General features: G+C 69.4%; 43 protein-coding genes (1 of these 43 running past the window's edge). 27 read left to right on the top strand and 16 right to left on the bottom strand.

Annotated elements, in window-relative coordinates; genetic code table 11:
* Positions 1-131: 131 nt before the first annotated feature.
* Positions 132-1,160, top strand: a complete 1,029-nt coding sequence (locus AC25Y0_RS02965; RefSeq protein WP_488134164.1) for a hypothetical protein — start codon at positions 132-134, stop codon at positions 1,158-1,160.
* Positions 1,161-1,252: 92 nt separating this feature from the next.
* Here the strand turns inward: AC25Y0_RS02965 and AC25Y0_RS02960 are convergent, their stop codons facing one another.
* Entirely contained in the window at positions 1,253-2,296 is a 1,044-nt protein-coding gene (locus tag AC25Y0_RS02960; protein ID WP_488122861.1) for a LacI family DNA-binding transcriptional regulator, read from the bottom strand.
* A 62-nt stretch (positions 2,297-2,358) separates the two neighbouring features.
* Between AC25Y0_RS02960 and AC25Y0_RS02955 the strand changes: the two genes are divergently transcribed.
* From AC25Y0_RS02955 to AC25Y0_RS02925, 7 genes are all read left to right on the top strand, one after another.
* The gene (locus AC25Y0_RS02955; protein WP_488122860.1) at positions 2,359-2,574 is read left to right on the top strand and encodes a hypothetical protein; all 216 of its coding nucleotides are present in this window, start codon (positions 2,359-2,361) and stop codon (positions 2,572-2,574) included.
* A gap of 248 nt (positions 2,575-2,822) precedes the next feature.
* Entirely contained in the window at positions 2,823-4,193 is a 1,371-nt protein-coding gene (locus AC25Y0_RS02950) for an ABC transporter substrate-binding protein (RefSeq protein WP_488122859.1), read from the top strand.
* 72 nt (positions 4,194-4,265) lie between these two features.
* Positions 4,266-5,192: a carbohydrate ABC transporter permease gene (locus tag AC25Y0_RS02945; protein WP_488122858.1), complete on the top strand. Its 927-nt coding sequence runs from the start codon at positions 4,266-4,268 to the stop codon at positions 5,190-5,192.
* Positions 5,189-6,115 (top strand): carbohydrate ABC transporter permease, encoded by a 927-nt coding sequence (locus tag AC25Y0_RS02940; protein ID WP_488134163.1) that lies wholly within the window; start codon positions 5,189-5,191, stop codon positions 6,113-6,115. Before AC25Y0_RS02945 ends, AC25Y0_RS02940 begins: the two co-directional genes overlap by 4 nt.
* A gap of 30 nt (positions 6,116-6,145) precedes the next feature.
* Positions 6,146-7,669, top strand: a complete 1,524-nt coding sequence (arfA, locus tag AC25Y0_RS02935; protein WP_488134162.1) for an arabinosylfuranosidase ArfA — start codon at positions 6,146-6,148, stop codon at positions 7,667-7,669.
* A complete protein-coding gene (locus AC25Y0_RS02930) occupies positions 7,666-9,045 on the top strand; it encodes a glycoside hydrolase family 5 protein (protein WP_488122855.1) in 1,380 nt (459 codons plus the stop codon). Before arfA ends, AC25Y0_RS02930 begins: the two co-directional genes overlap by 4 nt.
* A 21-nt stretch (positions 9,046-9,066) precedes the next feature.
* Positions 9,067-10,086 (top strand): LacI family DNA-binding transcriptional regulator, encoded by a 1,020-nt coding sequence (locus AC25Y0_RS02925; RefSeq protein WP_488134161.1) that lies wholly within the window; start codon positions 9,067-9,069, stop codon positions 10,084-10,086.
* A gap of 31 nt (positions 10,087-10,117) precedes the next feature.
* Here the strand turns inward: AC25Y0_RS02925 and AC25Y0_RS02920 are convergent, their stop codons facing one another.
* Genes AC25Y0_RS02920 through AC25Y0_RS02905 form a run of 4 tightly spaced genes read right to left on the bottom strand, consistent with a single transcriptional unit; the run spans position 10,118 to position 13,080 of the window.
* The gene (locus AC25Y0_RS02920) at positions 10,118-10,423 is read right to left on the bottom strand and encodes a metal-sensitive transcriptional regulator (protein WP_488122853.1); all 306 of its coding nucleotides are present in this window, start codon (positions 10,421-10,423) and stop codon (positions 10,118-10,120) included.
* Positions 10,420-12,702, bottom strand: coding sequence for a heavy metal translocating P-type ATPase (locus AC25Y0_RS02915; protein WP_488134160.1), 2,283 nt, complete (start codon positions 12,700-12,702; stop codon positions 10,420-10,422). Before AC25Y0_RS02915 ends, AC25Y0_RS02920 begins: the two co-directional genes overlap by 4 nt.
* Positions 12,689-12,871: a hypothetical protein gene (locus AC25Y0_RS02910; protein ID WP_488122851.1), complete on the bottom strand. Its 183-nt coding sequence runs from the start codon at positions 12,869-12,871 to the stop codon at positions 12,689-12,691. The genes AC25Y0_RS02915 and AC25Y0_RS02910 overlap by 14 nt, the downstream gene beginning before the upstream one ends.
* Positions 12,871-13,080 (bottom strand): heavy-metal-associated domain-containing protein, encoded by a 210-nt coding sequence (locus tag AC25Y0_RS02905; RefSeq protein WP_488122850.1) that lies wholly within the window; start codon positions 13,078-13,080, stop codon positions 12,871-12,873. Before AC25Y0_RS02905 ends, AC25Y0_RS02910 begins: the two co-directional genes overlap by 1 nt.
* A 152-nt stretch (positions 13,081-13,232) precedes the next feature.
* Between AC25Y0_RS02905 and AC25Y0_RS02900 the strand changes: the two genes are divergently transcribed.
* Positions 13,233-13,928, top strand: coding sequence for an ABC transporter ATP-binding protein (locus AC25Y0_RS02900; protein ID WP_488122849.1), 696 nt, complete (start codon positions 13,233-13,235; stop codon positions 13,926-13,928).
* Entirely contained in the window at positions 13,925-15,235 is a 1,311-nt protein-coding gene (locus tag AC25Y0_RS02895; RefSeq protein ID WP_488122848.1) for an FtsX-like permease family protein, read from the top strand. Before AC25Y0_RS02900 ends, AC25Y0_RS02895 begins: the two co-directional genes overlap by 4 nt.
* A gap of 61 nt (positions 15,236-15,296) precedes the next feature.
* Here AC25Y0_RS02895 and AC25Y0_RS02890 read toward each other — a convergent pair whose 3' ends face one another.
* Genes AC25Y0_RS02890 through AC25Y0_RS02870 form a run of 5 tightly spaced genes read right to left on the bottom strand, consistent with a single transcriptional unit; the run spans position 15,297 to position 19,915 of the window.
* The gene (locus tag AC25Y0_RS02890; RefSeq protein ID WP_488122847.1) at positions 15,297-16,532 is read right to left on the bottom strand and encodes a M28 family peptidase; all 1,236 of its coding nucleotides are present in this window, start codon (positions 16,530-16,532) and stop codon (positions 15,297-15,299) included.
* Positions 16,533-16,546: 14 nt separating this feature from the next.
* On the bottom strand, positions 16,547-17,305 hold the full coding sequence (locus AC25Y0_RS02885) for an amino acid ABC transporter ATP-binding protein (RefSeq protein ID WP_488134159.1): 759 nt from the start codon (positions 17,303-17,305) through the stop codon (positions 16,547-16,549).
* Positions 17,302-18,270: an amino acid ABC transporter permease gene (locus AC25Y0_RS02880; RefSeq protein ID WP_488134158.1), complete on the bottom strand. Its 969-nt coding sequence runs from the start codon at positions 18,268-18,270 to the stop codon at positions 17,302-17,304. The genes AC25Y0_RS02885 and AC25Y0_RS02880 overlap by 4 nt, the downstream gene beginning before the upstream one ends.
* Positions 18,267-19,196, bottom strand: coding sequence for a transporter substrate-binding domain-containing protein (locus AC25Y0_RS02875; RefSeq protein WP_488122844.1), 930 nt, complete (start codon positions 19,194-19,196; stop codon positions 18,267-18,269). The genes AC25Y0_RS02880 and AC25Y0_RS02875 overlap by 4 nt, the downstream gene beginning before the upstream one ends.
* A 32-nt stretch (positions 19,197-19,228) precedes the next feature.
* Positions 19,229-19,915, bottom strand: coding sequence for a FadR/GntR family transcriptional regulator (locus AC25Y0_RS02870; protein ID WP_488122843.1), 687 nt, complete (start codon positions 19,913-19,915; stop codon positions 19,229-19,231).
* A gap of 81 nt (positions 19,916-19,996) precedes the next feature.
* On the opposite strand from AC25Y0_RS02870, the gene AC25Y0_RS02865 reads away from it, so the two are divergent.
* Positions 19,997-20,755: a sulfite exporter TauE/SafE family protein gene (locus AC25Y0_RS02865; protein ID WP_488122842.1), complete on the top strand. Its 759-nt coding sequence runs from the start codon at positions 19,997-19,999 to the stop codon at positions 20,753-20,755.
* A 334-nt stretch (positions 20,756-21,089) separates the two neighbouring features.
* The gene (locus AC25Y0_RS02860; RefSeq protein ID WP_488134157.1) at positions 21,090-21,614 is read left to right on the top strand and encodes a hypothetical protein; all 525 of its coding nucleotides are present in this window, start codon (positions 21,090-21,092) and stop codon (positions 21,612-21,614) included.
* Between the two features lie 40 nt (positions 21,615-21,654).
* Here the strand turns inward: AC25Y0_RS02860 and AC25Y0_RS02855 are convergent, their stop codons facing one another.
* Both AC25Y0_RS02855 and AC25Y0_RS02850 read right to left on the bottom strand, forming a co-directional pair.
* Positions 21,655-22,701: a zinc-dependent alcohol dehydrogenase family protein gene (locus AC25Y0_RS02855; RefSeq protein ID WP_488134156.1), complete on the bottom strand. Its 1,047-nt coding sequence runs from the start codon at positions 22,699-22,701 to the stop codon at positions 21,655-21,657.
* A 109-nt stretch (positions 22,702-22,810) separates the two neighbouring features.
* On the bottom strand, positions 22,811-23,143 hold the full coding sequence (locus AC25Y0_RS02850; protein WP_488122839.1) for a DUF7882 family protein: 333 nt from the start codon (positions 23,141-23,143) through the stop codon (positions 22,811-22,813).
* Positions 23,144-23,303: 160 nt separating this feature from the next.
* Between AC25Y0_RS02850 and AC25Y0_RS02845 the strand changes: the two genes are divergently transcribed.
* From AC25Y0_RS02845 to AC25Y0_RS02835, 3 genes are all read left to right on the top strand, one after another.
* Positions 23,304-23,579, top strand: a complete 276-nt coding sequence (locus AC25Y0_RS02845) for a hypothetical protein (RefSeq protein ID WP_488122838.1) — start codon at positions 23,304-23,306, stop codon at positions 23,577-23,579.
* 25 nt (positions 23,580-23,604) lie between these two features.
* Positions 23,605-23,925: a DUF7882 family protein gene (locus AC25Y0_RS02840; RefSeq protein ID WP_488122837.1), complete on the top strand. Its 321-nt coding sequence runs from the start codon at positions 23,605-23,607 to the stop codon at positions 23,923-23,925.
* A gap of 67 nt (positions 23,926-23,992) precedes the next feature.
* A complete protein-coding gene (locus AC25Y0_RS02835; RefSeq protein ID WP_488122836.1) occupies positions 23,993-24,874 on the top strand; it encodes an SDR family oxidoreductase in 882 nt (293 codons plus the stop codon).
* A gap of 3 nt (positions 24,875-24,877) precedes the next feature.
* On the opposite strand, the gene AC25Y0_RS02830 is transcribed toward AC25Y0_RS02835, so the two are convergent.
* On the bottom strand, positions 24,878-25,342 hold the full coding sequence (locus AC25Y0_RS02830) for a CinA family protein (RefSeq protein WP_488122835.1): 465 nt from the start codon (positions 25,340-25,342) through the stop codon (positions 24,878-24,880).
* 229 nt (positions 25,343-25,571) lie between these two features.
* On the opposite strand from AC25Y0_RS02830, the gene AC25Y0_RS02825 reads away from it, so the two are divergent.
* Together AC25Y0_RS02825 and AC25Y0_RS02820 are read left to right on the top strand one after the other, a co-directional pair.
* Entirely contained in the window at positions 25,572-26,576 is a 1,005-nt protein-coding gene (locus AC25Y0_RS02825; protein WP_488134155.1) for a PLP-dependent cysteine synthase family protein, read from the top strand.
* Positions 26,573-27,733 carry a cystathionine gamma-synthase gene (locus AC25Y0_RS02820; RefSeq protein ID WP_488134154.1) on the top strand — a complete coding sequence of 387 codons (1,161 nt, stop codon included), beginning with the start codon at positions 26,573-26,575 and terminating at the stop codon, positions 27,731-27,733. Before AC25Y0_RS02825 ends, AC25Y0_RS02820 begins: the two co-directional genes overlap by 4 nt.
* A gap of 24 nt (positions 27,734-27,757) precedes the next feature.
* Here AC25Y0_RS02820 and AC25Y0_RS02815 read toward each other — a convergent pair whose 3' ends face one another.
* Both AC25Y0_RS02815 and AC25Y0_RS02810 read right to left on the bottom strand, forming a co-directional pair.
* Positions 27,758-29,161 (bottom strand): aspartate aminotransferase family protein, encoded by a 1,404-nt coding sequence (locus AC25Y0_RS02815; protein WP_488134153.1) that lies wholly within the window; start codon positions 29,159-29,161, stop codon positions 27,758-27,760.
* 130 nt (positions 29,162-29,291) lie between these two features.
* On the bottom strand, positions 29,292-30,458 hold the full coding sequence (locus AC25Y0_RS02810) for an ROK family protein (protein ID WP_488122831.1): 1,167 nt from the start codon (positions 30,456-30,458) through the stop codon (positions 29,292-29,294).
* Between the two features lie 150 nt (positions 30,459-30,608).
* Between AC25Y0_RS02810 and AC25Y0_RS02805 the strand changes: the two genes are divergently transcribed.
* Genes AC25Y0_RS02805 through AC25Y0_RS02790 form a run of 4 tightly spaced genes read left to right on the top strand, consistent with a single transcriptional unit; the run spans position 30,609 to position 36,162 of the window.
* The gene (locus tag AC25Y0_RS02805) at positions 30,609-31,889 is read left to right on the top strand and encodes an ABC transporter substrate-binding protein (RefSeq protein ID WP_488134152.1); all 1,281 of its coding nucleotides are present in this window, start codon (positions 30,609-30,611) and stop codon (positions 31,887-31,889) included.
* Positions 31,890-31,892: 3 nt separating this feature from the next.
* Entirely contained in the window at positions 31,893-32,891 is a 999-nt protein-coding gene (locus AC25Y0_RS02800) for a carbohydrate ABC transporter permease (protein ID WP_488134151.1), read from the top strand.
* Positions 32,888-33,778: a carbohydrate ABC transporter permease gene (locus AC25Y0_RS02795; RefSeq protein WP_488122828.1), complete on the top strand. Its 891-nt coding sequence runs from the start codon at positions 32,888-32,890 to the stop codon at positions 33,776-33,778. The genes AC25Y0_RS02800 and AC25Y0_RS02795 overlap by 4 nt, the downstream gene beginning before the upstream one ends.
* Positions 33,775-36,162: a beta-xylosidase/alpha-l-arabinosidase gene (locus tag AC25Y0_RS02790; protein WP_488134150.1), complete on the top strand. Its 2,388-nt coding sequence runs from the start codon at positions 33,775-33,777 to the stop codon at positions 36,160-36,162. Before AC25Y0_RS02795 ends, AC25Y0_RS02790 begins: the two co-directional genes overlap by 4 nt.
* Position 36,163: 1 nt before the next feature.
* On the opposite strand, the gene AC25Y0_RS02785 is transcribed toward AC25Y0_RS02790, so the two are convergent.
* Positions 36,164-37,168 (bottom strand): LacI family DNA-binding transcriptional regulator, encoded by a 1,005-nt coding sequence (locus AC25Y0_RS02785; protein WP_488134149.1) that lies wholly within the window; start codon positions 37,166-37,168, stop codon positions 36,164-36,166.
* 127 nt (positions 37,169-37,295) lie between these two features.
* Here AC25Y0_RS02785 and xylA point away from each other — a divergent pair, with 127 nt between their 5' ends.
* From xylA to AC25Y0_RS02755, 6 genes are all read left to right on the top strand, one after another.
* Entirely contained in the window at positions 37,296-38,486 is a 1,191-nt protein-coding gene (gene xylA / locus AC25Y0_RS02780; RefSeq protein WP_488122825.1) for a xylose isomerase, read from the top strand.
* 7 nt (positions 38,487-38,493) lie between these two features.
* Positions 38,494-39,804: a xylulokinase gene (locus AC25Y0_RS02775; RefSeq protein ID WP_488134148.1), complete on the top strand. Its 1,311-nt coding sequence runs from the start codon at positions 38,494-38,496 to the stop codon at positions 39,802-39,804.
* A 41-nt stretch (positions 39,805-39,845) separates the two neighbouring features.
* Positions 39,846-40,664, top strand: a complete 819-nt coding sequence (locus AC25Y0_RS02770) for a transposase (RefSeq protein ID WP_488122823.1) — start codon at positions 39,846-39,848, stop codon at positions 40,662-40,664.
* A gap of 111 nt (positions 40,665-40,775) precedes the next feature.
* A complete protein-coding gene (locus AC25Y0_RS02765) occupies positions 40,776-41,975 on the top strand; it encodes a cation:proton antiporter (RefSeq protein ID WP_488122822.1) in 1,200 nt (399 codons plus the stop codon).
* Positions 41,972-42,457: a glutaminase gene (locus tag AC25Y0_RS02760; protein WP_488122821.1), complete on the top strand. Its 486-nt coding sequence runs from the start codon at positions 41,972-41,974 to the stop codon at positions 42,455-42,457. Before AC25Y0_RS02765 ends, AC25Y0_RS02760 begins: the two co-directional genes overlap by 4 nt.
* A gap of 56 nt (positions 42,458-42,513) precedes the next feature.
* Positions 42,514-42,595, top strand: the beginning of a protein-coding gene (locus AC25Y0_RS02755; protein ID WP_488134147.1) for a tryptophan-rich sensory protein. Its footprint extends 725 nt past the window's final position; the window shows 82 of its 807 coding nt (coding positions 1-82); its start codon is at positions 42,514-42,516; its stop codon lies beyond the right edge, outside the window.

Genomic DNA, 42,595 nt, shown 5'->3' with positions numbered 1-42,595 from the left:
ACCGCCACACTGACCCTGTCGCTGTTCGAGTTCACCGGCTGACAGCCACACCACCGTTACGGGGCGGGGGTCACCACCGACGGCGGCCCCCGCCCCACACCCGTACCCGCCCCCTCACGAAAGACCGCCCAATGAGCCGATCCCGCCGCCTGTCCGCCCTTCTGACCGCATGTACGATCGCCCTCGTCGGGGCGGCGGCATCCGTGCCGATAGCCGCGCAAGCCGACGACGCCGCCGTCACCTGGTCCGTGCAGCCGGCGGACACGAAAGGCCCCGACGGTCGTTCCTGGATCGAGCTCACGCTCGACCCGGGGGAGAGCGTCACCGAGCACCTCGCGCTGCGCAATCTCAGCAAGAGCACGGTGACCTTCGCGATCAAGGCCGCCGATGGCTACCTCACCCCCACGGGACGTTTCAACATGTTGCCCGCCGACAAGGAATCCGTCGGTGCGGGCACATGGGTGGTGAGTCCTGCAACCGTCGAGGTCGCCTCGGGGCAGACCGAGATCGTGCCGTTCGCGATCGCTGTCCCCGACAACGCCACACCGGGCGATCACCCCGCAGGGATCGCCGCCACGGTGCAGTCCGTCGGGTCTGGGCCCGATGGGAACGCGGTCGCGATCGAGAGCAGGGTCGGGTTCCCCATCATGACGCGGGTCACCGGAGAGGTGCAGCCGTCGATGCGCGTCGAAGCGGTGGATCTGTCGTATGCGATGTCGTGGAATCCGTTCGAGCCGGGCCGGGTCACGGCGGTGTACCGCCTCGTGAACGACGGCAACGTGCGTCTGCAGGCCACGCCGGACGTGCAGGCGCAGGGCCGGTCGGCGTCGTCGGACGACGAGGACGGCCAGGTCGAGCTGCTGCCGGGTGACACCCGCGAGCTGACTGCTCAGATCAACGGCGTGTGGCCGCTGTTCTTCACCGGCGTGCAGGTGGGGCTCGAGCCGATGGTCGTCACGCCGGAGGGGGAGCCGCAGGCCGCCGAGGGGTTCGTCGAGGAGTTCGGGGTGTGGACCGTGCCCGTGCCGCAGCTCATCGTGCTGGTCGGCCTCGTCCTCATGTTCGTCGCGCTCTTCGTCGGGCGTCGGCGTTCGCGCCGTCGCATCGAGGCGATGGTCGCCGAAGCGCACGCGGCGGGCCGTCTCGAGCGCGACGCGTAGCAGGCGCAGCCGGCGACGGAAGGGCACGCGCTCACCTTCACCACGCCGCATGCCTCGGTGCCCGTCGGCGCGGCCGGGTCTGCGTGAAAGGCTCAGTCGGCTAGTTCGACCTCGTACGGAAAGCCCGTGGACTCGCGCGCGACCACGCGGAAGTCCGGCTTGATCCGTCGCGGAGGCATGCGGTCGCCCTTCTCGGTGATCCGCTCGACGAGCATGTCGACGGCGAGCTCCGCGATCTCGTTGCGGCCGGCGTCCACGGTGGACAGCGACGGGATCGAGAACTTCGTGGCGTTGATGTTGTCGAAGCCGATGATCGCCACGTCTTCGGGCACGGCGATACCCGCCTCCGTCAGGGCGCGCAGTGCGCCGATGGCCATCGTGTCGTTGAGGGCGAACAGGCCGTCGAACGGTACGCCCGAGGCCAGGAGCGTGCGGGCCGCCGCAGCGCCGGTCTCGAGATGCCACAGCCCGACGGGCACGACCAGTGCCGGATCGGCGGGGACCCCCGCCGCCTGCAGCGCCTGGTGATACCCGCGCACGCGCAACGTGGCGGATCCGAACGCATTCGCCTCTTCGTTGTCGTCGGCACCGATGACCGCGATGCGCCGCCGACCGATGCTGATGAGATGCTCCGTCGCCGCCCGTGCGGAAGAGACGTTGTGCATGGAGACGTGGTCGGTGGGCCCTCCGAAGATGCTCTCGCCGAGGATGACCAGCGGAAAGGGGACGTTCAGCAGGTCGGCGTCGGCCTCTCCGATGTTGACGGGGCTGAACAGGATGCCGTCCGTCAGGCGCAGGCGGCGCCCCGCGATCACGTCGAGCTCGTGCTCACGCACCTGGTTGGTCTGATCGACCACCACTCCGAGCCCGCGCCCTTCGGCGGCGGCGATCACGGCGTCGGCGAGCTCGGCGAAGTACGGCTCTCGGACGGAGGGAAGGGCGAGTCCGATGACCCCGGTCTTTCCAGAGCGCAGGCCCCGGGCCGACAGGTTCGGCTGGTAGCCCAGCTCTTTGATCGCGACCATGACGCGGTCGCGGGTGGTCGCGCGGACGTGGGGGTACTCGTTGATGACGTTCGAGACGGTCTTGATGGAAACCCCGGCGACCCGAGCGACGTCGTGCATCGTTGCGCGCACGATGGCCCCCCTCCTCGACCCGCGCCGAGGCGCGACTGGTCGCTGGGTACCATGATGACACGATGTCGCAGGTCGGCCGTTCGCTGCGCGGGCCCGGCATGATCCGGCCCGGACTCGGGGTCGACGACGCCTGTGGCCGCCTCATCGAGCTGATCGCCGGTGGGCTGGCGCACTCGGAATCCACGGGGCTCACCCGGCGCGGCCTGCGGAGGGGTCTGGTGGGCGTGTGCGAGCGCTCGCCGTCAGAGATCGCCCGCGCCGAGCGCCCCGCCGGCTGACCCGGCACGGGGGCAGCGGCGTGACGTCCTGCGCTGTGTTTTCGGCTGGCGGACGGGAACTTTTCGGGAGGGTCTTGACACTCGCCCATGCAGCGAGGATAGTCGGTTTGCAACGTTGGAAGTACAACGTTGCAAACGCGATCAGCAGGACCTGTCGCCCACAGGACGTCCTCTCACGCCCTCGATGGTGCGCAAGGAGAGGTCGCGGACGCGAAGACAACGATGTCCAGCATCCGAAAGGAATCACAGTGAAGACCAAGAGTGTCCTCGCCGGTGCAGCAGCCCTCGCGCTCGCCGGCGCGCTCGTGTCCTGTTCTGCAGGCGGCGACTCCACCAGCGACGGCGACGGCGGTGGCGGAGGCGGCGAAGCGGCGAACTGCACCAACACGATCCCCAAGACCGACCTGCCCGTCGTGACGATGTGGGCGTGGTATCCGAACATGGAGCTGGTCGTCGACAACTTCAACGAGGCCAACGACGAAGTACAGGTGTGCTGGACCAACGCCGGCGCCGGCGGCGATGCCTACGACAAGTTCCAGACGGCGGTCACCGCCGGGTCCGGAGCACCGGACGTCATGATGGTCGAGGCCGACCGCATCCCCACCTTCCAGGTGCAGGATGCGCTCGTGGACCTCACCGACATCGGCTACGAAGAGGTCAAGGACACCTTCAGTGAAGGTGCCTGGAAGGACGTCTCGGTCGGCGACGGCATCTACGGCGCCCCGGTCGACGGCGGCCCGATGGGCATGATCTACCGCACCGACATCTTCGACGAGTACGGGATCACGCCGCCCACGACGTGGGTCGAGTACGAAGCGGCGGCGCAGAAGGTCAAGGATGCCGGGGGACCGTTCTTCGGCGACTTCCCCGCCAACCAGCCCGCCTACGTGACCGCCCTGCTCTACCAGAACGGTGCAGAGCCCTTCACCTACACCCCGACCAACGAGGGCGAGATCTCGATCAACCTCAACACCCCCGAGGTCAAAGAGGTGCTCGACTACTGGTCATCCATGGTCGAGAAGGGGCTCGTCGGAACGCAGGACCAATTCACCCCCGAGTACATCGCGGGTGTCATCGGCGGCGAGTACGCCACCTACCTCTCGGCCGCGTGGGCACCCGGATACCTCCAGGGCGCCGGCGTCGGTGAGGGAGCGGATGCCGGTGTCTGGGCGACCGCCCCGATGCCGCAGTGGGACCCGGCGAACCCGACCGCGATCAACTGGGGTGGCTCGGCCTTCGTCGTGAGCAGTCAGGCGGAGAACCCCGAGCTCGCGGCCAAGGTCGCGTTCGGCGTCTACGCGGATGAAGCGTCTCTCACGGACGGGTGGGAGAACCAGATCATCTTCCCGCTCAACGTCAACGTGCTCGAGGACCCGGCGTTCGTCGACGCGGAGATCGCCTTCTTCAACGGGCAGCAGGCCAACAAGGAGGTGTACGTCCCCGCGGCGGATGCCTACACCGGCATGGTCTACACCCCGATCGGCCAGTACTTCTACTCGGCGATGACGAAGCAGATCGCGCGCATCAACGACGGGTCCGCCACCGGATCCGAGGCCGCCGACGCCCTGCAGGAGGACGTCGTCTCCTACGCGGAGGAGCAAGGGTTCACCGTCAAGTGACCCCGTGTGGAGGGTCGGTCTGCCTCACCGCGGGCCGGCCCTCCGCCGCACCCCCCTGAACTCGGAGACATCATGACCGCCCACCTCATCACCACCACCGAACCCCCGCGCCGCCGCGCGACCGGCGGACGACAGAACCTCTTCGGATGGCTGTTCGTCGGGCCCTTCGCGCTCGTCTTCCTGGCCTTTCTGGTGCTGCCGATCGGCTACGCGCTTTACCTCAGCCTCTTCCAGAAGGCCATCATCGGGGGGACCAAGTTCGTCTTCCTCGGCAACTACGCGAAGGCCTTCAGCGACCCGTCCTTCCTCGACGGCATGTGGTTCGTCATCCGCTTCTCGCTCGTGCTGATCCCGCTGCAGATGGCGGTCTCCCTGGCCATCGCCCTGATCCTCGACATCCTCGTCACCCGCTTCGCGCGATTCTCGCGGCTGATGATCTTCATGCCGTACGCCATCCCGACCGTCATCGGCGCCCTGATGTGGGGGTTCCTCTACAGCAAGAACTTCGGACCGCTCGCCGACATCTTCGGCGCCATCGGCCAGACCGCCCCCGACTTCCTCAGCACGAGCCTGATCTTCTACGGACTGCTCAACATCGTCACGTGGCAGTGGGCGGGCTATTACATGATCATCCTCTACGCCGCGCTGCAGGGAATCGACCCCACCCTCTACGAGGCCGCACGCATCGACGGCGCCTCCCAGTGGCAGATCATCTTTCGGATCAAGATCCCGCTGATCGCGCCGGCGCTGCTGCTCATCCTCGTCTTCGCGCTCATCGGAACGCTGCAGTTCTTCAACGAGCCGAAGATCCTCCAGCAGCTGGCCGCCGGGGCGATCCCCGATGACTTCACCCCGAACATGTACGCCTACCAGCAGGCGTTCTCGCTCGCCAACTACAACTACGGCTCCGCGATCTCGTTCGCCCTCGGCGCGGTCGTGTTCATCTGCGTCTACATCTTCCTGTTCGCCACCCGCAAGAAGGGGAGCATCCTGTCATGAGCGTCACAGACATCGCGCGCAGCGGCACTCGAGGGCAGGCGAAGCGCTCGTCGCCGGCGAAGCATCGCACCCGGCCGCCCGGCAGGATCACTCTCAACATCGTTCTCGCGGTGCTGATGATCTATTTCCTCATCCCGTTCTGGTGGGTGATCGTCAACAGCTCCAAGAGCTCGTCGGGCCTCTTCGGCGGCGGAAGCGCCCTGTGGTTCGCCGATGACATCAACTACGTCCAGAACTTCATCGACCTGTTCACCTACGGCGGCGGGATCTACGCGCGCTGGCTGGGCAACTCGGCCCTCTATGCCTTCGTCGGCGGCCTCGGCGCGACTGTGCTCGCGGTGCTCGCCGGCTACGGATTCGCCAAGTACCGCTTCCGGGGTCGCAGGGCCGGATTCGCCATCGTCCTGGGGGCGGTCATGGTGCCCACCACGGCCCTCGTCATCCCGACCTTCATCCTGTTCTCGCAGGTGGGGCTGACCAACACGATCTGGGCGGTGATCCTCCCGACGCTGCTCAACCCCTTCGGCGTGTACCTCATGAACGTCTATGCCCGAGATGCCGTCCCCGACGAACTGCTGGATGCCGCGAGGGTGGACGGGGCGGGAGAGTTCCGCACCTTCTTCCAGGTGGCCCTGCCGCTGTTGCGGCCGGCGATCGTGACGGTGCTGCTGCTGTCGGTCGTCGCGTCGTGGAACAACTACTTCCTGCCCCTGGCGATGCTCTCCGACAACCGTCTGTTCCCGGTCACCGTCGGCATCGGTCTCTGGCAGTCCACCGCATCGACCTACGGTGCGGCGGGCGGTCAGAGCCTGTGGAGCATCATCGTCCTCGGATCGCTGGTCTCGGTGATCCCGCTGATCATCGCGTTCCTCACGCTGCAGCGGTACTGGCAGGGCGGATTGTCCATCGGAAGCCTCAAGTAGCCCCACCCGCACGACATCAAGAAGAGGAACATGATCTCCGCACGACTCACTATCGACCCGCACTTCATCGTCGGGCCCATCAACCGCCGGCTCTTCGGATCCTTCGTCGAGCACCTGGGGCGCTGCGTGTATGAGGGGATCTACGAGCCGGGACATCCCACCGCGGATGAGAACGGCTACCGCCAAGACGTCATCGAGCTCGTCCGCGAGCTCGGCGTGTCCACCATCCGATATCCGGGCGGCAACTTCGTCTCGGGCTACCGCTGGGAGGACGGCGTGGGGCCGCGCTCCGAGCGGCCGCGTCGGCTCGACCTCGCCTGGCATTCGACCGAGACCAACGAAGTCGGTCTGGATGAGTTCGCCGTCTGGCTGCGCAAGGTGGGCAGCGAGATGATGTACGCCGTCAACCTGGGCACCCGCGGGGTGCAGGAAGCGCTGGATGTCCTGGAGTACGCCAACATCCGATCCGGCACGACGCTCTCTGACCAGCGCATCGCCCACGGAACGCCCGAGCCGCATGACATCCGCGTCTGGTGCCTGGGCAACGAGATGGACGGGCCATGGCAGCTCGGTCATGGGACGGCGCGTGACTACGCGGAGCTGGCCTCGAAGACCGCGCGGGCGATGCGGCAGGTCGACCCCGACCTCGAGCTCGTGGTCTGCGGCAGCTCCAGCGCCCAGATGCCGACCTACGGCACCTGGGAGCGCATCGTGCTGGAGGAGACGTATGACGACGTCGACTTCATCTCGTGCCACGCCTACTACGAACCCGTCGGCGACGATTACGGCAGCTTCCTCGCCTCCGCGGTCGACATGGATCGGTTCATCGACTCCGTCGTGGCCACCGCCGATCATGTGAAGGCCGTCCGCGGCAGCGACAAGACCATCAACATCTCGTTCGACGAGTGGAACGTCTGGTATCAGTCGCGCTACCACGAGGTCGACCGGATCACAGCGGCGGACGAGTGGCCGATCGCCCCGCGGCTGCTGGAGGACTCCTATTCGGTGCTGGATGCCGTCGTCTTCGGGAACCTGCTCATCTCGCTCATCCGCCACGCCGACCGGGTGACGGCGGCGAGCCTGGCGCAGCTGGTGAACGTCATCGCCCCCATCATGACCGAGCCGGGAGGACCCTCGTGGCGGCAGACCACCTTCTACCCGTTCGCGATCACCTCGAACCTCGCCCGGGGGGTGACCCTCGAGCTGAAGCTGGACTGCCCCACGTACGAGACGGAGCGCTACGGCGAGGTGCCCGTGGTCGACGCGGTCGCCACGCGCGATCCCGACACGGGGGACACTTCGGTCTTCCTGGTGAATCGGAGCGTGACCGACACGGTGGCGATCGACGTCGACGTCCGGTTGCTGGGAGACGTGGAGCTGCGCAGCGCCGACTCCCTCTTCGACGACGACATCCACGTCGCCAATGTGCTGGCGGATCCCGACCGGGTGCGCCCGCGGCCGAACGAGACGGCGCGGCTGTCGGACGGCACCGTCACCGTTTCCCTGCCGCCGGTGTCGTGGACAGCGCTCACGATCGCTCGGGTCACCGGATGAGCGAGGTCCTCCGGGTCGACGGTCCCCGCATCCTCCAAGGGACCGAGCCCGTGTTCTTGCGCGGGTTCGGGCTGGGCGGCTGGATGAACATGGAGAACTTCATCACCGGGTACGCCGGCACGGAGTCGCAGATGCGTCGGGCGTTGAGGCGCGTGCTCGGAGAAGAGGGGTGCGAGCGGTTCTTCGCACGGTTCCTCCCGGTGTTCTTCACCGATCGCGACGCCGCGTACGTGAGGGAGCTCGGCCTGAACTCCGTCCGCATCCCGTTCACCTACCGGCACTTCGAAAGCGACGATGCCCCCTTCGTCATCCGCGAGGACGGGTTCCGGCTGCTCGACACGGTCGTCGAGGCCTGCGCGCGCAACGGCCTCTACGTGATCCTGGACCTTCACGCCCTCCCCGGCGCCCAGAACCAGCACTGGCACAGCGACAACCCCACGCAGTGGGCGCATTTCTGGGAACAGAAGCAGTTCCAGGATCGCGTGGTGAACCTGTGGGAGCACATCGCGGAGCACTACCGCGGCAACCCCTGGGTGGCCGGGTACAACCCGATCAACGAGCCGGCGGATGCCGAGGGGTCGACCCTCGCGCCGTTCTATCGCCGTCTCGAGGCGGCGATCCGCGCGGTCGACCCCGACCACATCCTGTTCCTCGACGGCAACCGCTACTCCACGCAGTTCGACCAGCTGGGAGACCCGCTGCCGAACTGCGTCTACACCGCGCACGACTACGCCGTGCCCGGCTTCGTCGACGGCGGGCCGTACCCCGGTGTCAGCCGCGGCGAGTACGTGGACCGCGACCGGATCGAAGAGACCTTCCTCACCCGCACGGCGTACATGCGCGACAGCGGCACGCCCATCTGGGTCGGTGAGTTCGGGCCTGTCTACACCGGCGACCCGCAGCGGGATGGCGAGCGGTTGCGTCTGCTCGAGGACCAGCTGGACATCTATCGACGGCATGAGGCCAGTTGGGCGCTGTGGACCTACAAGGACATCGGACTGCAGGGCGTTGTCACGGTCGATCCGAACTCCGAGTACATGTCCCGCATCGCTTCGTTCCTCGAGAAGAAGGCACGGCTGGGTGTGGACTCGTGGGGGTCGACGGATGAGGGGGTCCGGCACATCCTCGAGCCCATCGAGGCTCTCTTCCGTGAGGAGTTCCCGCACTTCCAGCCCTATCCGTGGGGAGCGCGGCGGTGGATACACGGCCATGTGCGGCACGTCATGTTCGCCGAGGCGATGGTCGGCGACTTCGCGCGGTCGTTCGCGGGGGTGGGGCCGGCTGACGCGGAACGCCTCGCCGACGCGTTCGCTTTCGAGAACTGCATCGTCAGAGAGCCCTTGGCTGCGGTGCTCCGTCGGTCCACGGATCACTGATCGCGTCGCGGCGGATCAGTCATGGGCGGCACGAAGCGGGTGACTCTGGCGAGCATCGCGGATGAGACGGGGGTGTCCATCGCCACGATCTCGAAGGTGCTGAACGGTCGCGGCGATGTCTCCTCGACCACGCGCGCCCGGGTCGAGGCGCAGCTGCACAAGCGCGGCTACTCCCGGCCGGGAGCCAGCCGGAGTGATTTCCTCGAGATCGTGCTGCCCGAGCTGGATGCCAACTGGTCCATCGAGGTGCTCGAAGGCGTACGCGATGTCGCCGCCGAGGTCGGACTGGCCGTGTCGCTGTCGGTGGGCGGGGATCGGCGTTCGTCGCCGCCCGAGTGGATGACCGAGGTGCTGCGACGTCGGCCCGCCGGAGTGGTGCTGGCGTTTGCGGGTATCGAACCAGAGGGCCGGCGAAAGCTCCACGCCCGCGGCATCCCCGTCGTCGCCCTGGCGCCGGACGGGGAACCCGTGGCGGGGATCGCGGCCGTCGGATCGACCGACTGGCAGGGGGGAGTGGCGGCCACCCGCCATCTGGTGGAGCGAGGACATCGGGCGATCGCCGCGATCGCCGGACCCGCGGACGCGTTCGCCGCCCTTGCCCGTCTGGACGGGTTCCGCACGGCCATGCGCGTCGCCGGTGTGGCCATTCGGTCGGACTGGATCCGTCACGGCGATTTCCGCGAGGAGACGGGCAGGCAGCACGGTGCCCAGCTGCTCGGCGCAGAGCCACGTCCGACCGCGATCTTCGCCGGCGACGACCTGCAGGCGTTGGGCGTGATGCGGGCAGCGGCCCTGCGCGGGCTGAACGTCCCGCGCGACCTGTCGGTCGTGGGCTACAACGACTCGCCTCTCGCGCGCCTGACATCACCGCCCTTGACGACGGTTCACCGGCCGCTGCGCAAGATGGCAGAAGAAGCGGCGCGGCTGGTGCTGAAGATGCGCGACGGCTCGTCGACAGGCCCCACGCGCATCGATCTGTCCACCTCGCTCGTCGTGCGCGAGTCCACCTCGGTGCCCGCGGACCGTCGACTGCCCTCGTGACGGGTCTTGCGGCATGCGGATGCCGGTCAGGTCAGGAGCGCACGAGCCGGGCGATGGCGTCGCTGGCTTCCTTGATCTTCGCGGTCGCCTGATCATCGTCCTGCCGGGCCGCGTCGAGGACGCAGTGCGTGAGGTGGTCGTCGAGCAGACCGACCGCGACGGCGTCGAGCGCACTCTTGAGGGCGCTGATCTGCGTGAGGATGTCGATGCAGTACTTCTCGTCTTCGACCATCCTCGAGATGCCGCGCGCCTGACCTTCGATGCGCCTGAGACGGTTCAGATACCGGTCCTTGTCGGTGATGTAGCCGTGCGTGTGGGGAGCGTCGACGGTGGTCATGCGGGTTCCTTCGGGTCGTACTGCCGGGTCGCGGTGCTGGTGAAGCCGCGCAGGCGCAGGCTGTTGCCCACGACGAAAACGCTGGACAGGGCCATGGCGGCTCCGGCGAGCATGGGGTTGAGCACGCCCAGAGCGGCGACCGGGATGGCCGCGACGTTGTAGGCGAAGGCCCAGAACAGGTTCGACCTGATCGTGCCGAGCGTGCGACGTGAGAGGCGGATCGCATCGACGGCGCTGCGCAGGTCACCGCGGACCAGCGTGATGTCGGATGCCTCGATCGCGACATCCGTACCGGTGCCCAGCGCGATTCCGAGGTCGGCCTGCGCGAGGGCGGGCGCGTCGTTGACGCCGTCGCCGACCATCGCGACGACCTTGCCCTCGCGCTGCAGCGCGGCGACGATGTCGGCCTTGTCCTTCGGCAGCACGTCGGCCGTGACGTGCTCGATCCCGACGTCGGCGGCGATGCGGCGGGCGACGGCCTCGTTGTCGCCGGTCAGCAGGATCGGTGTCAGCCCGAGCGCCTTCATCTGCGCGACCGCTTCGGCGCTCGTGGGCTTGACGGTGTCGGCCACGACGAGCACGCCACGGGCGGCGCCGTCCCAGCCGACGGCGACGACGGTCTTGCCCTCGTCTTCCGCGTGGGCCTTGGCCCGGGCGATCCCGGGGCTGAGCTGTTGCGACCAGTCGGCCAGCAGCGACTCGCGACCGACGATGACGGCGCGCCCGTCGACGACGCCCTGGACGCCCTTGCCCTCGATATTCGTGAATCCCTCGACCGGGAGCAGCGTGCCGGTTCGCTCGGCGGCATCCTTCGCGATGGCTTGCGCGATCGGATGCTCCGAAGCGTCCTCGAGCGACCCGGCGACACGCAGCATCTCGTCGGGGTCGGTGCCGGGCTCGGCGATCACGTCGATGAGCGTCATCTTGCCCGTCGTGACGGTTCCGGTCTTGTCGAGCACGATCGTGTCGACCTTGCGCGTGGACTCCAGCACCTCGGGTCCTCTGATGAGGATGCCCAGCTGTGCTCCGCGCCCCGTGCCGACCAGGAGCGCCGTCGGGGTCGCCAGGCCCAGCGCGCACGGGCACGCGATGACGAGCACGGCGACCGCGGCGGTGAAAGCCGCGGATGCCGGGAACCCGGCGCCCAGCCACGCCCCGAGGGTGATGACCGCGATGAGGATTGCGATCGGCACGAAGACACCCGAAATCCGGTCGGCGAGCCGCTGCACCTGGGCCTTGCCGGTCTGGGCATCCTCGACGAGCTGCGCCATCTGCGCGAGCTGCGTGTCCGACCCGACGCGGGTGGCGCGCACGACGAGGCGTCCGCCGGCGTTGACGGTGGCGCCGGTGACGGGGTCGCCTTCCGCGACCTCGACCGGCGCGGACTCTCCCGTGAGCATCGAGGCGTCGACCGCCGACGTGCCCGAGACGACGACGCCGTCGGTGGCGATCTTCTCGCCCGGGCGCACGACGAACTCGTCGCCGACCCGCAGCTGATCGGTCGGGATCTTCGTCTCGACACCATTGCGCAGCACGGACACATCCTTCGTGCCCATCTCGAGCAGCGCGCGCAGCGCAGCGCCCGCCTGCCGCTTGGATCGCTTCTCGAAGTACCGGCCGAGAAGGATGAAGGTGGTCACCCCGGCGCCGACTTCGAGATAGATGTTCCCGGCACCGTCTGACGGCGCGATCGTGAGCTCGAACGCGTGAGTCATGCCGGGCATGCCGGCGGTGCCGAGGAACAGGGCGTAGAGCGACCAGAAGAACGCGGCGAGGGTGCCCATCGAGATGAGGGTGTCCATGGTCGCCGCACCGTGTCGCAGGTTGACCCACGCGGCCTTGTGGAAGGGCCAAGCGCCCCACACGATGACGGGTGCGGCGAGCGTCAGCGACGCCCACTGCCAGTACGTGAACTGCAGTGCGGGGATCATCGCCATCAGGACGACGGGAATGGTGAGGGCGGCCGAGATGATGAGCCGGGTGCGCAGCGAGGTCAGCTCGGGATCGGCCGGCTCGGCGGCATCCGGTGCCGGTGTCTTCGGGGTGGGAAGTGCGGCGGTGTAGCCGGTCTTCTCGACCTCGGCGATCAGCTGCGCGGGGTCGTAGCCGGGAGGGACGGTGACGCGCGCCTTCTCGGTGGCGTAGTTGACGGTGGCAGCGACGCCGTCGAGCTTGTTCAGCTTGCGCTCGATGCGGTTCGCGCACGACGCGCAGGTCATCCCGCCGATGGCGAGCTCCACCTGGGGATCGGTCGTCGCGCGGGGATCAGCGGTGCTCATCGGGTTCTTCTTGGATGTGGGTGGGGGTGGGGGTGCCGTCGATCTCGGCACGCTTGTTCCAGTCGGTGACGACGCTGTCGGGGACGACCAGCGCAGCGATGCCGTACGAGGCGCCGAACGCGACCGCCAGTCCGGCGGCGTAGAGGCTGAGTCGCCCCGCGGTGTTCATCAGACGCGCACCGCGCTGTAGCCGGCTTCGCCGACGGCGGCCAGGACAGCGGCGTCGTCCAGGGGCCCCGCCGCGGTGACCAGGAGCGTGCCGGTCTGGGCGCTGACCTGCACGTCGTCGACGCCCGCGATCTCACCGACCTCTTCGCGCACCGACGTCTCGCAGTGTCCGCAGGTCATTCCGGTCACGCGGTATTCGATCGTCGCCATGATTCTCCTTCGTGGATACCCCCTGTGGGTATGCGTGGAGGATAACGCACACCGCCGGCGGGTATTCCTCGGTGCGGGGATACATCGCACGGGTGATGCCACTCACTCTCGCGGCCGATGGCACGGACCTCGTCGGCGACGAGGCTGGAAGCATGAACACTCCAGTGCTGCATGCCCACGGACTCGTCAAGACATACGGGTCGACCACGGCCCTCGCCGGCGTCGACCTCTCGATCCGCCGGGGTGAGTCCGTTGCCGTCATGGGGCCCTCGGGGTCGGGCAAGACCACGCTCATGCATGTCCTCGCCGGCATCACCGCCCCCGATCAGGGAGTCGTGACGTTCGCGCCGGCCGCAGGCCCCGCCGTGCAGGTCACGGACCTCAGCGAGACGCGGCGCTCGAAGCTGCGCCGAGACAGCTTCGGGTTCGTCTTCCAGCAAGGGCTGCTCATCCCCGAGCTGACGGCGGTCGAGAACGTCGCCATTGCCCTCATGATCACCGGATGCGGGCGCGACGAGTCGATGGAGCGCGCGGCATCCTGGCTCACAGCCCTCGGGCTGGCCGGCATGGAGGAGCGCCGGATCGGGGAGCTCTCGGGTGGTCAGGCCCAGCGCGTCGCGATCGCCCGCGCGCAGGTCACCGGGGCCGAGGTGGTGTTCGCCGACGAGCCGACAGGCGCGCTGGATTCGCGCACGTCGGTCGAGGTCATGGATGCGCTTCTGTGGGCGACGACCCAGCAGGGGCGCACGCTCGTCGTGGTGACGCACGATGCCGACGTCGCCGCCCGCTGCTCGCGCACACTCTCTGTGCGCGACGGCCGACTGCTGTCCGAAGGAGTCTCGGCATGAACTCCCGGGTCTTCCTGCTGCTGATGCGCCCGGCGCCCGGGCAGTACGACGTTCTGGCTCTGCCCGTCTTCGCGTTCGCGGTCGTGAGCACTCTCGTTCTGACGGTCGTGGGCGGCGCCCAGTCATTCTGGGCATGGCAGGACCCCGAGGCGCCGATCTACCACGCGCTCGCCGCGATCGCCCTCGTGCTGCTGGTCGTCCCCCTCGTCACGCTGGGCGGAGCGGCGGCACGGCTTTCTGCACGCCGCCGCGACGAGCGGCTCTCGACGCTGCGACTGCTCGGGGTCTCTCCCGCGGGCGTCGTCGGGGCGACGGTCGTCGAGTCGGCCCTGGTCGCCGCGGTGGGCGCCGTCATCGGGTTCTTCCTCTACCTTGTGCTCGTGCCCGTCGTGGGGCTCATCCCGTTCCGCGGCGAGTCCCTCGGAGCGGGCTCCGTGCTGCTGCCCGCGTGGGCGGTGCTGGGGATCATCGCCGCGATCGTGCTGCTGGCCGCCACGAGTGCCGCCATCGGACTGCGCAAGGTCGTGATCTCGCCCCTCGGCGTTCGCACCCGGGCAGCCGCGGGGACCTCGCACTGGATCCGCGCCGTCATCACGCTCGTCGCCCTCGTGGCGGCCTACCTGCTCATCTCGGCCGTCCCGAGCGCTGCCGAGATCCTGCCGACCATCATCGTTCTCTCCGTCGTCTTCGCCATCGCCTTCGCCGTGCTCAACGTCATCGGCCCCTGGGTGATCCGCTTGCAGGCGCGTCGGCGGCTGCGCCGGGCGACGCGCGCGGATGAGCTGCTCTCGGCCCGCACCGTGCTCGAGGCGCCCAAGGCGGCGTGGCGTCAGGTGAGCGGCATCGCGATGGCGAGCTTCATCGCCGTGTTCGCCGGAACGGGTGTCGCCCTGCTCGATGTCATGGGCAACGGTTCGGTCGAGGACATCCAGCTCGCCGTGGACATCCGCACGGGCGTCGTGATCACCCTGGTCGCATCGTTCCTCATGGTCGCCGCCTCGGTCGGCGTGAATCAGGCCGCCGAGATCCTCGACCGCCAAGACCTGCACGTGAGTCTGCACCGCCTCGGCATGCCGATGGAGACGGTGGAGCGCGCGCGCCGCAGCTCGATCATGCGCCCCCTGCTGCTCACCGCGGTCGGCTCGGCACTGTGCGCCGGTGCGATGATCTTCCCGCTGCTCGGCATGGCGCTGATCACGGCTCCGGTCTCGCTGCTCACGATCGCGACGGTCATCGCCGTGGGCTTCGCCATCATGTGGCTCAGCACTCGCGTGACGCGGCCGATCCTCGCGCGCGCGTTCGCCTGAGGATCGGGAAAGGGCCGGGCATCATGCGATGCCCGGCCCTTTCACACTTCCGTCGGGACGCTCAGAGCCCCATCGCCGACAGCGTCACGAGCGCCGTGACGATCGCGCCGTGCTTGAGGTCGAGCGGCTCGACGCGGTGACGGGTGTCGGCCGCCGTGAGCAGCAGGCGGCTGCCCGCGGATTCGTCGTTGTAGCCGCCGATGAGCCGGACGGCGGGGATGCCCGCGGCGAGGAAGTTCGCATGATCCGAGTTCGTGGTGTGGGCGTAGATCGGATGCACCGGGGTGCCGCCGATCCGGCTCGCGCGCTGCAGCAGATCGAGGATCACCGGGTTGCCGGCGGTGAGCCCGTAGAGGCGCGGGTAGCCGACGGGGGTGTCCACGTTGACGTTGCAGTGGATGCGGCTGCGCTCGGTCTCGTCGAGCGAGGCGACGTACTCGGCGGATCCCGTGAGCGCCCATTCCTCGAACGTGAAGAGGGCGAGCAGCAGCCCGCGCTCGCTGTCGGCGGCGCGGGGGCCGAGGCGCCGGGCGACTTCGAGCACCGTCGCCAGGCCCGCGCCGTTGTCCATCGCGCTCTCGGCGAGGCCATGGCCGTCGATGTGCGCGCTCAGCACGACCATTTCGTCGGTGCGACCGGGAAAGCGGACGAAGATGTTGCGGCCGGTCCACTCACCCGCTGAGGCCTCGTTTACCAGGTGCACGTGGGCCGGACCGAACGCGAGCGCGGTGGCGAGTTCGCTCGTCGCGTCGTGGCTCAGGCCGAACGCGGGGATCTCGCCCGGCTCACCGGCCCCGCCGGATCCGCTCACGGCCCCGGCACCGGGCTGGTTGTTGCCGATGAGGAACGCCGTCGCACCGTACTCGCGGGCGAGTGCGAGCTTGACGCTGCGGTGCACGTGGTTCGTCGAGAAGGGGAACTCGTGCCGCACGAGCACCGCGCGGCCGGCGATCAGGTCGCGCGCGCCCTCGAAGTCGGCCGGGGTGCCGCGCCCGAGGTCGATCACGGGGAAGGTGTCGTCCACTGCTGCGCAGTTGAGCAAGGGGTAGCTCTCGAGCTCACGGCCGCTCTCGACGAGGCGCACGGAGTGCCCTTCGCTGCGCAGCCCCGTCACGGTGAACGTCTGCTCGCTGTACTGGCCGCCGAGCTCTCGGGCTCGGCGCTGGAGCAGCGACTGCGCCGCCGCCTCGCTCGCGGTGCCGGCGACGCGGCCGCCGGTGTCGCAGATCGCGGTGAGGTCGCCGGCGAGCTCGTCGCTCAGCCAGATGTCGCCGATGATGTCGCGGATGTCGGTCATGAAGGTGTCTCCCGTCACAGGACGCTGTCGAGGAATGCCTTGGTGCGCGGGTGCTGCGGCGCTGCCATGATCTGCTTCGGGTCGCCCTCTTCGACGATCTTCCCGTCGTCCATGAAGATGAGGCGGTCGGCGACTTCGCGCGCGAACCCCATCTCGTGCGTGACGACGATCATCGTGGTGTGCTCGGTCGCAAGGCTGCGCATGACGGCGAGGACCTCGCCGACCATCTCGGGGTCGAGGGCGCTCGTCGGCTCGTCGAACAGCAGCAACTTCGGCCGCATCGCGAGCGCACGGGCGATCGCGACGCGCTGCTGCTGACCGCCGGAGAGCTGCTTCGGATACGCGTCGCGCTTCTGCGCGAGACCCACGCGCTCGAGCAGTTCGAGCGCGTACGCGATGGCGGTGGAGCGCTTCTCCTTCTTCACGCCGACGGGAGCTTCGATGATGTTCTCGAGCACGCTCATGTGCGGGAAGAGGTTGAACGACTGGAAGACCATGCCGATCTGCTCGCGCTGTGCGCGCACGATGCGCTCGGGCGCCTCGTGCAGGCGACCGCCGCGCACGAGGGCGCCGATCGGGTCGCCGTCGATCGCGATGAGTCCCTCGTCGATCGTCTCGAGTCGGTTGATGCACCGCAGGAACGTGCTCTTGCCCGAGCCGCTGGGACCGATGACGCAGACGACCTGTCCGCGATCCATCTCGAGAGAGACGCCCTTGAGCACCTCGACGCCGCCGAAGCTCTTGTGCACGTCGCGCACGCTGACGAAGCTCATCGGTTTCCTCCCGTCACGGTCGCCGCGGTCGCCCGGCGGCGGAATCGGATGCCGGTGAGCCGCTGCAGCGACCCCGTTCCGCGCCCGCCCGAGCGCGTGCTTCCCCGCGAGTAGAAGCGCTCGAGAGACTGCTGGCCCACCATGAGGATCGACGTCACGACGAGATACCAGATCGTCGCGACCATGAGCAGCGGGATGGTCTCGAACGTGCGGCTGTAGACGACCTGCACGGAGTAGAGGAGTTCGGGGAGGGCGATCACCGACACGAGCGATGTCGATTTGAGCAGCGACAGCACCTCGTTCCCCGTCGGCGGGATGATGAAGCGCATCGCCTGCGGGATGACGATGCGGCGCATGGCGCGGCGCCCGCTCATGCCCAGTGCCCGCGATGCCTCGAGCTGACCGCTGTCGACCGACAGCAGTCCGCCGCGGATGATCTCGGCCATGTAGGCCGCTTCGTTGAGCGCGAGCGCCGCGACGGCGACGACGTACGGCGTGACGATCTCATTGATGCTTCCCTCGAAGAACGTCGGCCCGAACGGGATGCCGAGCAAGATCGAGGGGTAGAGCGCCGAGATGTTGTAGAGGATGACCAGCTGCACGAGCAGCGGGGTACCGCGGAAGAACCAGACGTAGGCGCCGGCGACGGCATTGAGCACGCGGTTCTCAGAGATGCGCATGAGCGCGATCACGAGACCGATGACGATGCCGATCACCATCGAGACGACCGTGAGCTCGATCGTCTTCCACAGGCCGTTGAGCACTGAGGTCGAGAAGAAGTACTCGCCGACGACGCCCCACTCGAACCGGGGGTTCGTCACGATCGAGTACGCCACGAGTCCCGCGACCGCGATCACGACGGCGGTCGCGACCCACATCATCGGCCGCGGACGGCCGATGATGCGGTAGTCGCTCACCGCGGCGAGCGCGGGTGGCGCCCCCGTCTGGTCTCCGCGGCTGGTCATTCAGCGGCCTCGTTGTTCTTTCCGGCCATCGGCACTGCCAGCTGCTGCAGACCGTAGACCGAGAGCATCTCTTCGTACGTGCCGTCATCGATGAAGGCCTGGAACACGGCCTGGATCACGGGGAGCAGTTCGCTGTCCTTGGGGAATGCCATGCCCGACAGTCCGCCGCGGAAGGGCTCACCGCTGAGGGTCAGCTGCTCGTCGTCGGTCTGCGCGATGTAGCCAGCCTGAGCGGCAGCCGTGCCGTACGCGGCGATACGGCCGCTCGTGAGGGCCAGGACACCTTCGTTGTTCGTCTTGAACGCCATGATCTCGATCGGCTCGGCGCACGTCTCGTTCTGCTCGGTCAGCGAGATCTCTTCGACCGATCCGGCCGCGACGCCGATCGCGAGGCCGCACGCCGTCTCGGGCGACAGGTTCTCGGGGGCGTTCGCGTTGTCGCGCGCGACGATGAACTGCGAGCCGCCGCGCAGGAAGTCGATGAAGTCGACCTGCTGCTGACGCTCCTCGGTGTCGAGCATCGGGGCGAGCGAGAAGTCGTAGCGGTCTGCCGCCAGGCCCGGGATCAGGTTCGCGAAGACGACCTGGCGCAGCTCGACGTCGAGGCCGAGCGCGTCGCCGAACGCGAAGGCCAGATCGGGCGCGATGCCCACCATGGTGGCGCCGTCGGCGTCGTACGATCCGAACGGCTCGCCGATCGTGGCATCCGTGGCGATGACGAGCTTGCCGCTTTCGACGATCGAGTCCGGAAGCTGCGCGACGAGGTCGGCGATCGGCTCGCCCGAGGCGACGTGATAGTTGACATCGGCCGTGTTGCTGGGCGCGCTGTCGCCATCGGTGTTTGTCGATCCGCCGCCGCACGCGGTGAGAGCGACCGTCGCCGCGGTGAGGATGCCGACGGCGAGCAGGGGGCGAAGAGATTTCATGTGAGTGCTTTCTGAAGGGTGAGCCGGCCGCGTCAGATGCGGCCGACGATGGTCACGTGCTCGCGCATGTGGCGAGCGGCTTCGTCGGAATCGCCGTTGTCGATCGCCGCGAGGATGGCGCGGTGACCGGTCAGCGAAGTGGCTCGTCCGGTGGGACTCGCGTGGGAGATGCGACGGAAGTCGCTGACCCATTCCGACGTCGCCCTGCTGAGGGAGACGATGAGGTGGTTCTGCGTTGCGGCCGCGATGGCCTCGTGGAAGCGCTGATCGTGGTCGAACGATTCCTCGGCGGACACCGTGGCGGGGTCGAAGTCGCAGTGACTCGCGAGCAAGAGCAGGTCGCTCTCGGTGCGCCGTCCCGCGGCGAGACCCGCGATCTGCGGTTCGAAGGTCGTGCGGAAGTCGATGACTTCGGTGGCATCCCGCTCGGACGCCGACATGTCGCGAAGTAGGGACACCGCAGCGCTCGAGGTCTCTAGAAGCACGGTGCCCGACCCCTGGCGGCGCCGCACGACGCCCTTGAGCGTCAGCTCGTGGATGGCCTCGCGGATCGTGGTGCGCGAGACGCCGAGCTGCGTCGCGAGATCGCGCTCGGGGGGGAGGGCCGTGCCCGGTCCGATCTCGCCGCGTTCGGCGAGATCGAGGATGCGAGCGGCGATCGCGCTCGACGTGGCCCGGCGCGGTACGGCGCCGAGCGAGGCCCATCCATCGGTCGACATGCGTTGTACAGTAACAGAATTGGTCCGACCACCAAACCAGTCCGTATTTCGGCCATCCATACACGTTGAGAGCGAGCAGGCATGGACCTCATGAGCCCCCTGGGCCTCGGCCTCCTCGCGCTCGCCGCCATCGGGGCCGGCATCATCAACACCGTCGTCGGTTCGGGGACGCTCATCACGTTTCCCGCGCTGCTCGCCCTGGGGGTGCCACCCGTCACGGCGAACATGGCCAACACGGTCGGTCTCGCGATCGGCAACATCGGCGGGGTGATCGGCTACCGCCGTGAGCTCAAGGGCCTGTTCGCGGCGATCCTGCCGCTTGCGGTTCTCACGGCGATCGGCGCACTCATCGGGGCGTTCGCCCTTCTCGTGCTGCCGCCCGACGTCTTCCGCATCATCGCCCCCGTGCTCGTCATCATCGGCTGCGTGCTCGTCGGCATCCAGCCGCTGCTGCGCCGGCGCACGTCACGCGCGCCCGGGCGCAGCTCGGCGCCGGCCTGGCTGCGTTTTCCGCTCACCGCGGGGACGGGCATCTACGGCGGGTACTTCGGAGCTGCCCAGGGCGTGCTGATCGTGGGCGTGCTCGAGATGACGATGACGCTGGACATCCAGCGCATCAACGCGATCAAGAACGTGCTTCAGACACTCGCCGGTGGCGTCGCGACGGTCGTCTTCGTCTTCGCCGCGCCGCTGCCCTGGGTGGCGATCGCGACGCTCGCGGTCGGCTCGCTGGCCGGCGCCGCCATCGGCGCCGCGATCGGTCGTCGCCTGCCCGCCTGGCTGCTGCGCACTCTCATCATCGTGATCGGTGTCGTCGCGGTGTACTTCCTCGTCGTCTGACGCACGTCGCGGTGATCCCGCCCGCGCGCACGTCACGGCACGGCGGCGACGATGCCCGCGCCCCGGGCGGAGCCGTCCGTCGCGGTCCCCGGGCGCGGTGCGGAGATACCGCACGCGCACGCCGCGCCCGCGAACCGTTGCGCGATCACCGCAGGTGGGGCATCATCGCCGACATCGTGACTCGCGCCGTGCCACCGACCGTGGTCTTCGCCGTCCGATCCACCGACGCGACCGACACAATCGATCTCCCGCCCGGCGGATCGGAGCCGGACGTGTCCTTCGCGACCGAAATGCGTGTGCGAGGCGATCGTGCCGCCGTGCGAGGAGCATCCACATGTTCAAGCAGGACTTCTTCCACCCGACCGACCTCGTGTTGTTCGTCTGGCCGTCTCGCGCGCACAGCGAGCAGCAGCCGCAGCCCGAGGAGGTCTGGCGGCTGGATGCCGCCGGCACCGCGTGGGCGATGGAGCGCGCGAAGGCCGATCGAGTACGCGTGCTCGTCTCGGTCGCCGGCGACACGATCGTCGGCGCATGGCGGGTCACGGGCAGCGAGAGCACTCTGACCGCGCGCGAGGGCAAGTCGAGACGCGTCAATCGGTCCCGCTTCGACATGCGCGACGATCCGCGCCTGCACTACCTCGTGGGCAAGCGCTCGCAGGTACCGCGGCGGCGCAACCCCCAGACGACGATCGAACTGCGCGACCTCTTCGGCGGCGAGAGTCTGCTCGAGCCGAATCCGGAGGCGCGTCGCCACGGCGTCGTGCGCATCGGTGACTACACGCTCACCGTCGGTGAAGACGGCACAGCCGACCTCGTCTACCCGGCGCGTGCCGTGGTGACGCTGCGGCCCGAGAGCTGAGGTCGACGCCTCGCGCAGGGGACGTCCGGCCCCGCCGGTGTCACGGGATGGCGACGACGATGCCCGAGCCGGTGCCGGGGCCGTTCATCGCGACGAGCGCCGCGCCCGCTCCCGCGAGGTCGGTGCGGGTGCCGATCAGCAGGTCGGGCCGCAGTCGCCCATCGGCGACCATCTCGATCATCGCCGGATAGTCCGCCGCGGGCATGCCGTGCGAGCCGAAGACCGAGAGCTCCCAGGCGATGACGCGGTCCCAGGGCAGAGATGCCCGCGCGTCGTCGCCCAGCATGAGGCCGATCTGCACGTGTCGTCCGCGACGCCGCAATGACAGAACCGCCGCCGTCGAGGTCGCGGGCGACCCGAGCGCGTCGATCGTGACGTGCGCGCCCCCGCGCGTGGCCTGGAGCACCTGCTCGACCGGGTCCGAGGAGCGGATCGTCGTCGTCGCGCCGAGTTCGGCAGCGTGCGTGAGAGCGGCCTCGGACACATCGACCGCGGTGACACGAGCCCCGAGCGCCGCGCAGATCATGACCGCAGAGAGCCCGACTCCGCCGCAGCCGAAGATCACCACTTCGTCGCCCGCAGCGACCTGGCCGTGTGTCGTCGCGGCACGGAACGCCGTCGCGAAGCGGCAGCCGAGAGCGGCCGCCGTGGCGAAATCGACCGAGTCGGGCAGGCCGACGAGATTCGTGTCGGCGGCGTGGACCACCACGTACTCGGCGTGGGACCCCGCGTGGGTGAACCCTGGCTGAGTCTGTGCGGGGCAGACGTGCGCGTCACCGCTGCGGCAGGTTTCGCACTCCCCGCATCCGCACACGAACGGCGCGGTGACCCGGTCTCCGACGCGCCAATGGCGTACGTCCGCTCCCACTTCGGCGAGCGTGCCCGCGAACTCGTGACCGGGGATATGCGGCAGCGCCACCGGGTCGTGACCTTGCCAGGCATGCCAGTCCGATCGGCACACTCCGGTGGCACCGACCCGCACGAGCACGCCGCCGGGTGGACAGGTGGGTCGGGCGACGGTCGCGACGCGGGGGAGCGTGGCGGTGGCGTCATAGACGACGGCCGACATCGAGGGGCGATCAGGCACGGGGGACTCCAGGGGACGGCGGCCGGAGCCACACTAGCCGACCGTCCCGGCGGGAGCGGACGCCGAGATCGCCGTAGCCGCGACGGTGCAGCTGCTGGGGCTCTGGCGCCTACTGCGCCGTCTCGGGGATCTCGACGGCGGCGGTGTCGAAGTGCTCCGCAACGAGCATGATGCCGCCCGACGAGTGGGCCGAGCTGGCGAGCTCTTCGAGCCACTCGCGGCTGAGTTCAGGCGCCTCGGCTTCGTCGAACGTGAATCGCAACGGGATCGACGGGTGCAGCCAGAGAGTCGAACGCCCACCGGGCTGGTCGTCGGGATGCTTCCACGACAGGGTGAAGCTCTCGCCGCGCCGCAGCTTCGTCGCGATGACGATTTTCAAGTGCGACAGCGCACGGTCTTCGATGTCAATCGGCTCAGAACCGCCGTAATAGATCGTGCCCACGACTTCAGCGTACCGGGCGGGCGCACGCGGGGCTCGCCTCAAGTACCAAACCCCCTGGATTGCGTCAACGGGGTGCGCCACACCTGCTGCGATGTCACGCTGTTCTGACCGATTCCGGGTCACACGGATCCGCAATGTGAGACCACCGAGGTGAGCGCGCATGAAAGACCTGCTGATCAACGGCACGCGCTTCTTGACGACGGATGCAGTCGCCGATGCCGCCCTGGAATACATGACGGTGCTGAATGAATTCCACCGTTCCGACACCGTCCGCTTTCCCGCCCTCGTCGAAGGGCGCGCAGCGACGGCTGCCGTGGTCCTCGGGCCGAGCACGCATCTCGTCGTGATCGACGCCCCGGATGTGATGCCTGCGGGGCTCGACGGGGTCGCTGAAGCGGTCGCCGATATCGAGCGGCGCCTGTCGGACTACCGCTGACCCCACGCGGGGTAGGCTGTCCGACGTGGGCAGGTTCATTTACGATACAGCGGGCAACTCGATCGAACTCGAGGACCGCACGCTTGCGCACCTCCGGATCGTCATCATGAACAAGCTCCGCCGGTCGGAGCCGTTCATGTTCGATGTCGAACTCAACGACGGCACCGGTCGACGCAGCTTCTGGATCCATCCGTCGGTCCCGCTGCAGATCCAGTTCTACGGAACGCGCCAGCCGCGCATCAACCGGCACTGGGTCGAGGAGCTGATGAAGTCGGCGAGCGGTCCCAACGGGCTGAGCATCATGCCCGAACCCGCCGAAGAAGAGCCCCTCGCCACAGAGGAGTAGGCCTGTCAAGGGGATGCTGTCCCCGGAAGGCCGCATCTAGCCTGAGGACTCCGCGAAAGGAGATCCCATGGCATCCATGAACGACCCCCGCGACAAGCACCGCGCCGACGGCTTTCCCGATCAAGAGCAAGAGCAGCCGGGTCTGACCGACGAGACGACCCCCGAGCCGGACCACGGTGAGAGGTCCTACCGCGGATCGGGTCGCCTGCAGGGGCGGCGTGCGCTCATCACCGGTGGTGACTCCGGAATCGGCCGCGCCGTCGCGATCGCGTTCGCCCGTGAAGGGGCCGACGTCGCGGTGTCGCACCTTCCGGAAGAGCAGAAGGACGGCGACGAGACCGTCCGGCTGATCACCGCCGAGGGGCGGACCGGCACGAGCCTCGCCGGCGATATCCGCGACGAGGCGTTCGCGACATCCCTCGTCGACGACACGATCGGCGCCCTCGGAGGCCTCGACATCCTTGTGCTCAACGCGGGGTACCAGAAGGACCGCGAGAGCCTCGCGTCGCTGGAGACGGCAGAGCTCGACCGGGTCTTCCGAACCAACCTCTACGGCATGATGTTCACCGCCCGCGCGGCGGTGCCGCACCTCGCGCCGGGAGCCTCGATCATCGTGACGTCGTCGATTCAGGCGTTCTCGCCGTCGCCGTCGCTCATCGACTACGCCATGACGAAGGCGGCGCAGGTGGCCTTCGTCAAAGCGCTCGCCGAGGAACTCGGGCCGAAGGGCGTGCGGGTCAACGCCGTCGCGCCGGGACCGATCTGGACGCCGCTCATCCCGGCCACCGGGTGGGATGCCGACCGGCTCGCGTCGTTCGGGCAGGACACGCCCCTCGGGCGCGCGGGTCAGCCCGCCGAACTCGCGGGCGCGTACGTGTATCTCGCATCCGAGGAGGCGTCGTTCGTCTCGGGCGCCGTCCTGCCCGTGACGGGCGGCAAACCGCTGTGACGGTCAGGGGCGCTCACCGGCGGCGAGCCGTGTGAGCGCCTCGACCGCGCGGTCGACCGTCGCCGCGAGCACGGCGGGCGGGTCGCCCTCGAACCGCAGCTCGATGCTGCCGACGCTCTCGCGCGTGGCCCAGCCGATGTGCACGGTTCCGGGAGGATGCCCCCCGTCGGGGTCGGGACCACCCACCCCCGTCGTCGACACGCCGATGTCGGCATCCATGAGATCGCGCACCCCGCGCGCCAGCTGCTCGGCGCACGCGTCCGAGCACGGATCGGTGCCCGGTTCGAGGCCGAGCACGGACTCTTTGACCGAGGTGAAGTACGCCACGACCCCTCCCGTGAACCACTCCGAGGCGTTCTCGCCCGCCCCGACCGTGCTCGCGAGCTTGCCGCTTGTGAGCGATTCGGCGACAGCGATCGTGAGCCCCTTCTCGTGGGCGAGGGTCGAGAGGTGATCGATGTGAGGCATCCTTCTCCTTCTTTACGCGTCCTTCGTGACTATCGCGAGGCGGATGCCGCTGGCAAGCCCATTCCGAAACGAGCCGCGCCGTGCTTGTCCGACATACTCGGCACCCGAGCCTCGGAGTGGGGTACCGTGGGTGGCGTGCTGACCTGTCGCTGTTGTCGCTGAGCGCTTCGCGCTCGCCTCAGTCGACCCCATCAGCCGCGCATCCCGCGCTCAACCGAGGAACACACCCGTGCGATACGCCCGCAGCGTCGCCGACCTCGTCGGCAACACCCCCCTCGTTCAGCTCTCCCGTGTCACCGACGGGATCGCCGCGACCGTGCTCGCCAAGGTCGAGTACTTCAACCCCGGCGGTTCGGCCAAAGACCGCATCGCCCGCAACATCATCGACGCGGCCGAGCGAGACGGGCACCTTCGCCCCGGCGGAACCATCGTCGAGCCGACGAGCGGCAACACCGGCGTCGGTCTCGCACTCGTCGCCCTCGAACGCGGGTACCGCATGGTCTTCGTCGTGCCTGACAAGTTCGACGGTGAGAAGGTCGCCGTGCTTCGCGCATACGGGGCCGAAGTCGTCGTGACCGAGACGAACGTGCCGCCCGAGGACCCCCGCTCGTACTACAGCGTCTCGGACCGGCTCGCGCGTGAGATCCCCGGCGCCTTCAAGCCCAACCAGTTCGCCAACCAGAACGGCCCGCGCGGCCACTACGAGACGACGGGTCCCGAGATCTGGCGCGACACCGAACGGCGGGTGACGCATTTCGTCGCCGGCATCGGAACAGGCGGCACGATCTCGGGCGCGGGGCGTTACCTGCGCGATGTCTCCGATGACGCCGTGCGCATCGTCGGAGTCGACCCCGCGGGGTCGATCTACTCGGGTGGACCGCTGCACGGCTACCTCATCGAGGGCGTCGGCGAGGACTTCTGGCCGGAAACCTACGACACGACCGTCGCGCACGAGATCGAGCGCGTCGACGACGCCGAGGCGTTCGCGATGACCCGCCGCCTCGTGCGCGAAGAAGGCCTGTTCGTCGGCGGCTCAAGCGGCATGGCGGTCGTCGGCGCGCTGCGCGTCGCGCGCGACCTGCCCGCCGACGCCGTCGTGGTGGTGCTGCTTCCCGACCATGGGCGCGGCTACCTCAGCAAGGTCTTCGACGACGACTGGATGCGCGAGCGCGGTTTCGTTGTGACCGCCTCGACCCCCACCGACGCTTCACCCTCCGAAGGAGAATCCGCATGACCGACCACACCGACAACCCCGGGTTCGCGACGCGTGCCGTGCACGCCGGTCAGGCGTTCGACGAGGCCACGGGCGCGGTCATCCCCCCGCTGCACTTCTCGACGACGTACGCCCAGGACGGCATCGGCGGGCTGCGCGGCGGCTACGAATACGGTCGCGCCGCCAATCCCACCCGCACGGCGCTCGAGACGCAACTCGCTGCGCTCGAGGGCGGGCCGCGCGCTCTGTCGTTCGCGTCGGGTCTCGCCGCCGAAGACGCCCTGCTGCGCGCCATCCTCAAGCCCGGCGACGAGGTGCTCCTCGGTAACGACGTCTACGGCGGCACCTACCGCCTGATCGCCCGCATCTTCGGCGCATGGGGCGTCGGCGTGCGCGTCGTCGAGATGAGTGACCTGGCTGCCGTCGAAGCGGCGCTCGCCGAGCGGCCCGCGCGCATCCTGTGGGTCGAGACGCCGAGCAACCCGCTGCTGAAGATCAGCGACGTCAGCGAGCTGGCCCGGCTCGGGCACGCGGCGGGCGCCCTCGTCGTGGTCGACAACACCTTCGCTTCGCCCGCGCTGCAGCAGCCCCTGTCCCTCGGTGCCGATGTCGTCGTGCACTCGACGACGAAGTACATCGGCGGGCACTCCGACGTCGTCGGCGGGGCACTCGTCTTCGCTGATCAGGCCGTCGCCGACGAGGTGCAGTTCGTGCAGTTCGCCGCCGGTGCGGTGTCGGGGCCGATGGATGCCTGGCTCACGACGCGCGGCATCAAGACCCTCGCCGTCCGGATGCAGCGCCACGGCGAGAACGCCCAGGCGATCGCCGAGCACCTCGCCGCGCACCCCAAGGTCGCCCGTGTGCACTACCCCGGCCTCGCTTCGCACCCCGGGCACGACATCGCCGCGCGTCAGATGTCCGGTTTCGGCGGCATCGTGTCGCTGCAGCTCGGCGAAGCGGCGACCGCTCGCCGCTTCGCCGAGTCGACGCGCCTGTTCACGCTCGCCGAATCGCTCGGCGGCGTCGAGTCGCTCATGAACTACCCCGACGCCATGACTCACGCCTCGGTGCGCGGCACCGAGCTCGCCGTGCCGGAGGACCTCGTGCGCCTGTCGGTGGGCATCGAGTCGATCGACGACCTGATCGCCGATCTCGATGGGGCGCTAGACCTGGTCTGATCCGACGCGGTCGACGCCGTCACGTCACAGGCGCGTCCACGCCTCGGAGAGCACACTGCGCAGGATCTGCTCGATCTCGTCGAACTCGGGTGGCCCGACCGTGAGCGGCGGGGCGAGCTGGATGACGGGGTCGCCGCGGTCGTCGGCGCGGCAATAGAGCCCGGCATCGAAGAGGGCCTTCGACAGGAATCCGCGCAGCAGCCGCTCGGACTCGTCTTCGTCGAAGGTCTGCTTCGTCTGCTTGTCCTTCACGAGTTCGATGCCGAAGAAGTATCCGTCCCCGCGCACGTCGCCCACGATCGGCAGATCGGTGAGCTTCTGGAGGGTCGAGCGGAACACGGGCGAGTACTCCCGCACGCGCTCGAGGAGTCCTTCCTCGTCGAACACGTCGAGGTTCTCGAGCGCGACGGCGGCGGAGACAGGGTGCCCGCCGAACGTGTACCCGTGGTAGAACGCGCGGTCGCCGTGCGCGAACGGCTCGTAGATGCGGTCGCTCACGACGGTGCCGCCGAGCGGCGAGTATCCGCTCGTGACCCCCTTCGCGAAGGTGATCATGTCGGGCTGGTACCCGTAGGCGTCGCACGCGAACATGTGGCCGATGCGGCCGAAGGCGCAGATGACCTCGTCTGAGACGAGCAGGACGTCGTAGCGATCGCAGATCTCGCGGACCCGCTGGAAGTAGCCGGGCGGCGGGGGGAAGCATCCGCCCGAGTTCTGCACCGGCTCGAGGAAGACCGCCGCCACGGTGTCGGGCCCTTCGAACTGGATCATCTCCTCGATCCGGTCGGCAGCCCAGACGCCGAACTCCTCGAGGCTGCCGGTCGGGGCGCCCATGTCGGCGGCGCGGTAGAAGTTCGTGTTCGGCACGCGGAAGCCGCCGGGGGTGACCGGTTCGAACATCTCTTTCATGGCGGGGATGCCGGTGATCGCGAGGGCGCCCTGCGGCGTGCCGTGATAGGCGACCGAGCGTGAGATGACCTTGTGCTTGGCGGGCTTGCCCTGGATCTTCCAGTAGTACTTCGTGAGCTTGAAGGCCGTCTCGACGGCCTCGCCGCCGCCCGTCGAGAAGAAGACGTGGTTCAGGTCTCCGGGAGCGTGATCGGCGATGCGGTCGGCGAGCTCGATCGCGGCGGGATGGGCGTAGGACCAGAGGGGGAAGAAGGCGAGCTCTTCGGCCTGCTTCGCTGCGGCGGCCGCGATGCGCTTGCGACCATGCCCGGCGTTGACGACGAACAGGCCCGCGAGCCCGTCGATGTACCGCTTGCCCCGGGAATCCCAGATGTGGTGGCCCTCGCCCTTGACGATGATGGGCACGCCCGGGCCATCCGTCATGACGGACTGTCGGGCGAAGTGCATCCACAGGTGGTCCTTGGCCATCTGCTGCAGTTCTGCTTCGGTGCGGGCGTGGCGTTCGGTCGTCGTCGACATGAGCGGGCCTTCCGTCGGGTGGCTCCGACGATACTCCCGCGCCTTCGGCAGGTCAGCGTCGATCCGTCCGGTTCCCGCGTGTCGTCCGCCGGTGTGTCTGCCGCCGGGGCCGTCTTGCGGGAGGGGCGGGTCAGCGCGAGACGGGGGCGCGCAGCAGATCGGCGAAGGCGAGCTCGGCCGCGCCGGTCAGCAGGCGGTCTTCCGCCAGGGCGGCGACGCGCAGGTCGAGATCTTCCATCGTCGCCGGCAGTGCCTGGGCGGCGACGGCGTCGCGGAGCCCGTCGAGATCGAGCTCGGCGAGGGCCGCGAGGAAGCCGCCGAGCACCACGACCGAGGGATTCAGCACGTTCACGGCGTTCGCCAGGGCCGTCGCGAGGATGCGTCGCTGCCGTGCAGCCTCGGTCGCCACGGCGGGAGCGACCGATGCCGCGAGTGCGGCCGCCAGCGTCGTGTCGTCGGCCGACGCGAGGCCGAGCGCTTCGCGCAGCAGGGTCTGGCTGACTTCGTCTTCGAGCACGCCGTCTCGTGCTCTGCGGTCGGCGTCGGCACCGATCCCGGGGCGGTTCTGCCCGAACTCGCCGGCGTAGCCGCCTGCGCCGGGCACCGGCATCCCGCCGATGATGAGGCCGCCGCCGATTCCGCTCGCCCCGCCGTTGAGATAGACGACGTCGTCCACACCGCGCGCGGCGCCGAACAGGTGCTCGGCGAGCACGCCGAGGCTGGCGTCGTTGCCGACGACGGTCGGCAGTCCCGTCGCCTCGGCGACGATGCTGCCGAGGGGTTCATCGGTCCAGCCCAGGTGGGGGGCGTTGCGCACGAGCCCGTCGGCGGCGCGGACGAGCCCCGGCACGGCGAGACCGATGCCCGCGATTCGTGCCTGCGAGAGCGCGGTCCCGCGCCAGCCGGTGATCCGTTCGGCCACGAGCCGGGCCGTCTCGGCGGGGGTGAGTAGATGGTCGATCTCGATGCGCTCGCGCAGCCGCATGCCTCGGTCCAGGCCCACGACGCCGATCGTGAGGGCGTCGACCTCGGGGTTGACGGCGATCGCGACGACCCGGGGGTCGGCGGCGACGACCGGCGACGGGCGCCCTACACGACGTGACGGGTCGGGTGCCCGCTCGTCGACGAGGGCACCACGCGTCAATTCGCCCACGAGGTCGGCGATGGTGGATCGGTTCAGGCCCGTGGCCTCGGTGAGCGCCGCGCGCGAGAGCGGGCCCTCGATGTGCACGAGGCGCAGCACGCGCGCGAGATTGCGCTGGCGCACACCTTCACCGGCCGAGGAGGGATCGCTCACTCCCTCACTGTAGGGGCCGCGGGAGGGGAGGAAGTTCTATTTGTTGCTCTTGACCTCAAATCCCTCCGGTCGTAATCTGGCCTCACAAGATCACTTTCGACATAGCTGTCGAAACTTTCGAGAGGTTCGATGATGAACACACGCAGGTCAATGCGCGTTCTCGCCGGAATGACCGCCGTCGGCCTCGCAGCCGCGCTCGCGGGATGCGGCGGCGGCGACGGCGGCGAAGCGGACGGCGGCGACGCAGAAGATGTCACCATCACGTGGTGGCACAACGCGACCTCCGGTCCTCTGCCAGCGGTGTGGGAGGCCGTCGCGGCGGAGTTCGAGGACGCAAACCCCGGCGTGAAGGTCGAGCAGACCGGATACCAGAACGAAGAGCTGCAGCGCACGCTGATCCCCAACGCCCTCGCAGCGGGCGACCCGCCCGACCTCTTTCAGGTGTGGCCCGGCGGTGAGCTGCGGGACCAGGTCGAGAACGGATACCTCATGCCGCTCGACGACCTCATCCCCGAAACGATCACCGCGGTCGGAGCGACCGCGAACCCCTGGCAGGTGGGCGGCACGACCTACGGGCTTCCGTTCACCTTCGGCATCGAAGGCTTCTGGTACAACACGGACATGTTCGACGAGGCGGGTGTCGAGGTTCCCGAGACGTTCGATGACCTCGTCGACGCCGTGGCGGACCTGCGCGAATCGGGCGTCACGCCGATTGCCGTCGGCGCGGGCGACGGCTGGCCGGCAGCGCACTGGTGGTACCAGTTCGCGCTGAAGTCCTGCTCCCCCGAGACGCTGAACGCCGGCGTCGAGGAGTTCGACTTCAGCGACCCGTGCTGGGTCGAGGCGGGCGAGCAGCTGCAGGACTTCATCGCGATCGAGCCGTTCCAGGACGGCTTCCTCGGCACGCCCGCCCAGCAGGGCGCGGGCAGTTCCGCCGGTCTCGTGGCGAACGGTCAAGCCGCGATGGAGCTCATGGGTCACTGGAACTCGGGCGAGATCGGCGGGCTCACCCCCGACAAGCAGGTGCCGGCGTTCCTGGGGTGGTTCCCCGTTCCCGGCATCGCCGGCGCGCCGGGCGACCCCACGGCCGCACTCGGCGGCGGTGACGGCTTCGGCTGCTCGAAAGATGCTCCGCCGGAGTGCGCCGACCTGCTGGCCTACATCATGAGCGAAGACGTGCAGAAGCGCTTCGCCGAGAGCGGCTCGGGCATCCCGACGATCTCCGCGGCCCAGGCCTCGCTCGAAGACGAGAACCTCACGCGTGTCGCGGCCGGCCTCGCCGATGCATCCTTCGTGCAGATCTGGCTCGACACGGCGATGGGCACAACCGTCGGCAATGCCATGAACGAGGGGATCGTCAATCTCTTCGCCGGCGCCGGGTCGGCGGAGGACATCGTCACCCGCATGCAGGACGCCGCGGCGACCCGCTAGACCATGGCGACACTCACGACACCCGGGCCCGTGGTCACCGCGGGCCCGGGCCCCGCACCGGTGCGACCCGTTCGTCGCCGCCGCTCGGGGCGCACGCGCCTCGAGGTCATGCTCTTCGTGGCCCCCGCGCTCGTGCTGTTCGTGGGCTTCGTCATCCTTCCCGTCGTCCTCGCGGCGGTCTACAGCCTGTACAACCTGCCGGCCGCATTCCGCTGGGAGCATCTGGCGGACCCGGACCGTTTCATCGGCCTGGACAACTACATCCGTGCGCTCACGACGCCCGAGTTCCAGCGGGCCATCGGCAACACGTTCTTCATCGTCGCGATGTCACTCCTCGTGCAGGGGCCCCTCGCGATCGGCATCGCTCTGCTGCTCAATCGTCGGCTGCGCGGGCGCACGGTCTTCCGCCTGCTGATCTTCGTGCCCTATGTCCTGGCCGAGGTCATCGCGGGGCTCTCGTTCAAGCTGCTGCTGCAGCCCAGTGGCGCCGTCAACGCCTCACTCGAGTCGATGGGCCTCGGCGACCTCGCTCGCAACTGGCTGGCCGACCCCGAGATCGCGCTGTGGACGATCTTCCTCATCCTAACCTGGAAGTACATCGGGTTCGCGATCCTGCTCTTCCTCGCCGGGCTCCAGGGCATCCCCGACGAGCTCGCCGAAGCCGCCCAGATCGACGGAGCGAGCTGGTGGCAGATCCAACGGCACATCACGCTGCCGCTGCTGGGCCCCACCATCCGGATCTGGGCGTTCCTGTCGATCATCGGCTCGCTACAGGTCTTCGACATGGTGTGGGTCACCGTCGCCCCCGCCGTGCGTCGCATTGCGACCGAGACGATGGCGACCTACATGGTGCAGCAGGGCCAGTTCGGCGGCCAGCCCGGTTACGGAAGCGCCATCGCGGTGATCCTGTTCGTCATCTCGCTGGTCATCGCCCTCGTCTATCAGCGGTTCGCGTTGCGTCGTGACCTCGCCGGCGCCGTCACAAGAGGAGTGCGCGGATGACCGCCACGAGCACGATCGTCACGGGTGACGCAGCGCCGTCCGCCCCCGCGGGCCGCAAGTTCGATTTCGGGCAGCCGTTCGTCTATCTCGTCGCCCTCGTCGTCGCGGCGATCGCGATCGGCCCTGTCCTCTACGTCTTCATCGGCGGCTTCCGCACGACCGCCGACCTCAACGCGGATCCGGCGGGACTGCCCGACCCGTTCACACTGCAGAACTGGATCGCGGTGCTCGGCTCGGGCCGATTCTGGGGAAACGTCTTCGCCAGCACGGTGCTCGCCGTCGCGACGACGGTGGGCGTCGTGATCGCCGGCATCATGGCGGCCTTCGTGATCGCGCGCTACGACTTCCGCGGCCGTCAGGGGCTGTACACGTTCTTCGCCGCAGGACTGATGTTCCCCCTGACCGTCGCCGCCCTGCCGCTCACCCTGCTGCTGCGCACGCTCGGCCTGCACGGAACGTACCTCGGCGTCATCATCCCGGGGATCGCGTTCGCGTTGCCGACGACGATCATCATCCTCGTGCCGTTCCTGCGCGCGATTCCGGATGAGCTCGAAGAGGCCGCCATGATCGACGGGGCATCCCGGCTGGGGTTCTTCTGGCGCATCCTGCTGCCGCTGGCCAAGCCGGGTCTCATCACGGTGGGCATCCTCGCCTTCGTCGCGAGCTGGAACGGCTATCTGCTGCCTCTTCTGGTCATCTCGACGGGGAGCCTGCCGCAAGAACTGTGGCCCCTGCCGCTGGGCCTCACGCAGTTCTCGACGCAGTACTCGACCGACACCGGTGCCGTGCTGGCCTACACGTCGCTCGCCATGGTGCCCGCTCTGGTGTTCTTCCTCCTCGCGCAGAAGCGCATCGTGGGCGGCCTGACGGGAGCCGTGAAGGGATGACCGTGTCCGATCAGCAGATGACCGATACCGCGCCCTGGCGCGACGCGACACTCTCGACCCACAAGCGCGTCGAGTCCCTCGTCGAGCGCATGACCGTCGCCGAGAAGGTCGCCCAGCTGTACGGCGTGTGGGTGGGAGCCTCTGCCGATGGCGAAGATGTGGCACCCCACCAGCACGACATGGACGACCGTGTCGATCTCGATGACCTGCTGCCGTCGGGCCTCGGTCAGCTCACGCGGCCGTTCGGGACCGCGCCGGTGGACGCCGCGACCGGCGCGCTGTCGCTGGCCCGCGCGCAGCAGCGCATTGCGGCGGCCAACAGGTTCGGTCTTCCCGCCCTCGCCCACGAGGAGTGCCTCGCCGGCTTCGCGACGTGGGGGGCGACGGCGTACCCCGTGCCGCTCAGCTGGGGTGCGACCTTCGATCCCGACCTCGTGCGCGAGATGGGGCAGCGCATCGGCCGGGACATGCGCTCGGTCGGCGTGCACCAGGGCCTCGCCCCCGTGCTCGATGTCGTGCGCGACGCGCGCTGGGGTCGCGTCGAAGAGACGATCGGCGAAGACCCGTACCTCGTCGGGACGATCGCGACCGCGTACGTGCAGGGGGTGGAGTCGGCCGGTGTCGTCGCGACCCTCAAGCACTTCGTGGGGTACTCCGCCTCCAAGGGCGGTCGCAATCTCGCGCCGGTGTCCGTCGGCGCGCGTGAGCTCTGCGACGTGCTGCTGCCGCCGTTCGAGATGGCGCTGCGCGAATCGGGCGTGCGCTCGGTCATGAACTCCTACACCGACCTCGACGGCGTCGCCACGGCGGCCGATGCGGGCCTGCTCACGGGACTCCTGCGCGACACCTGGGGATTCGAGGGCACGCTCGTCGCCGACTACTTCTCGATCGCGTTCCTGCGCCAGCTGCACGGCGTCGCTGAGACCTGGACGGATGCCGCGGCCCTCGCGCTCGCCGCGGGGATCGATGTCGAGCTGCCCACCGTGAAGACCTTCGGAGCCGATCTCGTGCGCGCCGTCGAGTCGGGCGCGGTCGCGCAGGAGCTCATTGACCGCGCATTGCGCCGCGTGCTGCGCCAGAAGATCGAGCTCGGCCTGCTGGATCCCGACTGGTCGCCCGTGCCGCCGGCGCTCGCCGGCGAGCTCGACGCCGCCGCATCCGCCGATACCGAGGCCGTCGCGCGAGTGCGCGGAAGTATCGACCTCGACCCGCCCGCCAACCGTGACCTGGCGCGCCGGATCGCCGAACGGGCCGTCGTGCTGCTGCGCAACGACGGGGCGCTCCCGCTTGCCGCGCCGCGACGGATCGCGGTGGTGGGTCCCGTCGCCGACGACCCCTACGCCGTGCTCGGCTGCTATTCGTTCCCGGCGCACGTCGGGGTGCGGCATCCGGAGCACCCCGTCGGCATCACGCTGCCGACGCTGCGCGAATCGCTCGGCTCGGAGTTCGCCGACGCGGAGATCACGCACGTCGCGGCGACGACGATCGACGGGGGCGAGACCGACGGGTTCGCCGCCGCCCTCGAAGCGGCCGCCGGCGCGGACGTCGTCGTGGTCGCCCTGGGCGACCGTGCGGGCCTGTTCGGCCGCGGCACGAGCGGCGAGGGGTGCGACGCGGCCGACCTCAATCTGCCGGGGACCCAGGCACAGTTGCTGGAGGCCGTGCTCGACACGGGCGTGCCGACGGTCGTCGTGCTCCTCGCGGGGCGTCCGTATGCCCTGGGCTCGGCGCCCGAACGGGCGGCGGCGATCGTGCAGACGTTCTTCGCGGGGGAGGAGGGGACCGGCGCGGTGGCCGGAGTGCTCAGTGGCCGGGTGAACCCGTCCGGGCGCTTGCCGGTGAGTGTGCCGAAGAATCCGGGTGCGCAGCCCTCGACCTACCTCGCCTCGACGCTCGCCCGCGCCACCGAGGTGTCGAACATCGACCCCTCGCCGGCATACGCATTCGGACACGGGCTGGGCTTCTCGCAGCTCACCTGGACGGCGCTCGAGGCGCCGCCCACCGAGATCCGCGCGGACGGAACGGTTCGAGCCGAGATCGAGGTGTCCAACGACGGCGAGTGCACCGCGGCGGACGTCGTGCAGCTGTACCTGCATGATCCCGTCGCCTCGGTCGTGCGACCCGTGCAGCGGCTCATCTCGTACGCGCGCGTCGAGCTCGGGCCGGGTGAGCACGCGCGCGTGACATTCGATGTGCCCGCAGACCTCGCCTCGTTCACGGGCGTCGACGGGCGTCGGATCGTCGAGCCGGGAGAGATCGTGCTCGGGTTCGGGCGATCGAGCGCCGACATCGTCGCGACGCGAACGGCGCGCATCACGGGCGAGTCGAGGGTCGTGGACCACACGCGCGCCCTGCACGCGGCGGTCTCGGTGGCGTCCGCCTGAGTCAGCGCGGCGGAGCCGTGCTGCCGCGCACGACGAGGTGGGTCGCGAGGTCCATGCGCAGCGTCTCGGGCGTCGCGCCGTCGGCCAGGCGCAGCGCGAGTCGCGTGGCCTCCTCGCCCATGCGCTTGAGAGGCTGATGCACGGTCGTCAGCTGGGGGCTCATCCACCGCGCGAGCGCGATGTCATCGTAGCCGACGACCGAGAGATCCTCGGGGACCCGCAGTCCGGCGGCCGAGCCGGCGGCGATGGCCCCCAGCGCCTGCAGGTCGCTGCCGGCGAAGATCGCCGTCGGGGGATCGGGCAGGGCGAGGAGCTCCCGCGCGCGGCGTTCGCCGCCCGCGGGGTGGAAGTCGCCGTAGCGGATGAGTCCCGGGTCGATGGGCAGCCCGGCGGCGTTCATCGCCGAACGGTAGCCGTCCACGCGCGCGAGTGAGCACATCATGTCTTCGGGCCCGGTGATCGCGGCGATACGTCGATGTCCGAGCTCGATGAGGTGGCGCGTCGCCATGAGCCCGCCCGACCAGTTCGCCGAGCCCACCGACGGCACGTCGGGTGAGGGATCGCCGGCGGGGTCGACGATGACGAACGGGATGCCACGCGAGCGCAGCTTGTCGCGATGCTCGGGCTGGATGTCCGAGAACACCAGAACGACCCCGACCGGGCGCCGGCGCAGCACTCCGTCGATCCAGTCCGCGCCGGGCGTGTGTCGGTCGCCGCTGACGGTGAGGACGACGGACAGTCCCGCGGCGTGCGCGACGCCCTCGACGCCCTCGATGACCTCCATGGACCAGCTCGGCTCGAGCTCGTGGAAGACGAGTTCGACGACGTCGTTGTGCCGGCGCGTGCCCCGTCGGGTGTAGCCGTGCCGCGCGAGGTGATCCTCGAGACGGGCGCGCGTCTCTGGAGCCACATCGGACCGCCCGTTGAGCACCTTTGACATCGTCGCGAGAGAGACGCCGGCCTCAGCGGCGATCGCGGCGAGCGTCACGCGGCGGGTGCTGGACATGCGTCGATCGTAGCGTCGAAACTCTCGGAAACGCGGTCGAGAAAACCTGCCTCCGACCCCTGGACGCGGCATCCGAGGTGCTATAGGTTGTCAGGGGCAACAATTCCTTCACCGACGCAGGAGAACCATGACCACCCCTACTCGCGATGACAAGTTCTCCTTCGGCCTGTGGACCGTGGGATACAACGGCTCCGATCCCTTCGGCGGACCGACCCGCCCCGCCCTCGACGTCGTGCACGTCGTCGAGAAGCTCGCCGAACTCGGCGCCTACGGGCTGACCTTCCACGACGACGACCTCTTCGCCTTCGGCTCGACCGATGCCGAGCGTCAGGTGCAGATCGACCGTCTCGCCCGCGCTCTGGCCGACACGGGCCTGATCGTGCCGATGGTGACGACGAATCTCTTCTCGCCGCCGGTGTTCAAGGACGGCGGGTTCACCTCGAACGATCGGGGCGTGCGGCGGTATGCCCTGCGCAAGGTCCTGCGCCAGCTCGACCTCGGCGCCGAGCTGGGCGCGAAGACGTTCGTCATGTGGGGCGGGCGCGAGGGCGCCGAGTACGACTCGTCGAAGGACGTCCGCGCCGCGCTCGAGCGCTATCGCGAGGCCGTCAACCTGCTCGGCCAGTACGTCGTCGACAAGGGATACGACATCCGCTTCGCGATCGAACCGAAGCCGAACGAGCCGCGGGGTGACATTCTGCTGCCCACGCTGGGGCACGCCCTGGCGTTCATCGATTCGCTCGATCGCCCCGAGCTGTTCGGCGTCAATCCCGAAGTGGGCCACGAGCAGATGGCGGGGCTCAACTTCGCCGCGGGCATCGCCCAGGCGCTGTACCACGGCAAGCTCTTCCACATCGATCTGAACGGCCAGCGCGGCATCAAGTACGACCAGGACCTCGTCTTCGGCCACGGCGACCTGCACAACGCGTTCGCCCTCGTGGACCTGCTCGAGAACGGCGGTCCCGGCGGCGGGCCCGCCTACGACGGCCCGCGCCACTTCGACTACAAGCCCTCACGCACCGAAGATGAGACCGGTGTGTGGGAGTCGGCCGCGGCGAACATGCGCACGTACCTTCTGCTGAAAGAGCGCGCCGCCGCGTTCCGCGCCGACCCCGACGTGCAAGAGGCGCTCGCGGCCTCGCGCGTGCCCGAGCTCGCGGTGCCGACGCTCGGCGAGGGCGAGACCTACGACGACCTCCTCGCCGATCGCTCGGCCTATGAGGAGTTCGACACGGCTGCCTATTTCGGCGGGCGGGGCTTCGGGTTCGTGCGGCTGCAGCAGCTGGCGACCGAGCACCTGCTGGGCGCTCGCCCCTGACCCGCCGATGGCGGTCGTGATGGGCGTCGACTCGTCGACGCAGTCGTGCAAGGTCACGATGATGGATGTCGCGACCCGGCAGCCGGCGGCGCAGGGCCGTGCGGCGCATCCGGACGGCACGTCGGTCGATCCCGAGGCATGGTGGACCGCCCTGCAGGCGGCGATCGCCGAGGCGGGAGGGATGGACGAGGTCGCGGCGTGGGCGATCGGCGGGCAGCAGCACGGCATGGTGGCGCTGGACGCTGACGGTCGGGTGATCCGCGACGCGCTGCTGTGGAACGACACCCGGTCGGCGGGTGCCGCCGCCGAGCTCATCGCCGAGTTCGGCGCCGAGGCCCTCGCCCGGCGGACGGGACTCGTGCCGGTGGCATCCTTCACGATCACGAAGCTCCGATGGTTGCGGGACCACGAGCCCGCCCACGCGGCGCGGGTCGCCGCCGTTGCGCTTCCGCACGACTGGCTCACCTGGCGCCTGCGCGGGTTCGGCCCGCACGACCCCGACTTCGGCGAGCTCGTGACCGACCGCTCCGACGCCTCGGGCACGGGCTACTGGAACCCCGAGACGGGCGACTACGACCGCGAACTGCTCGTCGCGGCGCTCGGCCACGATGCCGTGCTGCCCCGCATCCTCGGCCCTGACGAATGGGTCCTCGACGAGGCCGGACGCCGTGTCGGCCCCGGCGCGGGAGACAACGCCGGTGCGGCCCTCGGCCTCGGGGCCGGCCCCGGCGACGTCGTCGTTTCGATCGGCACGTCGGGGACTGTCTTCGCCGTGAGCGATCGGCGCACGGTCGATCCGACGGGCACGGTGGCAGGGTTCGCGGATGCGACGGGGCGGTTCCTGCCGCTCGTGGCGACCCTCAACGCCGCGCGGGTGCTCGACGTGATCGGCCGACTCCTCGGTGTCGACCACGCCGAACTGTCACGGCTTGCTCTGGCGGCCCCGGCCGGTGCGGGCGGGCTCGCCCTCGCACCGTACTTCGAGGGCGAGCGAACCCCGAACCTGCCCGATGCGACGGCGTCGCTGACCGGGATGACGCTCGCCTCGACGACGCGCGAGAACCTCGCTCGTGCGGGCGTCGAGGGCATGCTCGGCGGACTCGCCGCGGGACTGGATGCACTGCGCGGGCTGGGCGTTCCGCTCGAGCGCGCCCTGCTCACGGGGGGAGGGGCGCAGTCAGAGGCCGTGCGCCGCATCGCGCCGCTCGTGTTCGGGCTGCCCGTCGAGGTGCCCCCGCCGGGCGAGTATGTCGCCCTGGGAGCCGCACGGCAGGCGGCCTCCGTGCTGTCGTCCGTGCCTCGGCCACCCGGTCCGTGAACCACGTCGCCGCTTCAGTGAACGGGCGGCACAATGGCATCGTGGCATCCGACGGCGTCGACGACATCGCGGCGGAGCTGTACGTGCTGCCACCGGGGGAGTTCACGGCGGCGCGCAACGCGCGCGCGACCGGGCCGCACGCGGGCGCGGTCAAAGCACTGCGCAAACCCACCGTTGCCGCATGGGCGGTCAATCTGCTCGTACGCGACGGCCGACTCGCCGAGGCCGTCGAGCTGTCCACGGCGCTGCGCGACGCGCAGGAGGACCTCGACGCTGCGGAGCTCGCGAAACTCGGCCGTCAGCGCCGCGCGCTCGTGGCCGCCCTCACCGATGAAGCCGCCCGGCTCGCCGAGCAGACCGGGGCCGACATCAGCGCCGCCGCGCGCGAGGACGTCCAGAAGACCATCAACGCCGCGATCATGGATGCGGGCGCCGCCTCGGCTGTTCTGACCGGACGACTCGTGAAGCCGCTCGAGGCCGGGGCGATCGACGACCTCGCCGAAGCCGTCGGCGGCTCCCTCGCGGGCATCCCGCAACCGGCGCCCCGCGACGACCTCGCCGAGCGCCGAGCCCGCAAGGCCGCGGCGAAGGCCGCGCGCGAGGCCGATCGGCTCGCGAGTGAGGCCGAGCGAGAGCTCCGCCGCGCCGACGCGCAGCGCGAGAAAGCACAGGAGCGCGTGGGCCACCTGGCCGAGCGCATCGAGGATCTGCGCACCGATCTGCAACGGCTCGAAGCCGACGCCGAGGCCGCCGGCGAACAGCTGCGCCAGCGCGACGCCGAGCACGCCGCCGCTGCCGAACGGGCCCGCGCGGCGGCGAAGAATGCCGCCGCTGCGCACGATGGACTCGACCCGGACTGACGCTCCGTGGCCCCTGCCCGCAGGCCCCGCCGGCGTGACGCGTACGCGCAGCTTCGTCGCCGCGATCGCTTCCCCTCGTCGGAGCGCCCGGGGCATCGCTAATGTGATGCCGTGAACGACCTCGAGGCGACGCTGCTGGTTATCCCCCTACTCGCGGTGCTGGCGCCGATCCTCGCGCGGGGCCTGCACCGCTGGGTGAGTATCCCGATCGTCGTGTTCGAGCTTCTCCTCGGCATCGCGGTCGGTCCGAGCCTGCTCGGCTGGGCCCAGCCTTCGGAGCTCGTCGACACCCTCGCGCAGTTCGGTGTCGCGATGCTGTTCTTCGTCGCGGGGACCGAGATCGATGTCGCCTCGTTCCGGGGCCGCGGAGGCCGCACCGCCGGTGTCGGCTGGCTCGTGAGCCTCACGGCCGGGGTCGCGCTCGGCTGGCTCATCGCCCCGGGTGAAGCCGCCGTCATTATCGGAGTGGCCCTGTGCTCCACCGCCCTCGGCACGATCCTGCCGATCCTGCGCGACGCTGGCGAGCTGCGGACGCCGTTCGGCCGCGCCGTCGGAGCCGTCGGAGCGGTCGGCGAGTTCGGGCCCCTCATCGCCATCTCGATCTTCCTCGGAGGACGCGACCCGGGGCTTTCCACCGTGATCCTCGCGCTTTTCGCCGTCGTGGCCGGCGCGGCGATCTGGCTCGCATTCCGTGTGCCCGTCGGCGCGATGCACCGTGCCGTCAACGCCACCCTGCACACCTCGGGGCAGTTCGCGATCCGCCTCGTCTTCCTCGTGCTCGCAGCCCTCGTGGTTCTGAGCATCGCGCTCGACCTCGACATGCTCCTCGGCGCCTTCGCCGCGGGCATCGTGTGGCGCCTCATGATGCGCGATGCCGAGCCCGCCGACCGCGAGGCGGTCGAGAGCAAGGTCGAGGGCGTCGCCTTCGGATTCCTCATCCCGATCTTCTTCATCTACACCGGCGTCACTTTCGACCTCGACGCCCTGCTCGCCCAGCCCCTGCTCATGGCCGCCGTGCCGGCCACCGCGCTCGTGCTCCTGGTGGTCCGCGGCATCCCATCGATGTTCGCCGCTCCCCGCGGGTCGTCTCGGCGCGACCGCGTCGCCGTCGGGCTCCTCGGGGCGACGGGCCTGCCGATCATCGTGGCGGTCACGGCGATCGGGGTCGCCGAGGGTGTGCTCACGTCAGCCGCTGCCTCGGTGCTCGTCGGCGCGGGCATGCTCTCGGTGCTCGTCTTCCCCCTCGTCGCCATGGCGCTGCGTCGCGCGCCGTCCGTGGCGGCGGTCGCTACAGTCGAGGCGCCAGCGTGAGCGTCGCGGCGATCCTCGGCGACGCGCGTCGACGGCTCGCGGGGGTTCCGCGCGAAGGGCTCGGCGAACTGGTCCAGCCGCGCCGCATCCTCGGGGTCGCTCGGGCGCCGCGGATCGTGCCGCGCGGGTCGGCATGGCGCGTGGGCGTGCTGCTGCTGTCCGAGGACGCGGTATATGCCGTGGGCGACATCCTTCGGTCACGCCAAGAGGTGCGCCGCGGTTTCACGGCCGAGGCGCAGCGACGCCGGGCGGCCCTGGCCGCGGCCGCCCGCCGCGGAGGATTCGCCGAGGGGGCGACCGTGCACCTCGGATGGCGGATGCTGGATCCCGACGCCGTCGATGCCGGGGCGGCATCCGGCCCCCTCACGCTCATCGACGGTGTGCCGAGCGTGAAATGGAGCGCCTCGGGCGGCTATGCGCCGCTGCAGGGATACCTCGATGACCGCGTCGCACTGCTGCTCGAGGGCACACCTGAAGCCTGAGTCCGCCCACGTGTCAAGCCCCTGACGGGGCGCGAGGGTTTCCGTACGCTCGCAGAATGGCCGCGTCATCGAAGGACCTCACCCGCCAGATCGCCGTGATCTCGGCCACCGTCTTCATGGTCATCGCCTCGCTCGTGG

The organism is Microbacterium sp. Y547, from assembly GCF_057669785.1.
The sequence above is the reverse complement of the archived record's forward strand: the minus strand, read 5'-3'. Positions and strand labels throughout refer to the sequence as shown.

Bases quoted from the DNA above. Each gene is read 5' to 3' on its own strand.
- AC25Y0_RS02795 (WP_488122828.1), top strand. From the start codon at position 32,888: ATGACCGCCACGAGCACGATCGTCACGGGTGACGCAGCGCCGTCCGCC.
- AC25Y0_RS02775 (WP_488134148.1), top strand. From the start codon at position 38,494: ATGGCGGTCGTGATGGGCGTCGACTCGTCGACGCAGTCGTGCAAGGTC.
- AC25Y0_RS02940 (WP_488134163.1), top strand. From the start codon at position 5,189: ATGAGCGTCACAGACATCGCGCGCAGCGGCACTCGAGGGCAGGCGAAG.
- AC25Y0_RS02800 (WP_488134151.1), top strand. From the start codon at position 31,893: ATGGCGACACTCACGACACCCGGGCCCGTGGTCACCGCGGGCCCGGGC.
- AC25Y0_RS02885 (WP_488134159.1), bottom strand. From the start codon at position 17,305: ATGAGCTTCGTCAGCGTGCGCGACGTGCACAAGAGCTTCGGCGGCGTC.
- AC25Y0_RS02900 (WP_488122849.1), top strand. From the start codon at position 13,233: ATGAACACTCCAGTGCTGCATGCCCACGGACTCGTCAAGACATACGGG.
- AC25Y0_RS02955 (WP_488122860.1), top strand. From the start codon at position 2,359: ATGTCGCAGGTCGGCCGTTCGCTGCGCGGGCCCGGCATGATCCGGCCC.
- AC25Y0_RS02930 (WP_488122855.1), top strand. From the start codon at position 7,666: ATGAGCGAGGTCCTCCGGGTCGACGGTCCCCGCATCCTCCAAGGGACC.
- AC25Y0_RS02925 (WP_488134161.1), top strand. From the start codon at position 9,067: ATGGGCGGCACGAAGCGGGTGACTCTGGCGAGCATCGCGGATGAGACG.
- AC25Y0_RS02945 (WP_488122858.1), top strand. From the start codon at position 4,266: ATGACCGCCCACCTCATCACCACCACCGAACCCCCGCGCCGCCGCGCG.
- AC25Y0_RS02905 (WP_488122850.1), bottom strand. From the start codon at position 13,080: ATGGCGACGATCGAATACCGCGTGACCGGAATGACCTGCGGACACTGC.
- AC25Y0_RS02875 (WP_488122844.1), bottom strand. From the start codon at position 19,196: ATGAAATCTCTTCGCCCCCTGCTCGCCGTCGGCATCCTCACCGCGGCG.
- AC25Y0_RS02920 (WP_488122853.1), bottom strand. From the start codon at position 10,423: ATGACCACCGTCGACGCTCCCCACACGCACGGCTACATCACCGACAAG.
- AC25Y0_RS02790 (WP_488134150.1), top strand. From the start codon at position 33,775: ATGACCGTGTCCGATCAGCAGATGACCGATACCGCGCCCTGGCGCGAC.
- AC25Y0_RS02895 (WP_488122848.1), top strand. From the start codon at position 13,925: ATGAACTCCCGGGTCTTCCTGCTGCTGATGCGCCCGGCGCCCGGGCAG.
- AC25Y0_RS02860 (WP_488134157.1), top strand. From the start codon at position 21,090: ATGTTCAAGCAGGACTTCTTCCACCCGACCGACCTCGTGTTGTTCGTC.
- AC25Y0_RS02870 (WP_488122843.1), bottom strand. From the start codon at position 19,915: ATGTCGACCGATGGATGGGCCTCGCTCGGCGCCGTACCGCGCCGGGCC.
- AC25Y0_RS02890 (WP_488122847.1), bottom strand. From the start codon at position 16,532: ATGACCGACATCCGCGACATCATCGGCGACATCTGGCTGAGCGACGAG.
- AC25Y0_RS02830 (WP_488122835.1), bottom strand. From the start codon at position 25,342: ATGCCTCACATCGATCACCTCTCGACCCTCGCCCACGAGAAGGGGCTC.
- AC25Y0_RS02815 (WP_488134153.1), bottom strand. From the start codon at position 29,161: ATGTCGACGACGACCGAACGCCACGCCCGCACCGAAGCAGAACTGCAG.
- AC25Y0_RS02865 (WP_488122842.1), top strand. From the start codon at position 19,997: ATGGACCTCATGAGCCCCCTGGGCCTCGGCCTCCTCGCGCTCGCCGCC.
- arfA (WP_488134162.1), top strand. From the start codon at position 6,146: ATGATCTCCGCACGACTCACTATCGACCCGCACTTCATCGTCGGGCCC.
- AC25Y0_RS02835 (WP_488122836.1), top strand. From the start codon at position 23,993: ATGGCATCCATGAACGACCCCCGCGACAAGCACCGCGCCGACGGCTTT.
- AC25Y0_RS02915 (WP_488134160.1), bottom strand. From the start codon at position 12,702: ATGAGCACCGCTGATCCCCGCGCGACGACCGATCCCCAGGTGGAGCTC.
- AC25Y0_RS02880 (WP_488134158.1), bottom strand. From the start codon at position 18,270: ATGACCAGCCGCGGAGACCAGACGGGGGCGCCACCCGCGCTCGCCGCG.
- xylA (WP_488122825.1), top strand. From the start codon at position 37,296: ATGACCACCCCTACTCGCGATGACAAGTTCTCCTTCGGCCTGTGGACC.
- AC25Y0_RS02965 (WP_488134164.1), top strand. From the start codon at position 132: ATGAGCCGATCCCGCCGCCTGTCCGCCCTTCTGACCGCATGTACGATC.
- AC25Y0_RS02820 (WP_488134154.1), top strand. From the start codon at position 26,573: ATGACCGACCACACCGACAACCCCGGGTTCGCGACGCGTGCCGTGCAC.
- AC25Y0_RS02845 (WP_488122838.1), top strand. From the start codon at position 23,304: ATGAAAGACCTGCTGATCAACGGCACGCGCTTCTTGACGACGGATGCA.
- AC25Y0_RS02805 (WP_488134152.1), top strand. From the start codon at position 30,609: ATGCGCGTTCTCGCCGGAATGACCGCCGTCGGCCTCGCAGCCGCGCTC.
- AC25Y0_RS02785 (WP_488134149.1), bottom strand. From the start codon at position 37,168: ATGTCCAGCACCCGCCGCGTGACGCTCGCCGCGATCGCCGCTGAGGCC.
- AC25Y0_RS02910 (WP_488122851.1), bottom strand. From the start codon at position 12,871: ATGAACACCGCGGGGCGACTCAGCCTCTACGCCGCCGGACTGGCGGTC.